This window comes from Nocardia sp. NPDC059195 (genome assembly GCF_042754695.1).
In the GTDB taxonomy this organism is placed as follows: domain Bacteria; phylum Actinomycetota; class Actinomycetes; order Mycobacteriales; family Mycobacteriaceae; genus Nocardia.
Genome location: NZ_JBHZBG010000021.1, coordinates 1 through 55,133, shown reverse-complemented (window position 1 = coordinate 55,133; position 55,133 = coordinate 1). Strand labels below are relative to the sequence as shown.

Below are 55,133 nucleotides of genomic sequence, written 5' to 3'. Positions count from 1 at the left end.
CGGTAGTCCCGGGCTGTATACGCTGTGTTTTTGGCGCGCTGGCGCGCGCGTGTCCGCGGCCCTGAGGGCCGCCGGTTAGCGCTCGAGACTAGAGCCTTCGGCTCAGCGCTTTCGAGCGCTAACCGGCGACCCGGCCGCGGACCGGCCACTGCGTGGCCGCCGCTCCCCAGGGGTCGCGGGTGGGGGTTGGGAGTGCGGTCATGGCGGATTTGGGGTGTGCGGTGGGGCTGGGAGTGCGGTAGGGCTGCGGGCTTCGGGGTGTGTGGTGTGGTTGGGGGTGCGGTAGGGCTGCGGGCTTCGGGGTGTGTGGTGTGGTTGGGGGTGCGGTAGGGCTGCGGGCTTCGGGGTGTGCGGTGGGGTTGGGAGTGCTGTAGGGCGGACTTGGGGCGCACGGTGTGATCGGGGGTGGTGGCTTGGGTGCGGTGGGACGCGTCCAGCTGATCAGGTGAGCACATGGGTAACTCCCCAACTACCTCCCTCCTATTGCGCGGATGACGCAAGGCCGAGAGCTGACAGTCGAGCTACCGGACGACCCGCTGAATATTCGGGGAGGCGGAGGAGATCAGGTGCGGCCGTAGCGGTCGGCTAGGCGGGCTTCGGTGGTCGGTTGGGTGGTGGCCGCGGGGTCGGTCGTTGGAGTGGGTGGGGGGTTTGCCGGCGCGGACGGTTGGGCTCGGTCTCGGCGGCGGGCTCGGAGTTCGGCTACTACGAAATAGCCGAGGCCGAGGGGGGCCATCAGGCCGAAGGCGAGCCATTGGAGGCCGTAGGAGAGGTAGGGGCCTGCGTCGAGTTGGGGGAGGGGGGTGGGGGTGAAGGCACCTGGTTGGTCGGTGGCCAGTTGGAGGTAGCCGCCCTTGTCGGTGCCGGTCGGGATGGGGGTCAGGGGGGTGCCGAGGACGGTGGATTCCTGGGTGGTGTCGACCGTGTACACCTGGCGGTAGCCGTCTTGCGTGGTGGGAGTCTTGTCGGGGACTACGCCTTCGGAGGCTCGAACTCGGGCTTCGATGCGTTGCGGGCCCGCGGGTGGGTCAGCTATCGCGGGTGGGCGGGTGCCGTCTACGGAGGCGACCAGGCCGCGGTCCACCAGGAGGGTGCGGCCGTCGTCGAGGCGGAAGGCGGCGAGGACCGCGTAACCGGGGGCGCCGTCGAGGTGGCGTAGCCGGACCAGGACGGTCGACTCGGGGACAAAGGTGCCGGTCGCGGTCACCTTGCGCCATTCGGTGTGGGTGCTGGTGTCGCCGTCCAGAACATCGGTCACGGCTACGGGGTCGGCTTGCACGGAGTCGGCGATCAGCTGGTTGCGGTGTTCGGTGCTGTCGTTCTTGCCGAGCTGCCATGGCGCCAGGACGGTGAAGCACAGGTAGGCGAACGCGGCGACGATCACCGCGAGGATCAGCCAGCTGGGGCGCAGCAGGAAGGTGAGCTTGCGCATCAGAGCGGCACGTCGGCGGTGTTGCGCGCGTCGAGTTCGGCGTGGACCCAGTCCAGCAGGCCGGGGATGGCGGCCTCGATCTGGTCGCGAACCAGGTCGAAGTCGGACTGGTCGCCGTAGTACGGGTCCGGCACGTCGGAGCCGTCGGCGGCGGGGTCGAAGCTGCGCAGCAGCCTGCGCTGCTCGGTGGGGACGCCGCGGTGCGCGAGCTCGCGATCGTGCCCGGTGTCCAAGGCGATGATCAGGTCGGCGTCACTGTGCTCGGGACCGAAGGTCGCCGCGGTGTGCTCGGTCGGGTAGCCGGCGCGGCGCAGGGTGGCCTCGGTGCGCGGGTCGGCTCCATCGCCGACATGCCACGAACCTGTCCCGGCGCTGCTCACTCGCACCCGGTTCGCGAGACCGGCTCGGTAGAGATGCGCCTCGAACATCTTCGCGGCCATCGGTGACCGGCAGATATTGCCTGTGCAAATGAACGAGACATGTAGTGGACCCACGGGAGCCATTGTCGCCCGTGACGCCGAATCGCCGCCACGTAGGGTGTTCAGTTGTGCTCGAGGACTCCGTCGACCCCGCGATGTTGCGCCACCACGGCGACGTGGAGGCACGCCCTGGCATGCTCGATTTCGCGGTGAACGTCCAGGGCGTCGCCCCACCCGACTGGCTGCGCGACCGCCTCGCCGCCCGTCTCACCGATCTCGGCCGCTACCCGAGTTCCGACGACGAACACACCGCCCGCGTCGCCGTCGCCGCCCGCCACGGCCGCGCGCCGGACGAAGTACTGCTGCTGGCGGGCGCCGCCGAGGGGTTCGCGATGCTGCCCCGCCTGGCACCCCGCCTCGCCGCCGTCATCCACCCGTCCTTCACCGAGCCCGAACTGGCGCTGCGCGAGGCAGGCGTCCCGGTCACCCGGGTGATCCTGGAACGGCCCTACACCCTCGACCCGACCCTGGTCCCCGAGGAAGCCGACCTCGTGGTCGTCGGCAACCCCACCAACCCCACCTCGATCCTGCATCCCGCCGAGACGATTCAGGCACTTCGCCGCCCCGGCCGGATCGTCGTGATCGACGAAGCCTTCGCCGACGCGGTCGTTGATCGGTGCTCGCACTCCGGCGAGAGCACCTCGCGCCGGTCGCCGGCCGGCTCGACCGGCATTGATGGCGCGTCGGATAGCCGTCTGTTCGGTCAGCACAGAGCCGACGCTGGTGATCCGGCCGACGTTCGATCCGGTGGCATCGCGGATACGCGCTCGGGTGGGAATCTCCCCGATGCGAGTCCGATCGGCCGCGTCGTTTCGGGTGAGCCAGAGTCGTTGGCCGGTCTTTCGGCGCCCGATGTCATCGTTTTGCGCAGCCTCACAAAAACGTGGGCGCTGGCCGGTTTGCGTTGTGGCTACGCCCTCGGTGCTCCCGAAGTCCTGGCTCGGCTGACCCATGGCCGCCCGCACTGGCCGCTCGGCACCCTCCAGCTCGAGGCGATCATCGCCACCGCCGAACCCTCCGCTGTCGCCGAATCCCGGCAGCACGCGCACCGCATCGCCGCTGACCGCACCGCGATGATCGACCGCCTCACCGCGCTGGGCCTCGACGTCCACACCCCGGCCACCGGGCCCTTCCTCCTCCTGCGTGTCCCCGACGGCGCGCTGCTGCGCAAGCGCCTCGCCGACCGCGGCATCGCAGTCCGCCGCGCCGACACCTTCCCCGGACTCGGTCCCGACCACCTCCGCGTAGCGGTTCGTGGTGCCGCCGAAGTCGACCGGTTGATCGACGCTCTGAACGCAGCACTGTGGTGACCCCGACAAAGACCATTCCCACGCGACGAAGGAGGCGGCGGTGACCGACCTGGCCGAACTGATCGGGGTGCTCGACGCGGCGTACCCGCCGAGACTGGCCGAATCGTGGGATTCGGTGGGGCTCGTCTGTGGTGACCCCGGACAGAAGGTCACCAAGGTGGTGTTCGCCGTCGACGCGACCGCCGCGGTTGTCGACGAGGCGATCGGTTGGGGCGCACAGGCTTTGGTCGTCCATCATCCGCTGCTGTTGCGCGGGGTCGACACCGTCGCCGCCGATACGCCGAAAGGCGCTCTGCTGCACCGGTTGATCCGATCCGGCTGCGCCCTGTTCTCCGCCCACACCAACGCCGACTCCGCCGACCCGGGTGTCTCCGATGCGCTCGCCGCGGCCGTCGGCCTCACCGTCACCGGCCCGTTGGATCCCAAACCGATTGCCTCCGTGGATAAATGGGTCATCCAGGTGCCCCAGACCCACACGGCTTCCTTGATGTCGGCCTTGTTCACCGCGGGCGCGGGCGCGATCGGCGACTACCGCGAAGCCGCCTGGTACACGGCGGGCACCGGCCAATTCCTGCCGATCGCGGGCGCCAACCCTGCGATCGGCGCGATCGGCACGGTCGAAAGGCTCACCGAGGACGCCGTCGAGGTGGTCGCGCCCCCGACCTCCCGCCTCGCAGTCCTCGCGGCCCTGCGCGCCGCCCACCCCTACGAGGAACCCGCCTACCACGTCACCGAACGCGCACCCCTGCCGTCGTCACTCGGCATCGGCCGCATCGGCGAACTCCCACAGCCCGAGACCCTGCGCGAATTCACCGCCCGCGTCGGCGTCGGGCTGCCCCGCACCGTCTGGGGTGTGCGCGCCGCGGGTGATCCGGAACGCATCATCGAACGCGTAGCCGTCTGCGGCGGCGCGGGTGATTCCTACCTCGACAAAGCCATCCGCGCCGGCGTCGACGCCTACCTCACCTCCGACCTGCGCCACCACCCCGTCGACGAACACCTCCGCCGCGGCGGCCCCGCCCTCATCGACGCCGCCCACTGGGCCACCGAATTCCCCTGGTGTGGCCAGGCCGAACAGTTCGTCAACACCGCCCTGCCCGCGGTGCAGACCCGCGTCTGCACGCTGCGCACCGACCCGTGGACGGTCAGCGGCTAGTTTCTCGCCGCCGGGATCGGTGAGGTTCGGCGATGTCTCGGGTCATGGCGTGATCACACCCTGCGGCGCGGTACGGTTGATCGATCCATCCGTCCACTGTGTTGTAGGAGTTCGTGCGCGTTGAATGTCGAACCGTCGGTCCAGACCAAGCTGTTGCAGCTCGCAGGTGTCGATGCCGAGTTGACGCGCATCGCCCATCGCCGTTCCGCGCTGCCCGAGCAGCAGGAAGTGGCACGACTGGCGGCCGAGCGCAACGGCTACAAGGACGCGGCCGTGGCGGTGGAGATCGGCATCGACGATCTGGACCGCGACATCCGCAAGCTGGAGGGTGAGGTCGACGCCGTCCGCAAGCGCGAGGACCGCGACCGCGGCATGCTCACCGCGGGCACCGTCGCCGCCAAGCAGCTCTCCGAGATCCAGCACGAACTGGGCAGCCTGGAGCGTCGCCGCTCGGTGCTCGAGGACGAGCTGCTGACCGTGATGGAACAGCGTGAGGCGATGCTCGCCGACCACGACCACGCGGGTGCGCGGCTCAGCAAGGCCGACCACGACCTCGAAGACGCCGAACGCCTGCGCGATGAGGCGATGGCCGATCTCGAAGTGGCGCAGCAGCGTTGCGAGAAGGATCGCTCCGAGCTGATCGGCCTGTTCCCCGCCGACCTGATCGCCGTCTACGACAAGCAGCGCGCGGCGCACGGTGTCGGCGCGGCCTTGTTGCAGGCTCGCCGCTGCGGCGCCTGCCGGATCGAGATCGACCGCGGCGAGATGCAGCGCATCGCCAAGGCCGCGCCCGACGCGGTCCTGCGCTGCCCGGAGTGCAGCGCGATCATGGTGCGTACCAAGGAATCGGGGCTGTGATCGCGGCGGTGCGCCGATGAGCGAGGTGATCGTCGAAGCCGACGGTGGCTCGCGCGGCAATCCCGGCCCGGCCGGTTACGGCGCGGTGGTGTTCGCCGCCGATCACGTGCGGGTGCTCGCCGAACGCAAGGAGTTCATCGGCGTCGCCACCAACAATGTGGCCGAATACCGTGGTCTCATCGCGGGTTTGGCGGCTTCGGCCGAATTGGGCGCGCGGGTTGTCACGGTGCGCATGGATTCCAAACTCGTCGTCGAACAGATGTCGGGACGCTGGAAGATCAAGCACGCCTCGATGATTCCGCTCGCCGAGCAGGCGCGGGCACTGGTCGCCGGATTCGATCGGGTGAGCTTCACCTGGATTCCGCGCGCCGAGAACGCACACGCCGACCGGCTCGCGAACGAGGCGATGGACGACGGTGAGCTCACCGCGACCGTGCGCGAGGCCGTCGCCGCCGGACATGCCGCCGGTGATGAAGTCGCGGTGCCGAAATCGGCTGACGCGATCAAGTTTACGCCCGGCTGGACCGGCGCCGTCGGCAAGCCGACCCGGTTGCTGCTGCTGCGTCACGGCCAGACCGCGCTGTCGGTGGAGCGCCGCTACTCCGGCCGTGGCAACCCGCCGCTGACCGACCTCGGTCGCGAACAGGTCGAGCGTGCCGCGAAAATGCTTGCCGCCAAAGGCGATATCGCCGCCGTGGTGAGCTCCCCACTGCAGCGGGCCCGTTCCACCGCCGAAGCCGCCGCGGCCGCCCTCGATGTGCCGCTGCGCATTCTCGACGGCCTCACCGAGACCGACTTCGGTGACTGGGAAGGTCTCACCTTCGCCGAAGCCGCCCAGAGCGATCCGATCCTGCACCGCGACTGGCTCGGCGACCCCTCGATTCCCGCACCCGGCGGCGAGAGTTTCGATCAGGTGCGCGAACGCGTCGAAGGGGTGCGCCGCGATCTGGTCGCGCTGTACCCGGGCCAGAACGTGGTGGTGGTCAGCCACGTGACCCCGATCAAAACCCTGTTGCAGTTGGCCCTTGGTGTCGGCCCGTCGCTGCTGTACCGCCTGCACCTCGACCTCGCGTCGCTGTGCGTCGCCGAGTTCTATCCCGATGGTGGCGCCTCGGTGCGCCTGGTGAACGACACCTCATACCTGTGAGCTAGCCGGTCCTCGCCCGGGCGCGGTACGGTCGCCCCGGCGCACGGTCGGCGTAACGACGACGCCGCATTGCCCGACAGATTCTCGGGCGTGCGGATGCGCGGCCACACAGGAAAGGTACTTGATGAGGTTTCTACGGATGGCGGCGTTTGCGGCGGCCATCGCGGGGGTGCTCACCGCGTCCGCGGGTGCGGGTAGCGTGACGGCCGACCCGAGCGTGGTGCTCGGCGCGGCTTCGGGCATCGTCTTCGACAACAACTCCGGTTGTTCGCTCACGGCCATCGGCCACGACGGGGCGGGCCGCCTCGTCGGTCTCACCGCGGGACATTGCGCGCCGACCGGCTCGCGCGTCGGCGCCGAGCAGGCGCTCGCAGCAGGCGTGATCGGTACCGTCGCGTACTCCGACGACGGCGACTACCTGGATTTCGCTGTGCTGCAACTGGATGCGTCGAAGGTGCTGCCGGTGCGCACCATCGGCCAGACCACCGTCGCGGGTATCGGTGGCGCGCCCGGCCCCGGTGCCACGGTGTGCTCGGACGGCCGCACCAGCGGTCGCAGCTGCGGCATGGTGTGGGGTGAACTCGAAGGCACCTCCATCAACCAGTACTGCTCGCAGCCAGGCGATTCCGGCGGACCCGTCGTCGTGGGCGACCGTCTCGTCGGCATGAACCAGGGCCGCCTCACCGGCCTCGGTCCCGTCGACTTCGACGTCCCCTGCACCGGTGGCGCCAACCCGATCCACTCACCCGCCTACTTCCAGCCCATTCAGGTGATCCTGGACGTGCTCAACCGCGCAGGCGGCGTAGGCGCGGGCTTCCAGCCCATCTGATCCACCCGCGAAACCACAAGGGCTCAGCACCATTTCGGTGCTGAGCCCTTCGTGCCTGTTCCATCACTCCATGGTGCCCCACTGCCATGGCGTATCCGGGCGGTTCAGGGGCGAAGGACCGACACCAGGAAGTCGGTCTGGTCGCGCACTACCTGCTCGAAGACATCATCGAAGTACACATCGAAGTGGCCGACCGGATACTGCTTGACCACAGCGTGTTTGGTGCGTTGGGCGGCCTTGCGGGTCGGCCCGGCGGGGGCGATCGAGTCGTTTTCGGCGATCGCGTAGAAGACGGGGACCTTCAGGGATTTGGCGCGGCGGCCGGGGGAGTCGAACAGAGTCGAGAAGGCAATGCGGGCACCGACTTTGGGGTCGTAGCTGTCGCTCTCCTCGGCGAGTCGGCCGAAGCCCTCCGGTACGTCGGTGGCGCTCATCAACGCCGCGGAGCGTTTGCGCCCGGCTAGTCGGATGCGGATGGGTTTGCGGCGGATCGGGCCGATGAGCAGGTCGGTGGCCGCGATGGTGGCGACCTTGGTCAGGCTGATCGGGCCCTTCGTCATCGACGATGCCCACCCGCTGGTGAACGGCACCTGGGCCACCACCGCGGCCAGGTAATCGTCGTCGGGCGCCACCGCGAGCACGTGCCCACCGCCGAAGGAGGTGCCCCACAGCGCGATCCGGGTGGCATCGAAGCCACGGATGCTGCGTGCGTAGGCGATTGCGGCCTTCCAGTCCTGCCGCTGACGGGCGATGTTGAGTACCTGGCGAGGCGAACCCTCACTGGCACCGAAATTTCGGTAGTCGAAGGCAAGCACCCCCATTCCCGCGGCGACGAACCGCCGCGCATACCGATCCAAGCCCATCTCGCGGGTGGCCCCGAGCCCGTGTCCCATGATCACCAACGGCCGCGGCCGTGGCGCACCGTCGGGCAGGTAGAGCCACGCGGCGCACTGCTGGTCACCCGAGGGGAAACTGACGTCGACACGTTCCATGAGTCAATACCGTAGCGAGTACTCTGTACCGGCGGGTGAGTCGGTCGGGCGACCGCGGTAACGGGAACGGGCACCAACAGTGCCGCTGCCCGGTACCGAGGAAAGTCCGGACTCCACAGAGCAGGGCGGTTGTTAACGGCAACCCGGGGTGACCCGCGGGACAGTGCCACAGAGAACAGACCGCCGCACGCGAGTGCGGTAAGGGTGAAACGGTGCGGTAAGAGCGCACCAGCGCCCCGGGTGACCGGGGCGGCTAGGTAAACCCCGCCCGGAGCAAGGTCAAAGGTCGCATCGGCAACGGTGCGGCTGCGCAGGTGTTCGAGGGCTGCTCGCCCGAGCCTGCGGGTGGACCGCTCGAGGCACCCGGCAACGGTGTGTCCAGATGGATGGTCGCCCCCCGATGCGAATCGGGGACAGGATCCGGCTTACAGGCCGGCTCGCCCGCCCACGAAACGAGAAGGCGGCGGTTCCCACCGGGAACCGCCGCCTCGCTTCGCCGCACAGGGCTCAGCACATCAGCTTGGACATCTGGTAGACGGCCGTGGCCTCTTCGGTGGTCGCGGCGGTGTCGCCGTTCTTGGCCGCCGCGAGGATCGTGGCAATGGTGTCGGCCTCGGACTTGCCCGCCTTGATCTCGGAGCAGGAATGGTTCAGCACCGCGGCCACGGCGGCGTCGTCACGCCCCTGCGCCAGCTTGGGGAAGGCGTTGCGGTAGCTCACCACGAACATGCCCGCCTTGCTGGCTTCGACCTGGAAGGCGGGCGCGGGGGTGGTGGAGGGGGCGCCGGCGGAGGAAGAGTCGTCGCTGCAGCCGGCCAGAAGCAGGGCGAAGACGGAGGCGCTGGCCGCGATGGCGGCGGTAGTTCTACTCACGCAGCGGGATGCTAGCGGCCCAGGAAACACGCCGCTTCCCCTGTGGTTATCGGGAAGCGGCATGTTCTGGATCGAAGCGGTGAGCTACCCCGGGTTAATCGCCAGCAGATGCGCCCAATAGCTGGCCGCGTCCGGTCCGAGGATCGGCGACAGGTAATCGAAAATCAGCCACGACATACGTTCGCAAACTCCCATTTATCGACGTGAGTGCCGCACAACCCGGCAGCTGCCGAGTGCGCCGCCGCCACAGTAACAATTGCCCGCGATGTCGCCGCGCTCGTGTGTCTTGACGGCGAAATTGCGCTGGAACTCGCCGGGAACGTGAGCGAGGTCATAGAGTGATCGCCGTCGGCAGGGCTCGCTGCCACTTCCTCGGGCCCAACACATTCGATCGCGGAAGCAGGTCACATTTACATGCGGGTAGTTCGTTCCATTGTCGCCGGTGCACTGATCGCCGGAGCCGCTGCGGTTTTCGCAACGCTTGGTGCCGGTTCGGCGAGCGCGGTCGCGGTGACCCCGCTCGCAGGCGGGGTGCAGGTCGACCTCAGCCCGGCTGATACCGCCTGGGTGCACCAGTCCCGATTCGGCCTGACCGTGGCCGGTCTGCCGCATCCGTCGGCGGCCTCGTTCGGTCAGGCACTCGACGCGGCCGCGACCGTGTCCTCGGCCGTCCCCAACGGCCGGGTCACTTTCACGGTGTACGGCCCGCTCGATCAGCTCAACGGCACCATGCTCGCTCTGAAGTAGGACTCGCTACTCTGCGAAGATGGACTTCGAACACAGGACGAGTAGTTCGCCGGATCGGGGTCGGACCATTGGTCTGCAACTCCATCAGCGGATCGTCTCGGCGCCGGTCGACTTCGGCGCCATCCGTTCCGAATTCGGACTGGCCTCGGAATATCCGACCGAGGCCGTCTCCGAAGCCCGCGACGCGGTAGACGCGTTCGCGGGCACCCGGGTCGATCGGACCGATATCGAGTTCGTGACCATCGACCCGCCCAGCGCGCTGGATCTGGACCAGGCGCTGCATATCGAACGCACTCCCACCGGCTTCACCCTGCATTACGCGATCGCGGATCTCGGTGCGGTGATCGTGCCGGGCAGCGCGCTCGCCGCGGAGGCCGAAGTGCGCGGGCAAACTTTCTATCTGCCCGACGGCAATGTCGCGCTGCATCCGACGGTGCTGTCCGAGGGCACCGCGAGTCTGCTGCCCGGTGTCGACCGGCCTGCCGCGTTGTGGACCATCGAGCTCGACAATGGTGCTGTGCCGCTGAGCTTTTCGGTGACGCGCGCGTTGGTGCGCTCTCGGGAGCGGTTCGATTACGCGCAGGTGCAGGCCGCCGCCGACGCTGGAACATTGCATCCGTCGTTGACCGCGCTGCCCGAATTCGGGCGGCTGCGGATCGAGGCGGGGTTCGAACAAGGTGCTATCTCGCTGCGTTTGCCCGCGCAGGAAGTGGTTCCCGACGGTGACGGTTGGCGCCTGCAGTTGGAGCCGCGGACCGCCGCCGACGACTGGAACGAGCAGGTCTCGCTGCTCACCGGAATGTGTGCTGCGCGAATCATGGTGGAGCACAATGGGATCGGCTTGCTGCGGACGATGCCACCGCCGCCGGGAAGCGCGATCGAATCGATGCGGCGCACGGCAGCGGCGTTGGGGGTCGACTGGCCTGCTGAGGTGCCGGTGGGGCGGATGCTCGCAGGGCTCGACGCGAATACGCCCGCGGCGCTGGTGTTGATGTCGGAAGCCACCGGATTGTTGCGTGGGGCGAGTTACACGCTGCTCGCCGAACTCGACGATCCGTCGCCGGAGCAGTTGACGCACAGTGCGATCGGGGCTCCATACGCGCATGTCACGGCGCCGCTGCGGCGGTTGGCCGATCGGTTCACCACCGAGATCTGCCTGGCGCACAGCGCGGGGGTCGAGGTGCCGCAGTGGGTGGTGGACGGGGTGAAGAGCGCTGCCGAGACGATGCGGCGCACGGACGCGGTGGCCAACAAGGTGGATCGTGCGTGCGTCGATCTGACCGAGGCCACTGTTCTCGCGCCTCGGGTCGGCACCGAGTTCGCTGCCGTGGTCTTGCGTGATGCCAACGGGTCCCGGCCCGCCGAGATCTTCGTCAGCGAACCGCCGATCCTCGCGCGATGCGAGGGGGAGCCGCCGGAAGGGGAGACGGTCGCGGTGCGGTTGGCTGTCGCTGACCCGGGAACTCGGACGATCGGGTTCGAATATGCCAGGGCGCGTTGATCGTTGGGGCCTAGATCGTCGCGGAGATGAAGGCAGCGGCTGCGGGGTAGTGGGCTATGGCGCGGCCCGCGGCCGCTTCTTCGGTGTCGGCCAGTAGTTCGTAGACGGTGGCCGCGGGGCCGTGCGTGTCTGTCCCCACGGCCAGGATGGCTTCGCGGGATTCGACGGCGTCTCGGTGGTCGCCGAGGACGGATTGCAGGCGTTTGGCGCGGGCGCCGAGGTCGGCGGCGTCAGGGCCGAGGACGGTGGTCGCGGCCTCGCAGGAATACCGTAAACGCTTGGCGCCCTTGCGGATGTCGTGGAGGAGCTCTACCCGGTCGGCGGGGGTGGCGGTGGGTTCGGCGAAGACCAGCTTGCGCAGGCGTTTGCGGTCGCGGCGCAGCACTCGGTCGAAGACGTCGGTTGCGTTGTCGCGGGCGAGTTCCGGTGTGAGTGGGGGATCGGTGCGCCAGGCTTTCAGGACTTTGCGCAGGCGGCGGTAGCGCTTGCCATCCAGTGCGCTCAGTACCTCCGCGTGGGCATCGGCGTAGGCCTGGCGGGAGGCGCCGACCAGGGAATCGGTGACCTCGGTCGGGACCGCGTCGTAGCCGGACAGCAGGTCGGTGAACCGCTCGGCGCGGACTTCGGCGTCGCGAGCCACGCCGAGCAGGTCGGCCAGCCATTTGAGCTCCGCTTCGGTGGCGGCGGCCTCGTCGGCGTCGAACAGCCTGCGGTAGGAGCGCAGGACGCTGCGCAGCCTGCGCGTGGCCACCCGCATCTGGTGCACCGAATCGTAGGCATCGGTGCGGACGTCGGGCTCGGCGGCGAACAGCCGGTCGATGTCCTCGCGTAGTGCCGCGACGACGGCTTTTCCGGCCTCGATCGCCATGGTGTCAGCCTCGCTTTCCGAACGTGTCGGTCGCCTCCACCAGGTGGTGGGTGATGCCTGGCTCGTGCGCGGTGTGCCCGGCGTCCTCGACGATGTGCAGGGTCGAGGACGGCCACGCAGTGTGCAGATCCCATGCGCTCACCGCGGGGCACACGATGTCGTGGCGGCCCTGCACGATCACGCCGGGGATGTCGGCGATCCGATCTATGTCTGCCAGCAACTGTCCCTCGTCGAGGAATCCGCCGTGGCGAAAGTAGTGGTTTTCGATCCGGGCGAAGGCGAGGGCGAAGCGTGCTTCGGCGGTTTCGGCGACCCGATCCGGTTGCGGGAGCAGGGAACTCGTCGCGCCCTCCCACGTCGACCAGGCGACCGCGGCATCGAGTGCGACCTGAGGATCGGGGGAGTGCAGCAGCCGGTGATACACCTCGACGAGGTCGTCGTCGCGTTCCTCGGCAGGCACCGGCGCCAGGAATTTCGCCCACTCGGCAGGGTAGACACTGCCCGCGGCACCGTTGTAGTACCAGTCGATTTCCTTGCGCCGCAACAAGAAGATGCCACGCAACACCAGTTCGGTCACCCGCTCGGGGTGCGCTTGCGCATACGCCAGACCGAGGGTCGACCCCCACGAACCGCCGAACACCTGCCAGCGCTCGATTCCGAGACGCATCCGCAGCGACTCCATATCGGCGATCAGGTTCGGCGTGGTGTTGGTGTCCAGTGCGGCGCCATCGGCGATGTGCGGCATGGACTTTCCGCAGCCGCGCTGATCGAACAGCACGATCTGGTACACGGCCGGGTCGAAGAATCGCCGCTGCAGTGGTCCGGTGGCGCCGCCGGGTCCGCCGTGCACGAACACCACCGGCTTGCCGTCGGGGTTGCCGCTGACCTCCCAGTACACCGACTGGCCGTCGCCGACGTCGAGGAGTCCCTGCTCGAACGGTTCGATCTCGGGGTAGAGGGTGCGCATCAGAACGCCAACCCCGCAGCGAGAGAGGGCAATTCGAGGGCGGTGAGCGCCTCGGTCCGTACCTCGGGGCAGCTTTCGGTGGTTACCCGGTCGATCATCGCCTTGTCGGCGAGCACGTGCCCATTGATGCCACCGTTGCGAAAACCCCAATCGTGCACCATGGCGTTGAGCGAAATCCTGCCGAGCGTCGGCCCCTGCACCCGGAAGTTCGACAGCTCGGGCCGGATCATGTCGCACAGCTGCGCGGCGGAGGACGGGCTGATCGTCAGAGTCCCAGCCGGAGTGGTCGTCGCCGTGGCCGAGGTGGTGGTGCCCGCACTGCCGGTCTGGGCGGGTTCCGCGCCTCCGCACGCAGTCAGCCCCGCGGCGACCGCGATCAACAGTGCAGAACGAGAAATCCAACGGGGTTGCGGCATCGATACCTCTGATAGTCGAAGTGTGTCGCTATCGAGTCTGCCAGTTGTGGTTTTGGTGCGCTGGGTTCGAAGGGCGGGGGCTGGGATTTTGGGTTCGGTAGTCCCAGACGGTTTGAGGCTGTGTTTATTGGCGCGCTGGCGCGCGCGTGTCCGCGGCCCCAAGGGGCCGCCGATCAGGGCTCGAGACTAACGCCTTCGGCGTAGCGCTTTCGAGCCCTGATCGGCGACCCGGCCGCGGACCGGCCACTTCGTGGCCGCCGCTCCCCAGGGGTCGCGGGTGCGGGGTGGGGAGTGCGGTCATGGCGGTCTTGGGGTGGGCGGTGTGGCTGGTAGTGCGGTAGGGCTGCGGTCTTCGGGGTGGGGGTGTGGCTGGTAGTGCGGTAGGGGTTTCTGGGGTGGTGTGTGGGTTTGCCCTATTAGAAGCTGTGTTCGGGGCCTGGGAAGGTGCCCTGGCGGACTTCGGCGGCGTAAGTGGCTGCGGCGGTGCGGAGCTCGTCGCCGACGTTGCCGAAGCGTTTGACGAACTTGGCGGTCTTGCCGCTGGTGTAGCCGGCCATGTCCTGCCAGACCAGCACCTGGGCGTCGCAGTCGGCACCGGCGCCGATGCCGACGGTGGGGATGGTCAGCTTGCGGGTCACCTGGCCCGCGATGTCGGCGGGGACCATTTCCATGACCACCGAGAACGCACCGGCTTCCTGCACGGCGATCGCGTCGGCGACCAGCTGATCGGCACCGTCGCCGCGGCCCTGGACCCGGAAACCACCGAGGGTGTTCACGCTCTGCGGGGTGAACCCGATGTGGGCCATCACGGGGATGCCCGCGGAGGTGATCAGCGCGATCTGCTCGGCGACACGTTCGCCGCCCTCGAGCTTCACCGCGTGCGCGCCGCCCTCCTTCATGAAGCGGATGGCGGTCGCGAGGGCCTGCTGCGGCGAGGACTCGTAGGTCCCGAACGGCAGATCGGCGACCACCAGCGCGTGCGGTGCGCCGCGAACGACACCGCGCACGAGCGGGATGAGTTCGTCGATGGTGATCGGCACGGTGGTGTCGTAGCCGTAGACGACATTGGCGGCGGAATCGCCGACCAGGAGCACGGGGATACCGGCTTCCTCGAACAGTCGGGCGGACGAGTAGTCATAGGCCGTCAGCATCGACCAGCGCTCGCCGTCGACCTTCATCTGCTGTAGATGCTGGACGCGGGTCTTGCGGCGTGGTTTGGCTTCGGCGGGAGTGGCACCGTAGGCAGCACTCTGCTCATCGGATACGGACATCATCGTCCCTTTCGTCTGGTTCCTCGAGGCCCATACCGGGTCCCCGGGCGTTTCTGACGATCCCAGTGTGCCACCTGCGCCCGCGCGGGTTTAAGGCCCGGCGCAGGTGTGATCGGTCACATCGTCGATTCGGCTACCGTGATGCGAGCCCATTCGGGCGCAGGTGTGCGCCGCAGGGCGCGGAAAGGTGGGCCAACTGTGCAGCGAGGCCGGCTCGTCGTGCTCCTCGGCGCTGTCTCTGCGTTGATCGTCACCGGCTGCGGCATCGGTGAGGAGAGCGCACCGCGCGCTGAACTGCCCCCGCCACCGCCGGGCCTGAGCACCTTCTACGACCAGCAGATCGGCTGGGGTTCGTGCGAGGGCTACGGCAGCCCGGAGGACCGGCTGCCGCCCAAAACCGAATGCGCGCGGATCACCGTGCCGATCGACTACGCGCGCCCGGACGGCCCGACCGCCCAGATCGCGCTCTCGCGGATCCCGGCCACCGGTGAGAAGGTCGGCTCGCTGCTGATGAATCCGGGTGGACCCGGTGTCTCCGGCCTGTCGATGATCACCGTCGGCAACCGCACCGAACTGGCGGAGAAGTTCGATCGAGTGGGGTTCGACCCGCGCGGTGTCGGCTCCTCGCTGCCCGCGATCGTCTGCCTGACCCCGCAGCAGGCCGACGCCGAACGCGCGGAGGTGCCCACCGACAACACCCCGGCCGGCATCGCCGAGGCCGAGGCCGACAACCGCGAGTACGCCGACCGCTGCGCCCAGCGCTCGGGTGTCGACCTGCTCGGACATGTCGGCACTCGCGAGGTGATCCAGGATATGGATGTCATGCGGGCGGTCCTGGGTGACGCGAAGCTGAGCTACCTCGGCTACTCCTATGGCACCCGCCTCGGCTCGGCCTACGCGGAGAAATACCCGCAGAACGTGCGCGCTCTCGTCCTCGACGGAGCCGTCGACTCCTCCCAGGACCCGGTCCAGGAGTCGTTGCGTCAAGCAGCGGGCTTCCAAGGTGTGTTCAACGCCTACGCCACCGACTGCGCGAAGAACGCCGACTGCCCGCTCGGCACCGACCCAGCCCAGGCCGTGGCCCGCTTCCGCGAGCTGGTCGGCCCACTGGAGAAGACCCCGGCGTCGACCGCCGACCCGCGCGGCCTCAGCTACAACGACGCGATCACCGGCGTCCAGCAGGCCCTCTACAGCGACGACCTGTGGCAGATCCTCACCCAGGGCCTGTCGGAACTGCGGGGCGGAAACGGCGACACTCTGCTGCAACTGGCCGATATGTACGACGGTCGCCGCCAAGACGGCACCTACGCCAACACCCAGGACGCCTTCAACGCGATCCGCTGCGTCGACGATCCGCGCATCACCGATCCCGCGGTGAGCGGTCGTCAGGACTCCGAATACCGCAAGGCGGCCCCGTTCCTCGACGACGGCAAGGGCACCGGCGCCGCCCCGCTGGAACTGTGCGCCGCCTGGCCGGTGCCCAACACCAGCTCCCCGCATCGTGTCTCGGCACCCGGGCTGCCGCCCACCGTCGTCGTCTCCACCACCGACGACCCGGCCACGCCGTATCAGGCCGGTGTCGACCTGGCCGCACAGCTCGGCGCCGACCTGATCACTTTCCGTGGCAATCGGCACACCGCCGCTCTCGTCGCGGGCGATCAGTGCCTCGACGCCGCGGTGATCAACTACCTCGTCGATCTCGCCACGCCCGCTCCCGGTCTCACATGCTGAGAGCCACATCTCCTCTCCGCGCCCCGTTGTGGCCGGTGAGATGTGCGAACGATGTGACGTGATCGCAAACCCGTCTGCGTATGTAACACGGATTTAACGCCGGGTGCTTACGCTCGCCGGTATGGATCGCCAGAAGGAATTCGTGCTGCGGACGCTCGAAGAGCGGGATATCCGTTTCGTCCGTCTCTGGTTCACCGATGTGCTGGGCTACCTCAAGTCCGTGGCCATCGCGCCCGCCGAGCTCGAAGGCGCCTTCGAGGAGGGCATCGGCTTCGACGGTTCGGCCATCGAAGGCTTCGCGCGCGTGTCCGAGGCGGACATGGTCGCCCGGCCCGATCCGTCGACCTTCCAGGTGCTGCCCTGGGCCAGTTCCAAGGGCCACCAGCACTCGGCGCGGATGTTCTGCGACATCACCATGCCCGACGGTTCGCCGTCCTGGGCCGACCCGCGCCACGTCCTGCGCCGTCAGCTGAACAAGGCCGCCGACGCGGGCTTCAGCTGCTACGTGCACCCCGAAATCGAGTTCTTCCTGCTGAAGAACCAGCTCAAGGACGGCTACGAGCCGACCCCCGCCGACAACGGCGGCTTCTTCGACCAGGCCGTGCACGATTCGGCACCGAACTTCCGCCGCCACGCCATCGACTCGCTCGAATCGATGGGCATCTCGGTCGAGTTCAGCCACCACGAGGGCGCCCCCGGCCAGCAGGAGATCGACCTGCGCTACGCCGACGCGCTCTCGATGGCCGACAACGTGATGACCTTCCGCTACCTGATCAAAGAGGTCGCGATCGACGAGGGCGTGCGCGCGACGTTCATGCCCAAGCCGTTCTCGCAGTACCCCGGCTCGGCCATGCACACCCACATGAGCCTGTTCGAGGGTGAGAACAACGCCTTCGCCGATCCCGACGATCCGAACAACCTCTCGGGCACCGCGCGCTCGTTCATCGCGGGCATCCTCGAGCACGCCCCCGAGATCAGCGCGATCACCAACCAGTGGGTCAACTCCTACAAGCGCCTGATCCACGGTGGCGAAGCTCCGACCGCGGCGTCCTGGGGCCGGTCCAACCGGTCGGCGCTGGTGCGGGTGCCGATGTACACCCCGAACAAGTCGTCCTCGCGTCGCGTCGAGATCCGCAGCCCAGACTCGGCCTGCAACCCGTACCTGACCTTCGCGGTGCTGCTGGCCGCCGGTCTGCGCGGCATCGAGAAGGGCTACAACCTGCCGCCCGAGGCCGAAGACGACGTGTGGTCGCTGACCGACGCCGAGCGCCGCGCCATGGGCTTCCGCACCCTGCCCGGCACCCTCGACGAGGCCCTGCAGGCGATGGAGCGCTCGGAGCTGGTCGCCGAAACCCTCGGCGAACACGTCTTCGACTTCTTCCTGCGCAACAAGCGCCGCGAATGGGCCGACTACCGCTCGCAGGTCACCCCGTGGGAGCTCAAGGAATACCTGAGCTTGTGAGGTATCACAGTCGGTGGCCTGACCCTGTAACTTAGGGCTTATGGTCCGGCCACCGACTGCCCGCTCCGCTGTTCCCGGCGTCGGCCGGCTCGGTTTACTCGAACCGGCAGCGGCAGCTTCACTGCGCCAGCTCGGCTGGGACAACGTCGACGGGGTGCCCGTGCTCTGGGCACTGTCGCGTTCGCCTGATGCCGATCTCGCCTTGTGTACGCTCGTGCGGCTGCGCGAATCTCTCGAAGACGATTGGTCCGAACTGGATTCGGCGATCCGTTCCGACACCACGTTGCGCGGCAGGCTGTTCGGCTTGCTGGGGTCGTCGACGGCGTTCGGCGACCACCTCGTGGCCGTCCCGGCCTCGTGGAAAGTGCTGCGCCAGAACGAACTTCCCCGCCGTGCCGAGCTGATCGCCGATCTGCTCGACGCCGTCGACGCGGCACCGGAGACCGGACCCAACGCCGGGCCGATGCTGTTCCGCGCCGATATCGCCGGTCCGGAGGCAGTCGCGTTGCTGCGCAGCAGGTATCGCGATCAGCTGATGCTGCTGGCCGCGGTCGACCTCGCCTCCACGGTCGAGAACGAACCGGTCCCGCCGTATCTGGTGGTCGGCAAGCACCTGTCGGATCTGGCCGATGCCGCGCTCACCGCGGCCCTGGCGGTCGCGCTGGCCAGGGTGTGCAAGAACGGCCCGGTGCCGGTGCGCCTCGCGGTGATCGCGATGGGCAAATGTGGTGCGCGAGAACTGAATTACGTCAGCGATGTCGACGTGGTGTTCGTCGCCGAACCCGCCGACGCGACCGCGACCCGGCTGGCCGCGGAGATGATGAGCGTCGCCGGCGCGGCCTTCTTCGAGGTAGACGCCGCACTGCGCCCCGAGGGCAAAGCGGGCGCCTTGGTGCGCACCCTCGACTCCCACCTCGCCTATTACAAGCGGTGGGCGCGCACCTGGGAGTTCCAGGCGCTGTTGAAGAACCGGCCGATGACCGGCGATCTGGAACTCGGAAAGCACTACCGCGACGCGCTGATGCCGATGGTCTGGACCGCCTCGGAACGCCCCGACTTCGTGGCCGACGTCCAGGCCATGCGCCGCCGGGTCGAGGACCTGGTCCCCGCCGACCTGCGCGAACGCGAACTCAAGCTCGGTGCGGGCAGCCTGCGCGATGTCGAATTCGCGGTGCAGCTCCTGCAATTGGTGCACGGCCGGGTCGACGACGCGCTGCATGTCACCAACACTGTCGAGGCGCTCTCCGCCCTCGCGGCGCGCGGCTATGTCGGCCGCGAGGACGCCGCCAACCTCACCGCCTCCTACGAATTCCTGCGCCTGCTCGAACACCGCCTGCAATTGCAGCGGCTCAAGCGCACCCACACCCTGCCCGCCGCCGACGACGAGGAGGGCATGCGCTGGCTGGCTCGCGCCGCCCACATCCGTCCCGACGGTCGCCAGGACGCCGTCGGCGTGCTCGACACCGACATCCGCCGCAATGCCGTGCGGGTGCGGCGCCTGCACGCGAAGCTCTTCTACCGACCGCTGCTCGACGCGGTCGCCCGGATGGACTCCGACGCGCTGCGCCTGAGCCCCGACGCCGCCGTCCGCCAGCTCGCCGCCCTCGGCTACGGCGCACCGGCCAATGCGCTCGGCCACCTCAAAGCACTCACCGGTGGCGTATCGCGCAAGGGCCGCATCCAGGCACTGCTGCTGCCGACGCTGCTCGAATGGCTCGGTGACACACCGAATCCCGACGCGGGCCTGCTCGCGTACCGGCGGGTGTCGGAGGGCCTCGACGACCAGATCTGGTTCCTGCGTGAACTGCGTGACGAGGGCGCCGTCGCCCAGCGCCTGATGATCGTGCTCGGCTCCTCGGAATACCTGCCCGACCTGCTGATCAACGCGCCCGACACCATCCGCATGTACGCCGACGGACCCGGTGGCCCGCAGCTGCTCAGTACCAACCCCGAAGACGTCGCCCGCGGCATGCAGACCGCGGCCGCCCGCTATGGCGATCCGAAACGCGCTGTCGCGGCGGCACGTTCACTGCGCCGCCACGAACTCGCCCGGGTCGCCTCGGCCGACGTGCTCGGCATGCTCGACGTCCCGCAGGTATGCGCGGCGCTCTCGTCGGTCTGGGTCGCGGTGCTCGAGGCGGCATTGAGCGCGGTCATCCGCGCCTCGGAGACCGAACGCGGTGGACCGGCGCCCGCCGACTTCGCGGTGATCGGCATGGGCAGGCTCGGCGGCATGGAACTGGGCTACGGCTCCGACGCCGACGTGCTGTTCGTCTGCGATCCGCGCCCCGGCGAGGACGAGGCCACCGCGGTGAAGTGGGCGAACGGGATCGCCGAGCAGGTCCAGCGACTGCTCGGCGCACCGAGTGTGGACCCGCCGTTGCAGGTGGACGCGGGCCTGCGCCCCGAGGGCCGTAGCGGGCCGCTGGTTCGCACGCTGGCCGCTTATCAGGCCTACTACGCGCAATGGGCCCAGCCATGGGAGGTGCAGGCGCTGCTGCGCGCACACCAGGTGGCAGGCGACCAGGATCTCGGACTGCGCTTCCTGCACGTCATCGACCCGATCCGCTACCCGACCGGTGGGGTCTCGGAGGAATCGGTCCGCGAGATCCGCCGCATCAAGGCACGCGTCGACTCCGAACGCCTCCCGCGTGGCGCCAACCCGTCCACCCACACCAAACTGGGGCGCGGCGGTCTGGCCGACATCGAATGGACCGTCCAGCTGCTGCAGTTGCGCCACGCGCACGAGGTCCCCGCGCTGCACAACACCTCGACGCTGCAGTCACTCGACGTGATCGAGGCCGAAGGCATCCTCGAACCCGAGGATGTCGCGCTGCTGCGTGAATCGTGGATCACCGCCACCGCCGCCCGCAACGCCCTCGTCCTGGTCAAGGGAAAACCGACCGACCAGCTCCCCGGCCCCGGCCAACTGCTGTCGGCGGTCGCCCGGGTAGCGGGCTGGCCCAACGACGACGGCAGCGAATTCCTCGACACGTATATGCGCATCACTCGTCGCGCGAAGGCGGTCGTCGAGCGCGTGTTCGGCGGCGAGTGAGGACATGACAGTGCGGACATGACAGTGAGGACATGAAAAAACCCCGCACCACAGGTGCGGGGCATTTTCAGTTCACGCCGAAATCAGATGGCGCGGACGTCCTGGGCCTGCGGGCCCTTCTGGCCCTGGCCGACCTCGAACTCCACCCGCTGTCCCTCTTCGAGGGACTTGAAGCCCGAGCCGCCGATAGCCGAGTAGTGAACGAAGACGTCGGGGCCGCCTCCGTCTTGGGCGATGAAGCCGAAGCCCTTTTCGCCGTTGAACCACTTGACGGTGCCTTGAGTCATGTTTTAAAAGTCTTTTCCGTAGGTGAGCCATGGCGATCACTTGCGATCAGCCCAGTCTCAGCAACCCAGTATGCCATACTCGCCAGCAAACCGCGCCTAGCAGTTTGTCGCATCGCAGTCTGGGCGGAGTCTGCCAGGGGAAACCGGCGTGTCGCGTCGGCGGGCAACCCCAGCTGCGCTCCCTTTTCACATCGCGTCGCGGACTATGTCACTGTGGGCGGTATGGGTGAGATGAACGAGGGGCGCGGCGGGCACGTCGACCTGGCCATGCGAGTGCTCGACGCGCATGTGGCGTTCACCAAGCAGCAGTTGCGCGAGCCCGCCGGGTTCCTCGAGTTCGTCACCGAGGAGGTCGACGGCGCGCTCGACGAGGCCGCGGTGCTGACCCTCGCCGACGCCGTGACCCGCGAGCAGATCAAGGCGGTCGCGCACAAGTTCGCCGTGCAGGTTCCGGTCGAAGGGGCGATTCCAGAACTCGTCGGTGAGATCGCCACCCGTCTGTACAACCATCGCGCCAACGACGAGATCGAGGTCGGCGAGCTCGTCGACAACCGCCGCTTCGACGAGCTGGTCGACGCCGTCGCCGATCTGGATCTCACCCACCGCCTGGTGCGGCTGGTGCTCAACAGCCCGGTGACCGTCGACGCGTGCGTCGAGGCGGTCCAGCGCGCGGTGGTCACCGCGGTCGACGAGGGCTTGCACCCTGACGGGGGAGGGCTGGCCCGATCGTTGCGTGGCGCGCTGTCGCGGTTGGCCGAACCCGCGATGCCCGCGATCGAGAGCGGCGTCGGCAGGCTCACCCGCACCGGCGCGCGATTCGTGTTGCGCGGCAACAGCAGTGATGCCGACGAGGTACTGCTCGACAGTGCCCGCGAGACCTGGCGCAAGCACACCGGCGACGCGGTCGGCTCGTACCGTGATCTGGTCTCGGCCAACGATGTCGAAGACATCGTTGTGCTCGTCTTCGAATTCTGGCGCACCTTCCGCGATACCGATTACTTCCATGCCCTGCTCGACGAGGGCGTCGACCACGTCTTCGACAAATACGGCGACACCCCCCTTGCCGAATTGCTGGCTGAGCTGGGCGTCGGGCGCGCGGACATGATCGAAGAGGCGCTGCGTTTCGGCCCGCCGGTCCTCGAAACACTCGACGAGCGTGGTTATCTCGACACCGTGCTACGCCGCAGGTTGGCTCCGTTCTATGCCTCGGACGCCTTCCGGGCCGCGGTGTCCGGGACGGGCTGAGCGCACCAGTTCCGTTCGGCCGCTGGCATGTCGGGATGTGTCGGTACGATCCGTGCAACGATGGGGCGCTTGTCCGCCACCGGATCTCGATCGAAAGGCTGCCGTGACACGTCTGTCCACCCTGCTCGACCAGATCGACTCCGGTGCTGTGCTACTGCCCGAGTTCCAGCGTGGATACGTGTGGAACCGCGACCAGGTACGTGGACTCATGCGGTCGCTGTACCTCGGGTATCCGGTCGGTGGGTTGCTGGTGTGGGAGACCGGGTCCGAGGAGATCGCGGTGCGCGGGTCGACGACCGGCTCGGGGCTGCGGCAGTTGCTGCTCGACGGGCAGCAGCGCATCACCACCCTGTACGGAATCGTGCGCGGGACGGCGCCGTCGTTCTTCGAGGGCGACGAGATCGCGTTCACCGGCCTGCATTTCGATGTCGAGCGTGAGCTTTTCGAATTCCAGGTGCCCGGCCGCGATACCGCGCCCGCCTGGATCGACATCACCGAGCTGTTCGCTCAGGGCCCGATGCACTACCTGTCCAGGTTCCCGGACGAGTCGCCGGAAACCCTTGCCCTCTATCTCGATCGGCTGAACAAGGTTCGCGAGGTCACCAACCGCGAGTTCAATGTCGAGACCATCACCGGGTCCGATCGCACGGTCGACGAGGTGGTCGACATCTTCAACCGGGTCAACTCCGGCGGCACCAAACTGTCCAAGGGCGACCTCGCGCTGGCCACCCTGTGCGCACAGTGGCCGCAGGCCCGGGGCAACCTGCGCGACCACCTGATCCGCTGGGACAAGGACGGCTACACCTTCACCCTGGACTGGTTGCTGCGCAACGTGATCGCGGTCGGCAACGGGCGCGCGCACTTCGACGCGCTCGGCGATCTGGCGCCCGCGGAATTCGAACAGGCGCTGGTGGACACCACCAGACAGGTCGACACCTTCCTCGACACCGTGGCGGGCAGACTCGGTCTCGATCACGACCGGGTTCTGATGGGGCGCTACGCGATTCCGGTGATCACCCGGTTGCTGTTCCTCAACGGCGGCCGTTTCGACGACGATCTGCACCGCGACCGGGCGCTGTACTGGTACGTGCATTCGGCACTGTGGGGTCGGTTCAGCGGCTCCACCGAGACCTTCCTGCAGCAGGACTACGACACCCTCGAACGCGGCGGCATCAACGCGCTGATCGGCTCACTGGAACGGCTGCGCGGCGGCTCGCTCGACCTGTGCGCCGACGATTTCGCCGGCGCCACCCGCGGCTCCCGGTTCTATCCGCTGCTGTATCTGCTCACGCGCGTCGACGGTTCGCGCGATCTCGGCAGCGGCTCGGAACTGGGCATCGAGCAGTTCGGTGAGCGCACTCCGGTGCAGGTGCACTACCTGTTCCCGAAAACCCTGCTGCGCGACGCCGGTTACGAACGCAACGAGATCAACGCGATCGCCAACTTCTGCTTCCTCAGCCCTGGTTCGGAGGCCGAACTCGGTGAGCGCGAGCCCGCCGACTACTTCGCCGAGGTGGAGCGCCGCAACCCGGGTGTGCTCGCCTCACAGTGGATTCCGACCGACCCGTCGCTGTGGCGGGTGGAGAACTATCGCGAGTTCCTGCGGGCGCGCCGCAAACTGCTCTCCGCCTCGGCCGATGCCTTCCTCGAGAAGCTGCGCACCGGCAAGCTGCACCGCCCCACCCTGCTGACGGTGGGTGTCGCCGGGGTGACCGTCGGCGATCCCGCGGTGGACCAGGTGAACGCGCTCGTCGACGACCTCATCGCCGACGGCTTCGGCTTCCCGCTGCTCGACAGTGAGGTCTCCGACCCGGTCACCGGCCGCGAACTCGCTGTCGCCGAAGCGTTTTGGCCTGAGGGCCTGCAACCGGGCGTCGGCATGCCGGTGGTGCTCGTACTCGAACCGTCCAATGCCGACCTCACCCGCTTCGCCCAACTGGGCTACGCGGTGTTCACCTCCGTCGACGCCCTGCGCGGTTACGTCGACAACCTGCGGGTGGAGGCCTCCGGTGACACCGGCGTCGACGGCCCGGCAGGCGAACTGGCCGCACTGGCCGACCGTCTGCCCGCCACCTGGGTCGGCAACTCCGAACAGGTCTGGTTCCGCTTCGCCTGGAACCAGTTGGAGCGCGACCGCGCCGACGGCCCCGACGCGCTGCTCGGCCCCGAACAGCTCGCCCTGCGTTACATCGCGCTGTGGGCGCTCACCCGCACCTTCTACATCCACGCTTTCGACCAGGGCAACCCCGGCGAATGGCGCTACTACCTCGGCGACGCCATCGGCCCGAGCCCCCTGGTCCCGCGTGCCTGGCTGGCCCAGCGCGCCGTCGAATCCGGTGCGCTGGCCCCCGGCATGCCGCCCGGCGACGAAGACATCGCGATCGCCCTCGTCCACGGCGTCATCGAGACTGTCGACGAGGTCGCCACCGCGCTGTCCCACATCCTCGGCGGTCCAGGTCTCTTCGCCTCGCTGTGGGCGTCGGCGGGCGCGGCCGAACACTACGGCTACCCGCTGTCCACCGACCAGGTCAACGACCTCATCAACCAGGTGGTCAACGACCCCGAGTCCCGAAAGATCCAGGCCTACAACTGGATCGAGGCAGGTCTGCCGCTCTAGGGGGTGCCGGTCGCACGCTGGAAGGTCGTGACGAAGTCGGTCAGTGCGGTGCGGTCCTCGAGGTCGGCCGGCCGGTAACCGCGATCGGCTTCGACGGTGATCGCGGTGCCGGCGCGCACGGGCAGCTCGTCCCAGCAGACCGGGAGAACCGGTAGCTGCACGGTGCGGTCGCCGACGGTCATGGTGATCGCCGAGGTGTATTTGTTCGCGACGGTCATCAGCTCCTCGACCGCCTGCTCGGTGAGCGGTCCCGCGGCATTGAATTCCTCGATGTACACGGCGGCAGTGTAGGCCTCAGAGAACCTTCAAGACACTCACAAGGGATCAGAAAGTTGGGCCACTTAGGGTGGCCGCATGATGCGTAAATGGGTGGAACGGGCGTTGCTCGTCCTGGGGTGGGGCGCGGTGGTCGCGGCGGTGGTCGGGATCGTGTTGCACGTCGTGGACTGGCGCCAGAAGTCGATGGTGTTGCTGGCGTCGGGGGCGATGTGGTTGATGCTCGGCGCGGTCGTGGGGCTGGTGCTGATGCTCCTCGCGCGAGGATGGCGCAGCTCGGGGGCAGCGGTGCTGGTGCTGGCCGGTGCCGCGTGGTTGGTGGTGCCGTCCTACATTCCGGAGGCCAGGGCCGCCGAAGGGCCGGAACTGGTGGTGATGCAGTCGAATATCCTGTTCGGCCAGGCCGACCCGGTCGCGGTGGTCGGTGTGGTGCGTGACAACAACGTCGACGTGCTCACCGTCGAGGAATTGACCATCGACTCGATCGTCGGTTTGCGCGGTGCGGGGCTGGAAGAGCGACTGCCGTACTCCTATCTGGAACCCGCTGCGTCGGGCGGTGGCGGCACCGGCATCTACAGCCGATACCCGTTGCGCGACACCAAGAAGTACGACGGTTTCATCATGAGCAATATCTCCGCGACCATGGAACACCCGCAGCGTGGCCCGATGCCGGTGTTCGCGTTCCATCCGATCCCGCCGAACATCGACTTCGCCGCCTGGTCGGCGGAGATGCGCGCGGTCGACGAGATCCTGGCCGCGACCAGCGCGCCCGCGATCGTCGGCGCGGATTTCAATGCGACACACGACCATTCGGCCTACCGGGCACTGCTCGACGGTGCCTTCGCCTCGGCCGCGGACCAGACCGGCGACGGTGTCCTGCTCACCTACCCGGCGGACCGCCGGTGGGGACCGGTGATCGGGATCGATCACATCCTCGTCGCAGGTGGGGTGGCAGAACAGATCCGCACCCTCACCATCCCTGGCTCCGACCATCGCGCGGTGCTGGCCACGATCCGAATGGACCTGTGACAGCGGTCGTTTACCATGTGAGCGCTCGATAGCGGACCGTTAGGCGTCCGCGTCATTTTTCCGGGGAGGACAGCGCATGAGAAGACATCGGTTCGGCGCGACCATGGCAGCTTTGGTGAGTATCGGCATGCTCGTATCCGGTTGCGGCGCGACAACAGTCGCGAGCGACCAGGCGCAGCCGATGATGGACAACCCGTGGGAGGTGGCGGGCGCGGCGTCGTCCACCGGTCCGAGCGGGTCGCGTCCCGGTGTGCCCGATACAGACAAGAAGGCCGACAACGGCGACAACGGCAAGATCGACAAGCTCGCCCTCAACGCCATCGCCGACATCGAAGAGTACTGGCAGACCGAGTATTCCAAGACTTTCCGCGGCAATTTCAAGCCCGCCTCGAAGTACATCTCGTGGTCGGCGAAAGCGCCGGAAGCTGAGTCGGTGCAGTTCTGCAAGAGCAGCACCTACAAGATGGTCAATGCCGCCTACTGCCCGCTCGATCACACCATCGGCTGGGACCGCACCGTCCTGCTGCCGCTGCTGGTCGACAAGTACAAGGAGATGTCGGTGGTGATGGTGCTGGCCCACGAATACGGGCACGCCATCCAGTCCCAGGCCGACCTGCTGCGCGGGTTCCTCACCGATGCGCTGGTCAAGGAACAGCAGGCCGACTGCCTGGCCGGTGTGTTCCTTCGCCATGTGGCAGAAGGCAATTCGAAGCACTTCACGCTCAACACCACCGACGGGCTCAACGGCGTGCTCGGCGCGACCGTCGCCGTGCGTGACCGCGACCCCAATGATCCCGATGCCGTGCACGGTTCGGCGTTCGAACGGGTCACCGCGGTGCAGATGGGTTACACCCAGGGCGCCAAGTCCTGCAAGGACATCAACGAGGACGAGATCGAGAAGCGTCGCGCCGGTCTGCCCGTCACCTTCGAAGAGGATGAACGCGACAAGCAGCTTCCGGTGAACAAGGAGACGCTGACCACCCTGGCCGCCCAGCTGGGCAAGTCGATGCCGGTGAAGAACGCGCCGAAGTTCGACTACGCCGGTGTCACCCGCAACTGCTCGTCGACGACCACCACCGAGCCGGTCTCCTACTGCCCGGGCTCGAACACCATCGGCACCGACATCCCGGCCATGGCCAAGCGTGCCGGTGAGGGTGCGAGCACCAAGGAGGAGCCGCTGTCGGCGGTCGTCACCGGCGATTACAACGCCGCGGCGGTGTTCGTGTCCCGCTATGCCCTCGCGGTGCAGCAGGATCGCAAGCTGTCACTGTCGGGTGCCGATTCCGCGGGCCTGCGCACCGCGTGCCTGACGGGCGTGCTCACCACGAAACTCAGTGAGCCGAGCAGTGATCCGCGGCTGTCGGCCGGTGACCTAGACGAGGCGGTCTCCGGCCTGCTCGCCGACGGCCTCGGGGCCGCCGACGTCAACGGCAAGGTGGTGCCGAGCGGGTATCAGCGACTGGAGGCGTTCCGCACCGGCGTCCTCAGCGGCGAACAGGCCTGCCTGAACCAGTTCAAGTAACTCAGTGAGAAGCGGGCAGTGACCGCAGGGAGCTGAGGGTGTTCGCCACCGCGCGGGCAGCCTCGGCTCCCTTTGTCACGAAGTGGTTGGTGTAGTAATCCACGTGCTCGCTGTGCTCGTGGAAGTGGTGCGGGGTGAGCACTACCGAGAACACCGGCACATCGGTGTCGAGCTGCACCCGCATCAGGCCGTCGATCACCGCGGACGCGACGAAGTCGTGGCGGTAGATGCCGCCGTCGACGACCAGGGCCGCGGCGACGATCGCCTCGTAGCGGCCGGTGCGGGCCAGGCGCTGGGCATGCAGCGGGATCTCGAAGGCGCCCGGGACGTCGAACACCTCGACGACCTCGGGGGCGAACCCGAAGCCGGTGTATTCGGCGAGGAAGCCCTCGTGCGCCTTGGTGACGATGGAGCTGTGCCAGCTCGCGCGGATGAAGGCAACAGCGCCGGAAGACGTGGTCATGGGTCGTTAGTCTACTAGTGCCACCCGCCCGAGAATTTACTGATCGGTAACATGGGTCGACAGCCAGTCGGTGACATCGCCGAGCACCTGCGCACCCTCGGGTTCGTTGAACACCTCGTGGTAGAGCCCCGGGTAGCGCAGCACCGTCACGTCGGTCGAGCCCGCGTCGCGTTCGAGCAGATCGGCGCTCGACGGCGACGCGATCACGTCGGCGGTGCCGTGCAGCACCAGCAGTGGCGCGGTGAGCGCGCCGAGGCGCCGTTTCACCAGCGCGGTGTGTTCCAGGATCTCCACCGCGGTGCGCGCGGGCAGCTTGCCGCGGAAGACCAGCGGGTCGTCGTCATAGGCGCGCACCACCTCGGGATCGCGGCTGATCGTGGACGAATCCAGGGTCAGCACACCGAGATTCGGTGCGAACCGGGTGAGCAGGGGAGCGGCGAGGCGCTGGATCGGGTTGCCGAGCGGGATGTCGAGGGGCGGCGCGGACACGATCACGCCCGCCACGTCGACCGGCCCGCGGGTCGCCAGGTGCAGGACCGCCAGGCTGCCCATCGAATGTCCGAGCAGGAACCGGGGCACACCGGGATGGGCGGCGCCCGCGAGCTCGAGCAGAGTCGCGACATTGTCGGCGGCGCCCTGCATCGAACCGATATTGGCCGCCGGCCCCTCGGACAGACCGTGCCCGATGTGGTCGAGCGCGTAGACCGCGAAGCCCGCGTCTGCCAGGGTGGCGCCGACGTGTTCGTAACGGCCCGAATGTTCGGCGACGCCGTGCACCAGCACCACCACCGCGCGCGGCGCCGTCTCGGGTTGCCATGCGCGCCAAGCGATCTTGCCGCCGTGGCCCGCGAACTCGCCGGTGTCGGTCGTCATCGTGGCGCTCCTCCTGCTTCGGGCGCCGCGGCGAGCCGCTCGATGAGACGCCGGTTGAACTCGATCAGCCGAGCGTAGTTGAGCCGCGAGATCCGCTCGTCGGTTCCGTGGATCCGTTCCAGATCCGCCGAGGTCAACACGATCGGCGCGAAGTTGCAGCGGGTCGCGGCCAAGCCGTCGTAGTGGCGTGAATCGGTGGCGCCGGGCACGATCCCGGTGGTGGTCACGATCCCGGGCACCACGCCAGAGGCGAGCTCGGCGACCAGGTCGAACGCCGGGCCTGGTTCGTTGAACCGGGAGGGCTCAGACGCCGGTCCGACGAGGTCGATCGCCACGCTGAGATCGCGGATCACCCGGGTGCAGTGCGCCAGGACCGCCGCTACCGAATCGCCGGGCAGGATACGGAAATTCACCAGCGCCTCGGCGCTCTGCGGGAGCACATTGGCCTTCACGCCGCCACTGATCACCGTCGGCGCGGTGGTGGTGCGGACGAGGGCCTCGGTGGTCGGGCCCGCCGCCATGATCCGGGCCAAGAGCGGCCCGGCCAATTTGGCCAGCCCGCGTGAGTCGGCGAGCTCGAGCAGTCTGCGTCGTGGTTCGGGCAGCGACTCCCGCATGCGGGCGAGCATGTCGCTGATCACCGGAGTCAGCCGCAGCGGCATCGGATTGTCCTGCACTCGCGCGACCGCGCGTGCCAGCCGTCCCACCGCGGTCTGCTTGCCCGGCATCGAGGAGTGACCACCGGCCTCGGTGACCGAAAGCCGTACCGTCGCATAGCCCTTCTCGCCGAGCATGATGCTGGCCACCGGCCGGTCGACCCCGTCGGCGACGCCCTCGGTGATCACCCCGCCCTCGTCGAGCAGCAGCTCCGCGCGCACGTCCTGGTCGCGCAGATGCTGGGCCATCCGGACCGCGCCGCCGTCGCCGAAGACCTCTTCGTCGTGACCGAAGGCCAGGAACATGGTGTGGCGCGGGCGAATCCCGGCTGCCACTGCCGATTCGACCGCTTCCAGGACGGCGAGCATGCGGCTCTTGTCGTCGATCGCGCCACGACCCCAGATGAATTCGTCATCGACGACACCGGCGAACGGGGGATGGGTCCAGCGTTGTGCGTCGTCGACCGGAACCACGTCCTGGTGGGCGAGCAGGATCGCCGACACCGTGCCCGGTTCGACGCCGTCCCAGCGGTAGAGCCTGCTGTGGCCGAAGCTCGTCAATGCCAGTTCGGCATGCGCGAGCGGGAACGAGGTCTCGAGGTGGGTGGCCAGGCGCGCGAACTCCGCGTCGGCGGTGTGCGCGGGATCTTCCGTCGACACCGTCGCGCACTGCAACGCGACGGCCAGCCGCCGCGCGACCTCGTCGTCGACGCCCTCGGTGACGGGGGACGGGGCCGGGTTCTCGGTGATCGGGCGCATCTGTGTCATTGTGGCCCGTGGGGAGGTGCTTCGCCCACCGAAGGCGCCCGAAACGCCGGGATCGTGGCACGGTGTGATGCGGTCAGACGCCCCGGCGGCGCGCCATCTAAGCTGGCATCATGGCAGGAGGCAAGGGCGGCAAGCCGTCGAAGGAAGCCAGGGCCGCGGCTAAAGCGGCCCGCAAGCAGGCATCACGCGAGCGTCGTCAGCAGTTGTGGCAGGCGTTCAACATGCAGCGCAAGGAAGACAAGGCGCTGCTGCCGCTGATGATCGGCGCACTGGTCGGCACCACGGTGGTTTTCTTCCTCATCGGGCTGATCTTCGACATGCAGTGGTTCCTGCTGCCGCTGGGTCTGCTGTTGGGTGTGCTGCTGGCATTCATCCTGTTCGGGCGCCGCGTGCAGAAGAACGTGTACCGCAAGGCCGAGGGTCAGGCGGGCGCCGCGGCGTGGGTACTGGAGAACTTGCAGGGCAAGTGGCGGGTCGCCAACGGCGTCGCCGCGACCACTCAGCTCGACGCCGTGCACCGCGTCATCGGCCTGCCCGGGGTGATCTTCGTCGCCGAGGGTTCGCCGCAGCGGGTCCGCTCGCTCATCGCGCAGGAGAAGAAGCGCACCGCCCGCCTGGTCGGTGACACCCCCATCTACGAAGTGATCGTCGGCAACGAGGAAGGCCAGACTCCGCTCAAGGAGCTGCAGAAGTACCTCACCAAGCTGCCGCGCAACATCGACGTCAAGCGGATCGACCAGATCGAGGGCAGGCTCACGGCTCTCAGTTCGCGTAGTGGTCCCGCGATGCCGAAGGGTCCGATGCCCCCCGGCGCGAAGATGAAAGGCATGCAGCGCGCGATCCGTCGCCGCTGACCTACTCCCGTCGCGAGCCCGTCACCTCACCAGGTGACGGGCTCGCGGCGTTTCAGGCGTCGGTCGAGCGGCCGGTCAGCAGCCACAGCACGCGGTCATAGGCCAGCAGCTGATAGCCGACGAGAACCGCCGCCGAGATCAGCGCCAACCGCGGTAGGGCCGCGGCCCACAGCGCCGCGGCGCCGCCGAACAGCACCGCGAACTCGACGCCGAGTCGCACCGGACCCGGCACCGGCACCGGTGCGCCGCCGCTGCGACTCGGGTCATCGGGTACCGCGAACGTTCCCCACAGCAGCGCCGCCGCGACCGGCAGCACGACGACGAGCAGATATCGCCAGGGGGAATCGAAGGCACGCCAGCCGAACACCCCGAACGAGGTGATGGCGATCAATTCGAGCAGGAAACGCACGGCCAGCAAGGCCGGATTCAGTGACACGGCCTGATCGTATGGCCGCGCGCCATCATGGGCAGGCCCAATGGACGCGGGCGCAGCGTTCCTCAGCCGCGCATGCGGAGGTACGCCGGATCGCTCAGCGGGCGTTGACCAGTGAGGTCCCGGTGGCCCGGTCGTGCATGCCGCGCCCGTCGGCATCGGTGAACAGCGCGGGCACGACGAACACCAGCAGCACCTGCCTGGCCAGCGCGCGCACGAACCCGACAGCCACGGGTGCGTCGATGCGCAGCACCCGCAGCTTCATGAAGTACTGGCCCGGGGTGAACCCGAACAGCGTCACCGCGGCCACGCCGACCACGAACCACACCAGCAGCGGCACCGATGACGACACGAAGCTGCGAGTGATCACCGCCGCGATCCCGACCGCGATGAACCAGTCGAGGAACAGCGCGACGACGCGGCGCCAGGTGGGGGCGAGGGAGCCCGCCCCAACGCGGGGCAACCCGTACAGTTCACCGGGGTAGCCGGAGATGTCCGAGTCGCCGGGTTCGCCCGGGGATCCGGAGAGCCATGTGCCGGTAATACGCGCCATGGCTCCCAGGATAGTGGCGCGCGATCGGTCGCCCACGACCGCATTAATGGAGGTCACGTCAGCGCGTGATCGCGCGGATGGCAGGATTAGCGTGAAGGTCGCGCCCGGATGGCTGACATCACCCCCGCATCCGGTTCGCGTAACACTGGCGAAACACAGCCTTGACTGTTGGGAAACACCGCGTCCTTAGCGTCAGGTCGCGACGAACCCCTTCGTTGCGACTTCTCGCAGGTCGCTCGAAAGGGCCAGCATCGCGACTGGCTGGGAACCGATTCGTAAGGAGAGCAAGTGACGTTCAGCACGGCCGAAGAGGTCATCCAGTACATCAAGGAAGAGGACATCGAATACGTCGATATCCGCTTCTCCGACCTGCCCGGCGTCCAGCAGCACTTCTCGATCCCGGCCAAGGCGTTCACCGCCGACCTGGCCGAAGAGGGTCTGGCGTTCGACGGCTCCTCGGTGCGTGGCTTCCAGTCGATCGACGAGTCGGACATGCTCCTGCTCCCCGACTACAGCACCGCCCGGGTCGACCCGTTCCGTGCCGCGAAGACCCTGAACCTGAACTTCTTCGTGCACGACCCGTTCACCCGTGAGGCGTACTCGCGCGACCCGCGCAACATCGCGCGCAAGGCGGAGGAGTACCTGCGGTCGACCGGAATCGCCGACACCGCGTACTTCGGTGCCGAGGCCGAGTTCTACATCTTCGACGGCGTCCGCTACGGCTCCAGCATGAACGGCGCGTTCTACGAGCTCGAGTCGATTTCCGGCTCGTGGAACACCGGCAACGAGTTCAACCCGGATGGCAGCCGCAACCTCGGCTACAAGGTCCGCAACAAGGGTGGCTACTTCCCCGTCGCCCCGTACGACCACTACGTCGACCTGCGCGACAAGATCTCGACCAACCTGCAGAACGCGGGCTTCGAGCTCGAGCGCGGCCACCACGAGGTCGGCACCGCCGGTCAGGCCGAGATCAACTACAAGTTCGGCACGCTGCTCTCGGCGGCGGACGACCTGCAGCTGTTCAAGTACATCGTGAAGAACACCGCGTGGCAGGAAGGTAAGTCTGTCACCTTCATGCCGAAGCCCCTCTTCGGTGACAACGGCTCGGGCATGCACGTGCACCAGTCGCTGTGGAAGGACGGCAAGCCGCTGTTCCACGACGAGGCCGGCTACGGTGGCCTCTCGGATCTGGCGCGTCACTACCTCGGCGGCATCCTGCACCACGCCCCGTCGCTGCTGGCGTTCACCAACCCGACCGTGAACTCGTACCACCGTCTGGTGCCGGGCTATGAGGCCCCCATCAACCTGGTGTACTCGCAGCGCAACCGCTCGGCTGCCGTGCGTATCCCGGTGACGGGCAACAACCCGAAGGCCAAGCGCATCGAGTTCCGCGCGCCTGACTCCTCGGGTAACCCGTACCTGGCCTTCGCCGCCATGATGATGGCCGGCCTGGACGGCATCAAGAACAAGATCGAGCCGCTGGCCCCCGTCGACAAGGACCTCTACGAGCTCCCGCCGGAGGAGGCCAAGAACATCCCCCAGGCCCCCACCAGCCTGGCCGCGGTCATCGACCGTCTCGAGCAGGACCACGACTACCTCACCGAGGGCAACGTCTTCACGCCTGACCTCATCGAGACGTGGATCAACATCAAGCGCGAGCACGAGATCGCCCCGGTCAACCTGCGTCCGCACCCGTACGAGTTCGAGCTGTACTACGACGTCTAAGTCGTACATAGGCTCTGACCCGCGGGTTACGCAGTAGCACTACCGAAACGCCCGTCCCACCTATTCGTGGGGCGGGCGTTTCGCGTATCCGGTCGACTCTGATCGGCGACACGCCCCGGATAATCGGGGCTGGACGGCGAGGCGGGGACCGGCAATAGTCCGGGGGTGCGATTGGGTGTTGTGGTGGCGCGGGCGGTGGCCGGTGTGGCGTTGGTGCTCGGGATGGTGGCGCCGGCGACGGCTGAGCCGGTGAATGTGGCGTACACGTGGACGCAGGAGTATTTCACCGCGCCCGACGGGACTCGGCTGCACGCTGATGTCCTTCGGCCGCCGGGTGTGGCGTCTGACGCGCGGACTCCGGTGTTGCTGACGGCTAGTCCGTACCGGGCGCATCTGGCGTACCTGTCCCAGCCTCGGCCCGGTGGTGGACCTTCGACCGACAACTTGCCGGTCGAGTGGGCGCTGCGGGCCGGATACACGTATGTGATCGTCGATCTGCGCGGGTTCGGTGGGTCCAACGGGTGCCCGGATTTCGGTGGCCCGGGGGAGCGGTCGGATGTGGCGGCGGCCGTGGAGTGGGCGGCGAGCAGGCCGTGGTCGACGGGGCGGGTCGGGGTGGTCGGGACGTCCTATGAGGGGTGGACCGGGATGATGGCACTGGCCGCGAAGCCGAAGGGGCTGGCGGCGGTAGCGGCGTTCGAGCCGGTTGTCGATCCGTACTCGTACCTCTACATGCAGGGCACGGCGTGGAAATTCGGTGGAAAACCGTTGACCGAGGACGGGATTCGCCCCGCCGACACCGCGGGCGCGGAACACCTGGCGATCGCCTCGACCCCCGGTCACCCCGACGACGGTGACGAGTACAAAGCCAATGCGGTCCAGATGACCCAGGACTGCGCCGCCCGCTACCTCGCCCTCACCGCCGACCACAACGGCGCCAACCCGGACTGGCGCGAGCGCGACATGGTGGAGGCCGTCCGCGGCAACACCACCCCGATGTTCCTCGGCCAGAGCTTCCTCGACTCCAACACCCGAGCCGACCGCATCATCGAGGCCTGGGAAGCCAGAGGTCCTGGCGAGCACCGCGCCTGGTTCGGCCAATGGGGCCACTCGGACTGCCGCGAAAAGTGCGGCACACCCCAGTTCGCCTCGGAGCTCTACGCCTTCCTCGACAAACATGTGGCGGGCGCCGATATCGAGGTGCCGGGTCCTCCGGTGACCGTCGGCCAGTTCGACGGTGGTTGGCGCGGTGAAAACGTGTGGCCGCCTACCGATTCCCGGCGCGCGTCAGTCGCCTTGCGCGCCGGTACCTACAGCGATCGTGGCCTGCTGCCCGGTGCGGACCGGGAAATCTGGTCGATCTCGGCACCGGTCACCGAGCCCGTGCACCTGGCGGGCCGGAGCACCGCCGCGCTGACCCTGTCCGGCCCGCCGGAAGCGACTGTCGCACTGGAGCTCTACGACATCGCCCCCGACGGGCGCGCAACGGTCATCACCCGTGGCATCGCCCCGGTGCGCCCCGAATCCGAGATCCGGCTGCTCTGGCAGGATGCCCGCCTAGCCACCGGCCACCGGCTCGGCGTCCGGATCACCAACGCGGTCGACGACGTGTGGTCGCACACGCCGACGAACGCGACCGTCACCGTCACCTCGGCCCGCCTCGACCTGCCCCTACTCACCACCCCGCGCGAACTCGACCTGCCCGGCGGTGTCCCCATCTGGCATGCACGGTGGCGGACCGAGGAGACCATCTCGATCCAGCCGGAGATGCTGAACGACCCCGCGATGCGTATCGAACTCGCGGCACCGACCGGGTGAGTGCGGCAGGTCGATCTGCCCGTCGGCGCGGCAAAGTCTCCGCGGGATCGGTCGATCGAGCGCCGGTCAGGTCGCGGGTGCGGCCGCACATGCCGCACTGCGGAGCAGGTGGGGGTGGGCTGGGTGTTGTACCGCCGAAGAGGTCTGCGCCGCCTTCCACACCGCTGGGCTAGCGGCTGCTCGTTGAGATCTCCTCTGCGTATTGCATCGCTGCGGAGATCCTTTCGCCCCGCAGGACACTCGCTACCAGAGCGGGATGCGTCAACTGCGGGTAGTGCCCGGTGCCGGAGATGGTGGTGACAGGTCGATCGGTCGGCTCGATCAGCGGATCGTCCGAACCGACGATGATGTCGACCGGAACCGTGACCCTGGCCAGCTTGGCGGCGAGTTCGTCTCGCGAGGCACCGGCGGCGCGCAAGGCCGCGAAAGTGCGCTGCGCAACGCCGGGCCGGCGCAGATTCGCCACGGCGGAGGCGATGGTCGGCCCCTCTGGAATGCCCAGTCGCGCGGCCAATGTCGCCGCGGACATCCGCTTGACGACCTCAGCGGCGATGGGCGAACCCGTGAGCCGGGAGGCGGGCTGCTGCAGGAACGCGGGTGCGATGAGCACGAGCCGCGACACCCGATCGGGATGGCGCAGCGCGAATTCGATGGCAGGCCAGGCGCCGAACGAATGGCCGACAATCACCGGTCGGGTCCGCACCGGCGCCATCAGTTCCGCCATCCAGTCACCGGTCGACTGCGACGAGGCCGCCGAGCGCCCGAGCCCGGGGAGATCGGCCGCCAGTACCGGTGCGTCCAATTCCCGCACCACCTCGGCCCACGAATCGCTGTCGACCGGAATGCCGTGCAGCAGCACATATTCCGGATCGACCTGCTCGCCGACCATCCAGGTACCGCCGCGGAATCCGGACTTCGGGGTTGGCGCGACGGTGCCGTTGCGACTGGCGACGATCCCATCGGCATAGGTGCGCAGCAGTTCGCTGACCGGTGGATGGCTGATGCCGAGCTGTCGCGCGACGATATCGCTGTCGCTGGTGTCGTAACGGTCGCTGCTGATGAAGGACAGCGCTTCGGGATCGGCATGGGTCACCGCGCGGGGAAGTCGACGGACCAACGCGGTCGGCAGCGTGAAGCGCGGCGCCGCGACATGCAGGTGATCAGCGACGAGCCGAATCAGTTCGGGTAGCCCGGGAGTCGCGGCATCCAGTAGCGGATAGGACTTGCCGACCGTATCGGGTTGCGTGGGCAGCCCGACCATGAACCTGGCCACGTAGTCGAGATCGACGACCGGAACAAAGGTATCGGCGGAGCCCGGCAGCGCGGGCAGTCGACCCTGCCAGAGGTTGTCGATGATGTCGGAGAGCCCGAAGTACTGACCGGGTCCGAGCACCCCGGCGGGATTCGCCATGGTCAGCGGGATGCCACGGTCGGCAGCGATGCGCCGAAGCAGGAGATCGGCCTCGACTTTCGACGCCTCGTACGCGCCGTTGCGATAGTCCTGCTCACCCGCGTCCTCGACGGCGCGATAGCCGCTGATGTGCACGACGCGCCGCAGATCCGGTTGCCGTGCGGCCCATTCCAGCACGTGCACCGCCCCGTCGAGATTGACTCGACGCGCCACGTCCGCAGCCAGCCCGAATTTCATCAACGCGGCCGTGTTGTACACATCGCGCACCCCCTCGACGGTGTCGCTCAGTGCGAGATCCGGCTCGCCGATATCGGTCGTGGTGATGGTCAGGCCGACGGTGTCGACACCCTGCTCATCGAGCCAGGTCCGCAGCCGATTCTGACTGCCCGCACGCAGCGCGGCGGTAACGGTATGCCCGGTCCGCAGCAGTTCGGCGACCAGTGAGCGGCCGATGAAGCCGGCGGCGCCGAAAACGATGGAGTCGGTGTGTGCCATGGTGTCCTACTTTCAGTAGACCGATTTACATATTTTCAGAGGAGTCGAAGCTGGAGGTGGGGAGGGGTTCAGACCAGAACGTCGATGGTGTCGGCGAGGTGCTGAAGGGGTTGGCGTGAGCGGTGGGTGCGGGCCAGTACCAGCCCGCCTTCGATCAGGGCGAGCGCGACCGTGGTGATCCGCTCGGGCTCGGGATGGCCGAATCCGATCAGCCGTTCCCGGATCGCCTCTTCCCAGAGTTGATACGTCGCCGAACAGGCCTGCTGCACAGCGCTATTGGTAGACGCGGTGTCCAGGGCAACGGCTGCCACCGGACATCCGATGGTCCAGTCCGACGCTTCCAGTTGATCGCCGAGCAGGTTCACCATCTTTCGCGCGAAATCTCGCGCGTCGGTCGCCTCGATCGTGCGGATGATCGCCGCCATCTCGGTGCCGCTCTCGGCGAGTGCCGCGGCCACCAATTCGTCCTTGCCGCCGGGGAAGTGGAAGTACAGCGATCCGCGCGGCGCCCCACTCTCCTGCACGATCTGATTGAGCCCGGCGCCGAAATATCCATGCGACTCGATCAGCGACCGCGTAGCCCTGATCAGCTTGCACCGCGTTTCGGCTCCCTTTTTGCCCACCGGCTCAAACTAGACCGATCTACATATTTTTGCAACCGCCGACCTCGCGAGGTCGCGGATTCGACTACGTATGACGTGATGCCAGAAGCTCGGCCGCGTCTCCGCACAGGCGGTCGATCACGGTGGCAGCAGGCTCGATATGGGTCACCAAACCGACGCCCTGACCAGCGTCAACGGGTGCGAGCCTGGGATCGTCGACCGCGATCGCCGCGCGAAGACGTTCGGCGTCGGGGAGGTCGTCGGCTTCGGGCCGCGACCACGGATCGGTGAACTCGTTGCGCAGGACGCGCGCCGGATAAATCGGTGGCCACGGCAGATCGAGTGCCTCGTCGAAAGCGGTGGTGACGGTGGTGCTGCTGGAGTTCGCGGCGAGCATCGCCAGGCGGGCGGATTCGGGCAGCAGTGATTCCTCCGCGGCGGCCAGACAGGTCCCGAGCCATGCTCCCGCCGCTCCCGCCGCGAGGACGGCCGCGAGCGTGCGCCCGGAGCCGATACCACCGGCGGCCAGGACCGGGACGGTCGCGATATCGAGGACGGCGTCGAGCAGCGGCAGCAAGGCCAGCCGGTCGGCCCCGTGACCACCGCCTTCGCTGCCGCGCGCGACGAGAACGTCGATACCCGCGTCCTGAGCGCGGTGGGCGCCGGGCGCGTCGTACACCTGGGTCACGGCGAGGATGCCCGCCGCCTGCACCTGCGGCACCCAGGAGAAATCAGTGCCGAAACTGACCGAGATGATCCGTGGACCTGCGGCGATCGCGGCATCCAGGAGCCCGGTTTCGCGGGCGCGGACCCAGTCGACGAGCCCGATCCCGTCCGGCACACCGGCCACAGCCAGCTCGCGACGCAAGGCCACCACCGACCCCGCACTACCCATCCCGATCATCCCGAGCCCGCCCGCCGCGCTCACCGCCGCGGCGAGCTGTCCACCGGCCGCGCCGCCCATCGGCGCGTTCACCACCGGCACTCGCAGTCCCAACGATCGTGACCACTGTGTCGATAGTGTCTGCTCCCGCATCGGTACACCTTTCACCATGGGTTTGACACTCACCATCATGGCAGCCGACAGGAGGTACTCGAGGCGCGTATCTTCGACGGCATTGTCGTACGACGGGATGGGGACGCGATGACGATCAGGGATCGCCTCGAACAGCTGGTGTCCGAGCCACCGATGGTGTTCGGTCAGCCGATCGACACAGCGGACGGAACGATCATCATCACCGTCTCTCGCAGCGGTGGTCTCCTGTGGCACCCGCGTCCGATCGGGCTGTTCGTCATCCACTCCGGACGTGCGCACTGGACGCCCGCGACGGACGCCAATCGCATCGCTCAGCTCGGCGAATGGATCGGCTTGCTCACCGGAGTCATTGCGGCGCTGGCGATTCTGCGCCGCCCACCGTGGCCGGACCTGAGCCGCCGGACCCACTGAGGCCGGACAGCGCGAGCGTTTCGAACCGTTGCCACGCCTGCGTGGGCGGTATCGGCTCGGTCGGCTCGATCACCGTGCCGAGCACGCCGAGCAGCCCCCAGGACAGGAACGCGATCGTGCCGGCGGGCTGCTCGCCGAGGAGCTCACCGACCAGTTCGGCGACACACTGCTGGTAGGCGCGGACGACGGTGGCGGTCGCTTTCGGCCCGATCAGCGGGCGATACACCTCGGGATACTGCGCGGCGAGATGGAACATCACGCGTAACGGCGCGAGCGGGGAACCGGGAGTGGTCGTGCGGATGATCTCGCGGCGCAGGAATTCGGTGCAGCTCACGAGCAGTAGGTCGTCCTTGTCGCGGTAGTGCGCGTAGAAGGTGGACCGCCCCACGTCGGCGCGGGCGATGATGTCGCTGACGGTCACCTTGTCGTAGCCGCGCTCGATCATCAGCTCGATCAACGCCTTGTGCAGCGTGTCCCTGGTGCGTCGAACCCGTCGGTCAGGGTGCTCGGCCATCGATTCCTCCTGCACAGTTTCCCCGGATCTGTTCGATAACGGACACCGCGGGCGATTCTGCTCCTGGTGACGTGCGCGGCGGCGCCCGACCATGAACTCATGTCCCGAAATCAGCTTCTCACCCCCATGTTCGTCAATGACGCCGACACGGGCCTCGTCATCGCAGGCCTGCGTCGATACAACCTGTTCACCTCGGTGTTCTTCCTCGGCAGGCATCGCCGTCTGCTCGCCGAATTCGTCACGCTCTCCGGCGCGCGCCTTGGTGCGCGTGCACTCGATATCGGTTGTGGTCCCGGCAAACTCGTCCGGGCGCTCGGCGAAGCGGTCGGACCGAGCGGTGCTGCCGTCGGCGTCGACCCCTCGGCCACGGCGGTCGCCGACAACAGCGACCGGGATCGCGCCGCGCGCTATCGCTACGTGGTCGGCCCGGCGCAGTCGCTGCCCTTGACCGATGCCGAATTCGATGTTGTCACCTGTACTTTCGTCATGCACCACATCCCCGAGTCGCAGCGTGACGCCGCGATCGCCGAGATGTGGCGAGTAGTGCGGCCGGGTGGACGACTCCTGCTCGCCGACGCGTCACCGTCGCCCCGGATGCGGAAAGTGCTCTCGCTGTTGCTCGGCCGCGGTGGCGATCCGTTCGCCGACGCCGATATCCGCCACTACGCCGGTCAGGTCGAGGCGGTCGGCTTCACCGATCTCACCTATACCCAGAGCCGTGACCAGACGGGCATCCTGACCGCAGTGAAACCGGTCGCCCACCACTGATCTCGGCAACCTGTCGGTGCCCTCGGCTAGGGTCGATCACGACACGATCACCAATCGAGCACGGGGGTGCGGCATGGAGTTCGATCAGCGCGAAATCGAAGCGCGGGAGTTCGCCCTCGCGGCGCACGGCGACCAGCGCTACGGCGAACATCCCTACATCACCCACTTGACAGCCGTTCGGGGTGTCCTCGACGACTTCGGCTACGGCGGCGAACTCGGCCTCGCGGCCTGGCTCCACGACGTCGTCGAAGACACCCCGGTCACGGCCGAGGATGTCGAATCGCGTTTCGGCCGTGAGGTTCTCGATCTGGTGTGGGCGGTCACCGGCATCGGCCCCGACCGCAAGGCACGAAACCAGAACGCCTACACCAAGATCGCTGCCCACCCCAGGGCCGTGATCCTCAAACTCGCCGACCGCACCGCCAATGCCGAGGCCAGCCCGCCCGCCAGCAGCTGGATGGGCATGTACCGCACCGAACACCCCACCTTCAAGGCACACCTCGGCGGCTTACTCTCCGACGACCCCACCGTGGCCCGCATGTGGGAACGCCTAGACCGCCGCCTCGACCCGTCGGTAGCGCCGCCCACCGATCAGTGGTCAGACATCGACCAGTTGGTCGCGGCAGGCGAACACGAAAAGGCCCTTGCGGCAGTACGAGCAGCCTTCGACTGCGATCCCGGCGAAGCAGAACTGATTCTCGCCGAGCGCGCCTGAAACGACTAGCTGACGGCGGTGTTGGCGTCTCAGCCGGGCGGCTGTCGATTCGGCCGGTCTACCGCGAGCAGCTGACGGGCGGCGGCGCCTGCGAGCTCCTCGTCCAGTTGTTCGTGGCCGGACTTGCCGCCCCCGCCGGGCCCGCCGTCGTCGGCGATGACGCGTCGGGCCGACAGATGGATCCCGCTGACGCCGACCCGATGCAGTGCCGGGATGTCGCCGACGGCGATCCCGCCGCCCGCCATGATCTGGATGCGCCCTGCCGCGTGATCGACCATCGCGGCGAGTTCATCGAGACCCTCGGCGCAGGTGGCTGCCCCACCGGAGGTGAGCACCCTGGTCATACCACCGGTTATCAAGGTTTCCAGAGCGGCCGCGCGGTCGCGGATCTGATCTATCCCACGATGAAAGGTCAGCTCTATGTCATCGATACCGTCGAGAACACGGCGTACTCCCTCGACGTCGACCTGGTGGTCAGGAGTGAGCGCACCCACCACCAGACCGGAAGCACCGGCCGAAACTGCCGCTCGCGCATCAGCATTCATCACCGCGAGCTCGTCGGTATCGGTATACACGAAACCCCCGGCCCGGCACCGGATCAGCACGTGGACGGGAATCCCGGTTCCCACCACGGCCTCGATGGTCCCGATACTCGGCGTCAGCCCGCCCGTACTGCCCAGCGCCGCACACAATTCCACCCGATCCGCCCCGACGCGGCGAGCGCCGAGCGCACCCGCCACGTCCTGCACCGCGAACTCGAGCGCGGTCACGTCAGAACGACTGCCAGGCGGGCTTGTTCGCCAGCGCGTACTTGTAGTAATCGGCCAACTTCAACTTGCTCGCCGCGGCTTCGTCGATCACCACCGTGACATGACGATGCCACTGCATGACCGAGGCCGGGCAGAACGCCGACAACGGCCCTTCGGCGGCGGCGGCGATCGCATCGGCCTTGCCCGCGCCGAGCGCGATCATCACCAGGTGACCAGCTTCGTTGATCGTGCCGAGACCTTGGGTGAGCACGTGATGCGGCACATCCTCCGGCCCGTCGAAAAAGCGCGCATTGTCCTTGCGGGTCTGCTCGGTGAGCGTCTTCACCCGCGTGCGCGAGGTCAAGGCCGAACCGGGCTCGTTGAATCCGATATGCCCGTCGGTGCCGATCCCCAGCAGTTGCACGTCGACCCCACCCGCCGCGGCGATGGCCGCGTCATACCGTCGACCTTCACCCGCGACATCACCGGCCTCCCCGTTCGGGCTCAGCACCCGCGCGGGATCCAGGTTCACATGGTCGACGAACTCGGACCTGATCACCGAAAAGTACGACTGCGGATGATCTTTCGGCAAACCGACGTACTCGTCGAGCAGAAAGGCGCTCGCGGTCGAGAAGTCCAGCTCACCTTCGCGGTACCGGCGCGCCAGCTCCTGATAACTCCCCAGCGGCGACGACCCGGTCGCCAAGCCGAGGATCGCGTTCCCGCCTGTCACATAGCCGCCGACGATATCGGCGACCGTGCTCGCCACCTCGTTTTCATCAGCCCGGATCACGATTTCCATCAGATTCCTTCCGTTCCGGCGACGAACACCCGCCGCGGCCGCAATGACTGGTCGGTGACAAGAATGTCGGCACGTGCACCGACGGTGAGGCTGCCGCGTTCGCCCTCGAGGCCGAGTACGCGAGCAGGGGTACGTGTCGCGGAGGTGACCGCGTCGGACAGCGGTATGCCCGCGTCGTGGACGGTCCAGCGCAGCACATCGACGAGCCGAGCCGTGCCGCCCGCGATCGCCCCGGGCGAACCGCCGGCAGTGGCGAGCCGGGCGACACCGTCGTGGACCTGAACATCGAGCGCACCGAGCCGGTAGTCGCCGTCGCTCATGCCCGCCGCCGCCATCGCATCCGACACCAGCGCGATCTGATCCGGCCCCACGATGTCGAAGACCATCACCACCGTCTCAGGCGCCAAATGCACACCGTCCGCGATCAATTCGACCACCATCTCGCCACGCCCGGCCGCGGCCAAGCAGGCGGCGACGGGTCCGGGGCAGCGGTGGTGCAGGGCAGGCATCCCGTTGAACAGGTGGGTTGCGGTGATCGGCCCTCCACGAGCCTCGGCGATACGCGCCGCCGTGGTCGCAGCGTCGGCATCGGTGTGCCCGAGGCTCGGCAGCACATCGTGTCGGCGCATCGCGGCCAGCAGCTCATCGAAATACGCGGTCTCGGGAGCCAGCGTCATCGACCGCACAGTGCCGCGTGCTGCCGCGTAGATCCGCTCGAACAACGCGGGATCGCCGGGAATGATCGCCGCGGGATCCTGGGCTCCACACCGGCTCGCATTGATGAACGGCCCCTCGAGATGCACCCCGAGCAACGCCCCGTCCTCGACAAGACCTGCCAGCATCGCCGCCTGCGCGACCAGCACGTCCGGTTGATCCGACACCAAGCTCCCCATCAACCCGGTAGTGCCGTGCTCCCGATGATGCGCCGCCGCAACCCGAGCCCCCCGCGCATCGGCATTGGGAAACCCGAACCCGGCGCCACCGTGGCAGTGCAGATCGATCAGGCCCGGAAGTACCAGATCATCGCGCGGTGCCGGAAGCCGTTCGGGCGCGGGATGATGTGTGGCCGCACCGACCCAGGTGATCAGACCCCCGTCGAATTCGACGACACCGTCGGCGATTTCACCCACCGCCGCCCCGACGAGTCGCCCGCGCACAAAACCCATCACCACGAAACCTTCCTCCTACCGGCAACGATCGAGAACCGTCGCCGGACACCACACCACGATCCGACCGTCGGCCGGACCGCGTCCACAACAACCTTTTTCACGCCCGCCCGATGATCGCCGCGACCGCCTCGCGCCCCACCTGTGGATTCTGTGCCGCGCACGCCGCATCCGCGGCATCCTGGCACCGCTGCATATCCACGGCGGCCAATGCCGCCCGCACTGCGGGCAACGCGGGCACCGACATCGACAAACTCGTCACTCCGAGCCCCACCAGCACCGGCGCCAACGTCGGATCCGACGCGGCCTCACCACACACTCCCACTGATTTTCCAGCCGCCGTACCGGCCGCCCCGACCATCGCGATCAGATCCAGCACCGCGGGCTGCCACGGATCGAGCAGATGTGCGAGCCCACCCGCCATCCGATCCACCGCACACGTGTACTGGCTCAGATCGTTGGTGCCGATGCTCACGAAGTCGAGATGCGCGAGCAGATCGACGGCACGCAGGGCGGCCGCCGGGATCTCGATCATCGCGCCGACCTTCGTCAATCCGGATTCCCGTGCGAGCGCGGCGAATCCGGCAGCCTCGTCCGCGGTGGCGACCATCGGCGCCATCACCCACAGGTCGGCCCCGGTCGCCTCGCGCGCCCGGGCAAGCGCCGTGAGCTGCGTGGCGAGAGTCTCCGGAAACACCGTGCCGATCCGCAACCCACGCACCCCGAGTGCCGGATTCTCCTCGGTACCGAGATCGAGAAACGGCAGCGGCTTGTCCGACCCGGCATCGAGGGTCCGCACCACCACTCGTCGTCCGGCGAACTGTTCGAGAACCGCTGTGTACGAAGCGGTCTGTTCGTCCAGCGACGGCGCGGACGCCTTCCCGAGATACATGAACTCGGTGCGGAACAGTCCCACGCCCTCACTGTCGACCGGTCCCGCTTTCACCGCGTCATCGACGGTGCCGATATTCACCAGCAGATTCACCGGCGTCCCGTCAGCGGTATGCCCGGGCCCACTGGCCGCCGCGATTCGCGCCTTGTCCGCCGCGGCCTGCTCGACAGCGGCCCGCTGATGCTCAGGACTCGGATCGATCACGACCTCGCCGGTCGTGCCGTCGAGCAACACCGGCGCATCATCGACGAGCCGATCGGTATCGGGACAGTTCACCACCGCGGGCAAGGCGAGGGACTTCGCGAGAATCGCGGTGTGGCTGGTCGGGCCGCCCTCGGTGGTGAGCAACCCGACCACATCGCTGTCACCCAGCATCGCCGTATCGGCGGGTGCGAGGTCCCGCGCGACCAGCACGAACGGATACCCCGGCTCCGGAATGCCCGGCATCGGCAGCCCGAGCAGCACCGCGACGGTCCGCCCGCCGATATCGCGCAGATCGGTCGCCCGCTCGGCCATGTACCCGCCGAGCGCTTCCAGCTTCGCGCAGAACCCCTCGAACGCGAGGTGCACCGCGTGCGCCGTCGGCATCCCGGCCGCCAGTTCCTTCTCTGTGGCGGCGACGATGCCCGGATCCCGGGCCATCGTCGCCGACATCGACAGGATCTCCGATGCGACACCACTCACGCGTGCGGCCCTGGCAGCCATCTCCTCGGACACGCCACCGAGCGCATCCTCGACCCGCGCCAGCTCCTCGGCGACAGTGCCGCCGACCGGATCCTGCGCCGAGGTCTCGAGCTGCGATCCGAACCGCATCCAGGGCGCGCACACCACACCCGGACTCACGCCGAGGCCACGGATCACCTGTTCGGGCATCAGGCGGCGTCCAGATCCGAGGCGATGAGTTCGGCCAGCTGGTCCAGCACCGCGTCGGCGCCCTCGGCATACAGGGTCACCTCGGCGCCGTGGCCCGCGCCCAGCGTCATCACCGCGAGCACGCTGGCCGCGTCGACCGGTTCGCCACCTCCCACCGAAATCCGCACCGGCACCCCCGCGGCCTGCACGGCCTTGGTGAGTCTCGCGGCGGGCCGCGCGTGCAGCCCCACCTCGGATCCGACGATGACGGTGCGGGTTGTCATGGCCTCACTCACCTTCCAGCTTCTTGTCCAACTTCGTTTCGACTTCGGCTACCGATGGTGCATCGGTTCGAGTATCTTCCGTGGCGGTGACGGCAGCCTCCGCTGCGACCACGGCCGCGTCGGGCGCGCCGACCTCGACATCGGTTTCCGCCTCGCGACCCGGGGTCCGCAGGTTCCACTTCTTGATCACGAAGCTGAAGAGCACGTAGTAGATCACCGCGTATCCGAGCCCGATCGGGATCAGCATCCACGCGTCGGTCGCCTTGCCGAAGTTCAGCAGATAGTCGATCGCACCCGCGGAGAACGTGAATCCATCATGGATACCGAGCGCGTTCACCAGCGCCATCGACGTACCCGTCAAGAGCGCGTGCACCACATACAGCGGCCACGCCACGAACATGAACGAGAACTCCAGCGGCTCAGTGATGCCGGTGACGAACGCGGTCAGACCGGTGGACAGCATGATGCCGCCGACCAGCTTCTTCTGCGACGGACGCGCGTTGCGCCAAATGGCAAGCGCGGCAGCGGGCAGCGCGAACATCATGATCGGGAAGAAACCCGTCATGAACGTGCCCGCGCTCGAATCACCGGCGAAGAAGCGGTTGAGGTCGCCGCGCACGAGCTGGCCGGAGGCATCGGTGTAATCGCCGACGAGGAACCAGACCGTGGAGTTCAGGATGTGGTGCAGACCGGTCGGGATGAGCAGCCGGTTGGCCGCGCCGTAGATACCGCCACCGACCACCGAGTTGTCCGCGACGGTCTCACCCACCCAGGTGAGCGCGGAGTTGAACGCCGGATACAGGAACGCCATGCCGACGCCGACGACCAAGCCGGTGACCGCGGTCAGGATCGGCACCAGCCGCCTGCCGTTGAAGAAGCCGAGGAAATCGGGCAGCTTCGTGCGATAGAACCGCTGCCACAGAATGGCCGACAGCAGACCCATCACGATGCCGCCGAGGACGCCGTAGTTGATCAGCGCCTGCGCGCCCTTCGGGTCGGTCTTTCCCTCGAGCACGATCGGTGACATCGCCTTGAACACGCCGTCGATCACCATGTAACCGACCACCGCCGCCAGCGCGGTCGACCCGTCGGCCTTCTTGGCCCAGCCGATCGCGATGCCGACCGCGAAGATCAGCGGCAGCCAGGTGAATACGGCCTGCCCGGCCGCCGAGATGACCGAAGCGGTGCTCTCCAGCGCGGAGAAACGACCGAGGAGATCGTCCTGGCCGACGCGCAGCAGGATGCCCGCCGCGGGGAGCACCGCGATCGGCAGCATGAGGCTGCGACCGAGGCGCTGCAATCCCGCGAACACCTTCGATTCTTGTTGAGGGGTGTCGGTAACGGCAGTCATGTCGACCTTCTTCGTGCCGGCTTCCCGGCGGTCTCGGCGAGGGAGGACCGGCTTGCCCGCCGATCCGGGTTAACTGTTGTGAACCGGTATCCCTGACGGGTACTGTCCGGTCATAACCAGTTGCCAGTTTGACCAGGTGGCGGTCGGATGTCAACCGCTGAATATGATGTGGCGCACATTCGAGACTCCCATACTGGTACTGGCAACCACCGCGGAAAGGGAGAACATATGTCCAAAGCGGAAGCGATCGTCGCCGGCCTCGGCGGCGCGGACAACATCGTCGAGATCGAGGCCTGCATCACCCGGTTGCGCACCGAAGTGAAGGACGGAAGCAAGGTCGACGAGGCCGCGCTCAAGGCCGCGGGCGCGCACGGTGTGCTCAAGTCGGGCTCGGTCGTACAGGTCGTCGTCGGCCCGGAAGCCGACACCTTGGCCGACGACATCGAGGACATCCTTTGAGCATTCCGGTCATCGCCCCCCTCCCCGGCAAGGTCGTGGCCCTGTCCGAAGTCCCCGATCAGGTCTTCGCCGAACAAATCGTCGGCTCCGGCGTAGCGCTCGACCCCGACCGCACCCGCGGCCCGCTCATGGTGACGGCCCCCATCGCCGGCAAGATCCTCAAACTCCACCCCCACGCCTTCGTCATCCTCGGCCACGGCGTCGGCGTCCTCGTTCACCTCGGCATCGACACGGTGAAACTGAAGGGCGAAGGCTTCGAACTCCTCGCCACCGAAGGCGACACGGTAGAAGCGGGCGCCCCCATCGTCACCTTCGACCCGACCGAAATCGCCGCCACCGGCTACTCGGTCATCTGCCCCGTCGTGGTGATGGACTCCGCCAAGGACTCGATCCACACCGACACCATCGGCACCACCGTGGACTCCGGCGGCCTCCTGTTCGACTCACCGTAGCCACCCTGACCTGCTGCTGAACCTTTCGGCGCGCCGACCCGTAATCCGTAGCAGCGGGTCGGCGCCGATTCGTGTCGCATCAACAGGAGGACGACCGGTGAGCGGAGCGGAGCAGACCAGTGAGGAGTTCGCCGAGCGGTTGTTCGGGGCGGCGCTCGGGGCGATCGACGTTCTCGCGGTGCATCTCGGGGATCGGCTCGGCTGGTATCGGGCGTTGGCTGCCGGTGGGCCCGCCGATGCGGGTGAGTTGATCGCGCGGGCGGGTGGGGATCGTCGGTACGCGCAGGAGTGGCTCGAGCAGCAGGCGGCGACCGAGATTCTGACGGTGACCGCGGACGGGCGGTTCGCGCTGCCGGTCGGCCCCGCGGAAGTCCTCACCGACCCGAGAAGTCTCAATTACCTTGCGCCACTTGCTCGTATGCTGGCGGGCGCTGCCGCCCAGATGCCCGCGCTCGTACGCGCTTATCGCGACGGCGGTGGAGTCGGCTGGTCCGAATACGGCGCCGACATGCGCGAATCACAGTCGGACATGAACCGCCCCTGGTTCGAACAACGCCTCGCCACCGACCTGGCCGGTGTCGCCGACGTCCACGCACTGCTTTCGCGCCCGGATGCCAAGGCGGCCGACATCGGCTCCGGCGGCGGCTGGTCCACGATCGCGCTGGCCCGCGCCTACCCCGAGCTGACTGTCGACGGCTACGACATCGACCAGCCCTCGGTGCGGATGGCCTGCGAAAACGCCGCCGACCTCGGCAACCGCGTCCGCTTCCACCAGGCCGACGCCGCCACCGACCTCCCCGAATCCACCTACGACGCGTTGTTCGCCTTCGAATGCCTGCACGACATGCCACACCCTGTCGAGGTGCTGACCTCGATGCGCAAGGCGCTGCGCCCCGGCGGCGCGGTGATCATCATGGATGAGGCTGTCGCCCCGGAATTCACCACACCCGCAAGCGATATCGACCGTCTGATGTACGGGTTCAGCCTGCTGGTCTGCCTGCCCGACGGTATGGCGCACCCCGACTCCGCAGGCACCGGCACAGTCATGCGCACCGCGAAGCTGGGGGAGTACGCCGACAAGGCCGGTTTCACCGCCGTGGACATCCTCCCGATCGAGGACTTCGGATTCTGGCGCTTCTACCGGCTCACGGTCTGATCGGCCAGCTGCTCGGTCTCGACCGTCCAGCGCCTGGCGAGGTCGTCGAAATACCGCTGGCTGCTCCACAATCGGTAGTTGCCGATCACGTAAACCCGCCGCCGAGCGCGCGACACCGCCGCGTTGAGCACATTCGGATTCGTCGCCGCCCACCGTCGCGACCCGCCCGCGGCGGGCGATGTCCCCAAGATCAGCACCACAACCTCGGCCGAATTGCCGTGCATCGCATGGACAGTCCCCACTTGCCGCTCCGCGAACTCCGCACCGAGCACCTCGCGCGCGACCTCCTGCGCGCCATCGGCGACATCACGGAACGGGCTGACCACACGGATATCGGCCGCGGCCACCCCGTCCTCGGTCACCCGCGCGAGCAGTGCGGCGAGCGCTTCACCTTCACCGGGAATCCAATTGCCTTCGGCCCGTACGGATCGGACATCGATCCACCTATCGTGTCCGGGAAACTCCGGCCGATCCGGCGTGCCGAATACCAGCAGATCATCGTCATAGGCAATGTGATGCGTGAGCTCGAAAATCGGCCTGTCACTGCGGCGATGGACGCGCAACGGCGTGCCGACCCACACCGGCGCGACCGAATCCGATGGCATCAACCACGTCCCGTACCGCACCCCGCGATCCGCCGCCTGGCGCGCCGACGCCTGATCCGGCATCCACTCCGCGTCGAGCCCGTACTGCTGCACCAACGCTTCCTGCGCCGAAGTGGGCAGTGTGCCAACAGGTCCCAGCTGACGGTGATCACCGACGATTACCGCCCGCCGGGCCCGCCACAACCCGCCGGCCACCGACTGCGGCGCAGCCTGCCCCGCATCGTCAACAAACAACCATCCGAGCGCCTGCGAGCCCAGCCCGGCGAACAACCGAGGCAGCGCGGTGAAGGTCGTCGTGATCATCGGCACCGCGAAGAACAGCGTCTGCCAGGCCGCCACGACGGTCTCCGGCCTCGGCGCGGCCGCGAGCTCACCACGGATCAACGCGATAGCGACGATCAGATTGTCGCGAACCCGCGGCGCCGCGTTCAGCAAGAACGCGCGATGCAGCTTCAACGCCGACAGGAACAGCTCACGCCGCGCGCTCGCGTACTGTTCGTCCGCCCACGGATTGCACAGCTGGAACTGCTCGTCGTCACCCGCGACATCGCCGAACGGTATTGTCCGCGACCAGTTCTCGCGCCCACGCTCGATAACATCCAGCGCCGCCGCCCGCCGCTCCGTCAACTCGACGTGCTCGCGAATCAGCGTGCGTCCGTGCTCGGCTGCCTCGGCCCACTGTTCCCGCGTGTATTCCACCTCGGTCTGGCGACGCCGCATATCCGCCTCGGCGATATGTCGTTCCCGCAGCAACTCATTGCTGCGGGCACTCCACCGCCGCCCCGCCCGGAACCCCGTCGACAGCGACGCAACGAACCCGGGCTTGCGCCCACCGTGCTCGCTCAGGAACTTGCCAGCCCGATGATGCGCGGCCTGAGCGACGCGCAGATTTTCGGTGGCCAGCTGATGACGTTCCCGCCAATGTGCATGTGCGTCATCGGCATTGGCGATCTCAGCCGCCGTCGACTGCAACCCCGCGTTCATGGTGGGCAGGTCGGCAACCGCATCGGCGACGTCCTGCCGCACTTGCGCGAGCCTGCGTACCTCGGCGCGGCGAATGGTGAAGTCCCGCACCGCGGTCGGCCAATCCGGAATCGAATCCGGGTCGGCCTCGGCCTGCTTGAGGATGTCGAGCATCCCACCGTTCGGTGTCCCGCTCTTTCGCTCGGCGGCGAACCGATCGCCGAACCAGAACTGTTCGGCGAACGTCCGTCGCGTTTCGCCCAGTGCCGCGGCGACCAATCCCCAAGCGGGTGCACCGCCGACGAGTTCGGCCAGTTCGGTGAAGTGATTGAGCTCGCCGTCGATCGCGCCACGATGCTGGATCTCGGCGACCACTTCGGCAGCGGTGGCATCGCTGCCCGTCGCCAGTACCACTTCGAACCCGGTCACGCTGTTCGCCAATCGGTGCGCGCCCACCGTGTAGTTCTTGGCCACCTGCACCTGCTCGGTGACTCCAGCGAACACCGCCATCGGATCATCGAAAGCCGCCAGCTGAGCGGCTCGCTCGACCAGAATCCCGGCGAGCAGGTCTCGCAGCATCGTCGTCGTTCCGGTGCCGGGCGCGCCGTGCACGGCGAAAATCCCGGCACCGTCGCGCAATTCGGACAGCGCACGGTCGACCGCGAACTGCTGTCCCGACACCAGCGGATCGCCCGGCCAGCGACCGTCCGGAACGAGTTGGGGGAGTAGCCCTTCGACTACCGCATCCTGTCTCCGACGCACATCGATCCGGTCATCGACAGGAAGCGCTTCCGCCGCCGTGAGGTAGTCCCGCAGCGCCGCTCCGATATCGCCGCGTTCCACCGCCTTCGCGAGCTCCGCCAGATCCGGCCCGAGCCCACTGTTGAGCCGATCCTCGGCGGCATCGCTGTCCGCATCACGCGCCGCGACCTGGACGCACGCCACCCGCACACCACCGGCCCGCAGTTCCGATCGAATGCCCAGCGCGGCACACAGTTCGCCGGTGAAAGTGTGCAGGTCGCGACCGGTCAGCCGGGGCTCCTCGACAATGTCCTCATCACCCCCGGTGGCGAACCGTTCGGCGAAGGCCAACGCCGACATTCCGGCAAGCCCCGGCGAGATAACCCCATCCGCACCCGCCGCGATCAACGAAGCGGCAACACCACGACCGGCCATATCAAGCGCACGCCACCGCGGCGCCGGACCCATGTGCTCGTTGTCCGGCTGCGTCTCTCGTGTGAGCGTGTCGAGCGCGGCAGTGAACGCCGCCGAATCATGGTCGAACCCGTCGGCCCAGCCGCTATCGCCGGGGCCCGGCGCTCGCAACCGATTCACGACCCATGCCAACCCCGACAACGTCGCCGAGCCACCGACAACCACGCCGCTGTCGGTGAGCGTCACCGCGAAAGCCGCTGTGGTCCCGGCGCGTCGAGCGTCGGCCTCTAGCTGATCCTCGCCGAATGTCCGCACCAGCGCTTCTCGCGCGCGACCCACTTCGAACAACCCGCCGTACACGACGAACTGCCACACCCGCCCCGACTTCAACGCGGGCAGCGCGGCGAGGTTCTCCCACGGCGCGAGCTCATCCGCCGCGAGATCGATCACCGCTGCGTCGGTCTCGACATCGGGCACAAGCTGCGGACCGAACAACTCCACGGTCTGCCAGAAACGCACGAGCCGCGCGGCGTGCTCGGAACCGCCCACGATGCACCCCAATCCGGTCGGACATCATTGCAGACAACCCCGATCACGGTACGCGATCCGGATCCCTCTAGCACGCCACCCCGACGGTCCCGCCTGCCGTGGCGAGACCATCGGTGCTGGTCCTACAGCCGCGGCAAGCACCCCGCCGCCCGCAACCGCCCCGCCAGCGAACTCGAAACCAGTGCGCCCGACCCGCTACCACCGCCGAGAGCCACCAGCACATCCCCACCCAACCCGGCCCCGAACGAGCACCCGAGCACGTTGATATCGATGAAGATGTTCTCCTTCGGCTCCGGCTCCGCCGCAGCGGAACCCGCCCCGACCACAGCCCCGGCGACCACAGCCAACGCAATCGCAGCTGTCTTGATGATGCCCACTCGTCCTCCTCGATCAGCGCAGTACATACCGACGACCAGGGTTGACCACCCTGACTGCCCGGAAACCTCGACCTTCAGCTGGGAAAACCCTTTGACCCGTCGACCTCGCGCCGCGCACGCTGGGGTCATGGACGACTTGGCCCACGCCGCAGACCAGTTCGTGCTCGGTGAGCTCAACGGTGAGGATCTGTCCATGGTCGCGGCCGAGCGCTCGCGCGTGGGTTCGACACGCCCGCGCTGGTCGAGCCTGCAACGTTCGGTGCATCCTCCGAGGTGGCGACGTTTCGCCGCCTACCTATGGTCCCGACCCGCAGTCAGCGCAGCAGCATCTCCGCCACGGCCTTCGGTGCTGCAAGCCATTCACGAACGTTGTTGCGTACCTCGGTGACCCGCCTGCAGTCGCAATAGGCGACCACCCCGTCGGCCTCGATACCCGCTGCCCGGCACAGTGCCACCGCGCGGGGGAGATGCTGATACTGGCTCACGATGATCGCCCGGTCGACGCCGAACATCGACCTCGCCCGCTCACACGTCTCCCGGGTGGACAGTCCAGCACCATCTGACCGAATAATGGCCGGGTCGATGCCGTGGCCGAGTAGATAGCGCCTCATCGACGCGATCTCGTCGCCCGACGAGCCGCCGGCATCCCCGGACAGCAGAATCGTCTTGGCCTTGCCCGCTTCGACCAACTCGATCGCGACATCGAGACGTCCGCGTAGATAAGCCATCGGAGTTCCGTCCGGCGCGACCCTGGCACCCGGGATGATCACGACGGGTGCGCTGGGCGCGGCCGCCACATCACTTCTATGGCCTGAGGACAAAATCCACATCGCTATGTTTGCCCCGGCCGTCACCAACACGAGGCCACCCGCCACGACAAGTCCGGCCCGCGCGATGCGACGCAACCGCCGACGCTTCCCGCTATGTTCGCCCGCCATAGGCCCTTTCATACATGAACACTGCGAAAATATCCCCTGACTAGGGGATTTGACATTACAAATGTCGACACGTAACTTTATTCGAGTCAGAGCGACACGGACACCGACTCAGCCGCCAAGCGAGTGAGACACGAGGTAGGACGTTGAGCGCCTGACTGATCATGTGTTCAGAGGAACTCCGGTCGGATTTGCTTCCGGCGGGTTGTCTGAGCTAAGTT

Annotated in this window: 51 protein-coding genes and 1 other RNA gene; 24 read left to right on the top strand and 28 right to left on the bottom strand. The window is 67.7% G+C overall.

From position 1 onward, the window contains the following. Nucleotides 1–562: 562 nt before the first annotated feature. A complete protein-coding gene (locus tag ACFXKN_RS23900; RefSeq protein WP_379433861.1) occupies nucleotides 563–1,432 on the bottom strand; it encodes an SURF1 family protein in 870 nt (289 codons plus the stop codon). Further along, nucleotides 1,432–1,935: a low molecular weight protein-tyrosine-phosphatase gene (locus tag ACFXKN_RS23895; protein WP_378974603.1), complete on the bottom strand. Its 504-nt coding sequence runs from the start codon at nucleotides 1,933–1,935 to the stop codon at nucleotides 1,432–1,434. Before ACFXKN_RS23895 ends, ACFXKN_RS23900 begins: the two co-directional genes overlap by 1 nt. Before the next feature lie 71 nt (nucleotides 1,936–2,006). On the opposite strand from ACFXKN_RS23895, the gene ACFXKN_RS23890 reads away from it, so the two are divergent. The 5 genes from ACFXKN_RS23890 (at nucleotide 2,007) to ACFXKN_RS23870 (ending at nucleotide 7,211) form a co-directional block, all read left to right on the top strand. Further along, on the top strand, nucleotides 2,007–3,221 hold the full coding sequence (locus ACFXKN_RS23890; RefSeq protein WP_379433886.1) for a pyridoxal phosphate-dependent aminotransferase: 1,215 nt from the start codon (nucleotides 2,007–2,009) through the stop codon (nucleotides 3,219–3,221). Nucleotides 3,222–3,261: 40 nt separating this feature from the next. Next, the gene (locus tag ACFXKN_RS23885; protein WP_379433860.1) at nucleotides 3,262–4,377 is read left to right on the top strand and encodes a Nif3-like dinuclear metal center hexameric protein; all 1,116 of its coding nucleotides are present in this window, start codon (nucleotides 3,262–3,264) and stop codon (nucleotides 4,375–4,377) included. Nucleotides 4,378–4,497: 120 nt separating this feature from the next. Continuing rightward, complete coding sequence (locus tag ACFXKN_RS23880) at nucleotides 4,498–5,235, top strand: zinc ribbon domain-containing protein (protein ID WP_378974618.1); 738 nt, start codon at nucleotides 4,498–4,500, stop codon at nucleotides 5,233–5,235. 16 nt (nucleotides 5,236–5,251) lie between these two features. After that, nucleotides 5,252–6,382 (top strand): bifunctional RNase H/acid phosphatase, encoded by a 1,131-nt coding sequence (locus ACFXKN_RS23875; RefSeq protein ID WP_379433859.1) that lies wholly within the window; start codon nucleotides 5,252–5,254, stop codon nucleotides 6,380–6,382. Between the two features lie 139 nt (nucleotides 6,383–6,521). Further along, the gene (locus ACFXKN_RS23870) at nucleotides 6,522–7,211 is read left to right on the top strand and encodes a hypothetical protein (protein WP_378974625.1); all 690 of its coding nucleotides are present in this window, start codon (nucleotides 6,522–6,524) and stop codon (nucleotides 7,209–7,211) included. A gap of 104 nt (nucleotides 7,212–7,315) precedes the next feature. Here ACFXKN_RS23870 and ACFXKN_RS23865 read toward each other — a convergent pair whose 3' ends face one another. Further along, nucleotides 7,316–8,203 carry an alpha/beta hydrolase gene (locus ACFXKN_RS23865; protein WP_378974631.1) on the bottom strand — a complete coding sequence of 296 codons (888 nt, stop codon included), beginning with the start codon at nucleotides 8,201–8,203 and terminating at the stop codon, nucleotides 7,316–7,318. A 36-nt stretch (nucleotides 8,204–8,239) separates the two neighbouring features. Here ACFXKN_RS23865 and rnpB point away from each other — a divergent pair. Then, nucleotides 8,240–8,647, top strand: an RNA gene (rnpB, locus tag ACFXKN_RS23860) — RNase P RNA component class A. Between the two features lie 63 nt (nucleotides 8,648–8,710). Here rnpB and ACFXKN_RS23855 read toward each other — a convergent pair. Beyond that, a complete protein-coding gene (locus ACFXKN_RS23855) occupies nucleotides 8,711–9,076 on the bottom strand; it encodes a hypothetical protein (RefSeq protein ID WP_378974636.1) in 366 nt (121 codons plus the stop codon). Between the two features lie 414 nt (nucleotides 9,077–9,490). Here ACFXKN_RS23855 and ACFXKN_RS23850 point away from each other — a divergent pair, with 414 nt between their 5' ends. Further along, nucleotides 9,491–9,823, top strand: coding sequence for a hypothetical protein (locus tag ACFXKN_RS23850; protein ID WP_056821111.1), 333 nt, complete (start codon nucleotides 9,491–9,493; stop codon nucleotides 9,821–9,823). Nucleotides 9,824–9,896: 73 nt separating this feature from the next. Continuing rightward, nucleotides 9,897–11,324, top strand: coding sequence for an RNB domain-containing ribonuclease (locus ACFXKN_RS23845; protein WP_379433885.1), 1,428 nt, complete (start codon nucleotides 9,897–9,899; stop codon nucleotides 11,322–11,324). Between the two features lie 10 nt (nucleotides 11,325–11,334). On the opposite strand, the gene ACFXKN_RS23840 is transcribed toward ACFXKN_RS23845, so the two are convergent. From ACFXKN_RS23840 to panB, 4 genes are all read right to left on the bottom strand, one after another. Then, nucleotides 11,335–12,192 carry a CHAD domain-containing protein gene (locus tag ACFXKN_RS23840; protein WP_379433858.1) on the bottom strand — a complete coding sequence of 286 codons (858 nt, stop codon included), beginning with the start codon at nucleotides 12,190–12,192 and terminating at the stop codon, nucleotides 11,335–11,337. Nucleotides 12,193–12,196: 4 nt separating this feature from the next. Next, nucleotides 12,197–13,159 carry a prolyl aminopeptidase gene (pip, locus tag ACFXKN_RS23835; RefSeq protein WP_379433857.1) on the bottom strand — a complete coding sequence of 321 codons (963 nt, stop codon included), beginning with the start codon at nucleotides 13,157–13,159 and terminating at the stop codon, nucleotides 12,197–12,199. Then, entirely contained in the window at nucleotides 13,159–13,575 is a 417-nt protein-coding gene (locus ACFXKN_RS23830) for a hypothetical protein (protein WP_378974651.1), read from the bottom strand. Before ACFXKN_RS23830 ends, pip begins: the two co-directional genes overlap by 1 nt. A 416-nt stretch (nucleotides 13,576–13,991) precedes the next feature. Then, nucleotides 13,992–14,846 carry a 3-methyl-2-oxobutanoate hydroxymethyltransferase gene (gene panB / locus ACFXKN_RS23825; protein ID WP_379433856.1) on the bottom strand — a complete coding sequence of 285 codons (855 nt, stop codon included), beginning with the start codon at nucleotides 14,844–14,846 and terminating at the stop codon, nucleotides 13,992–13,994. A 141-nt stretch (nucleotides 14,847–14,987) separates the two neighbouring features. On the opposite strand from panB, the gene ACFXKN_RS23820 reads away from it, so the two are divergent. The 3 genes from ACFXKN_RS23820 (at nucleotide 14,988) to ACFXKN_RS23810 (ending at nucleotide 21,094) form a co-directional block, all read left to right on the top strand. Beyond that, nucleotides 14,988–16,577, top strand: a complete 1,590-nt coding sequence (locus ACFXKN_RS23820) for an alpha/beta hydrolase (RefSeq protein ID WP_379433855.1) — start codon at nucleotides 14,988–14,990, stop codon at nucleotides 16,575–16,577. Nucleotides 16,578–16,698: 121 nt separating this feature from the next. Then, nucleotides 16,699–18,039, top strand: a complete 1,341-nt coding sequence (gene glnA, locus ACFXKN_RS23815) for a type I glutamate--ammonia ligase (RefSeq protein WP_378974051.1) — start codon at nucleotides 16,699–16,701, stop codon at nucleotides 18,037–18,039. Between the two features lie 40 nt (nucleotides 18,040–18,079). Further along, nucleotides 18,080–21,094: a bifunctional [glutamine synthetase] adenylyltransferase/[glutamine synthetase]-adenylyl-L-tyrosine phosphorylase gene (locus tag ACFXKN_RS23810; RefSeq protein WP_379433854.1), complete on the top strand. Its 3,015-nt coding sequence runs from the start codon at nucleotides 18,080–18,082 to the stop codon at nucleotides 21,092–21,094. 83 nt (nucleotides 21,095–21,177) lie between these two features. Here ACFXKN_RS23810 and ACFXKN_RS23805 read toward each other — a convergent pair whose 3' ends face one another. Next, the gene (locus ACFXKN_RS23805; protein ID WP_056821080.1) at nucleotides 21,178–21,381 is read right to left on the bottom strand and encodes a cold-shock protein; all 204 of its coding nucleotides are present in this window, start codon (nucleotides 21,379–21,381) and stop codon (nucleotides 21,178–21,180) included. Between the two features lie 222 nt (nucleotides 21,382–21,603). Here ACFXKN_RS23805 and ACFXKN_RS23800 point away from each other — a divergent pair, with 222 nt between their 5' ends. Then, nucleotides 21,604–22,626, top strand: a complete 1,023-nt coding sequence (locus ACFXKN_RS23800; RefSeq protein ID WP_379433853.1) for a hypothetical protein — start codon at nucleotides 21,604–21,606, stop codon at nucleotides 22,624–22,626. 103 nt (nucleotides 22,627–22,729) lie between these two features. Then, nucleotides 22,730–25,243, top strand: a complete 2,514-nt coding sequence (locus ACFXKN_RS23795) for a DUF262 domain-containing protein (protein ID WP_379433852.1) — start codon at nucleotides 22,730–22,732, stop codon at nucleotides 25,241–25,243. On the opposite strand, the gene ACFXKN_RS23790 is transcribed toward ACFXKN_RS23795, so the two are convergent. Beyond that, nucleotides 25,240–25,521 carry a hypothetical protein gene (locus ACFXKN_RS23790; protein WP_379433851.1) on the bottom strand — a complete coding sequence of 94 codons (282 nt, stop codon included), beginning with the start codon at nucleotides 25,519–25,521 and terminating at the stop codon, nucleotides 25,240–25,242. The two genes, ACFXKN_RS23795 and ACFXKN_RS23790, sit on opposite strands and share 4 nt — an antisense overlap. 76 nt (nucleotides 25,522–25,597) lie before the next feature. On the opposite strand from ACFXKN_RS23790, the gene ACFXKN_RS23785 reads away from it, so the two are divergent. Then, complete coding sequence (locus ACFXKN_RS23785; RefSeq protein WP_379433850.1) at nucleotides 25,598–26,548, top strand: endonuclease/exonuclease/phosphatase family protein; 951 nt, start codon at nucleotides 25,598–25,600, stop codon at nucleotides 26,546–26,548. Between the two features lie 76 nt (nucleotides 26,549–26,624). Then, nucleotides 26,625–28,070, top strand: a complete 1,446-nt coding sequence (locus ACFXKN_RS23780; protein ID WP_379433849.1) for a metallopeptidase — start codon at nucleotides 26,625–26,627, stop codon at nucleotides 28,068–28,070. A 1-nt stretch (nucleotide 28,071) separates the two neighbouring features. Here ACFXKN_RS23780 and ACFXKN_RS23775 read toward each other — a convergent pair whose 3' ends face one another. From ACFXKN_RS23775 to ACFXKN_RS23765, 3 genes are read right to left on the bottom strand one after another with little or no spacing between them, the layout of a single operon-like run. Next, nucleotides 28,072–28,533 (bottom strand): 6,7-dimethyl-8-ribityllumazine synthase, encoded by a 462-nt coding sequence (locus ACFXKN_RS23775; protein WP_379433848.1) that lies wholly within the window; start codon nucleotides 28,531–28,533, stop codon nucleotides 28,072–28,074. A gap of 36 nt (nucleotides 28,534–28,569) precedes the next feature. Further along, complete coding sequence (locus tag ACFXKN_RS23770) at nucleotides 28,570–29,406, bottom strand: alpha/beta hydrolase (RefSeq protein ID WP_379433847.1); 837 nt, start codon at nucleotides 29,404–29,406, stop codon at nucleotides 28,570–28,572. Next, on the bottom strand, nucleotides 29,403–30,821 hold the full coding sequence (locus tag ACFXKN_RS23765; protein WP_379433846.1) for a M20/M25/M40 family metallo-hydrolase: 1,419 nt from the start codon (nucleotides 30,819–30,821) through the stop codon (nucleotides 29,403–29,405). Before ACFXKN_RS23765 ends, ACFXKN_RS23770 begins: the two co-directional genes overlap by 4 nt. Before the next feature lie 119 nt (nucleotides 30,822–30,940). On the opposite strand from ACFXKN_RS23765, the gene ACFXKN_RS23760 reads away from it, so the two are divergent. Next, the gene (locus ACFXKN_RS23760; protein ID WP_067459662.1) at nucleotides 30,941–31,684 is read left to right on the top strand and encodes a DUF4191 domain-containing protein; all 744 of its coding nucleotides are present in this window, start codon (nucleotides 30,941–30,943) and stop codon (nucleotides 31,682–31,684) included. Nucleotides 31,685–31,736: 52 nt separating this feature from the next. Here the strand turns inward: ACFXKN_RS23760 and ACFXKN_RS23755 are convergent, their stop codons facing one another. Together ACFXKN_RS23755 and ACFXKN_RS23750 are read right to left on the bottom strand one after the other, a co-directional pair. After that, nucleotides 31,737–32,120, bottom strand: a complete 384-nt coding sequence (locus tag ACFXKN_RS23755; RefSeq protein ID WP_378973996.1) for a YrdB family protein — start codon at nucleotides 32,118–32,120, stop codon at nucleotides 31,737–31,739. A gap of 94 nt (nucleotides 32,121–32,214) precedes the next feature. Beyond that, on the bottom strand, nucleotides 32,215–32,670 hold the full coding sequence (locus ACFXKN_RS23750; RefSeq protein ID WP_378973993.1) for an RDD family protein: 456 nt from the start codon (nucleotides 32,668–32,670) through the stop codon (nucleotides 32,215–32,217). A gap of 288 nt (nucleotides 32,671–32,958) precedes the next feature. Here ACFXKN_RS23750 and glnA (ACFXKN_RS23745) point away from each other — a divergent pair, with 288 nt between their 5' ends. Beyond that, the gene (glnA, locus tag ACFXKN_RS23745; protein ID WP_379433845.1) at nucleotides 32,959–34,395 is read left to right on the top strand and encodes a type I glutamate--ammonia ligase; all 1,437 of its coding nucleotides are present in this window, start codon (nucleotides 32,959–32,961) and stop codon (nucleotides 34,393–34,395) included. Nucleotides 34,396–34,560: 165 nt separating this feature from the next. Beyond that, complete coding sequence (locus tag ACFXKN_RS23740; RefSeq protein WP_378973980.1) at nucleotides 34,561–36,213, top strand: CocE/NonD family hydrolase; 1,653 nt, start codon at nucleotides 34,561–34,563, stop codon at nucleotides 36,211–36,213. A 169-nt stretch (nucleotides 36,214–36,382) separates the two neighbouring features. Here the strand turns inward: ACFXKN_RS23740 and ACFXKN_RS23735 are convergent, their stop codons facing one another. From ACFXKN_RS23735 to ACFXKN_RS23725, 3 genes are all read right to left on the bottom strand, one after another. Then, nucleotides 36,383–38,119 carry an alpha/beta fold hydrolase gene (locus ACFXKN_RS23735; protein ID WP_378973975.1) on the bottom strand — a complete coding sequence of 579 codons (1,737 nt, stop codon included), beginning with the start codon at nucleotides 38,117–38,119 and terminating at the stop codon, nucleotides 36,383–36,385. A gap of 68 nt (nucleotides 38,120–38,187) precedes the next feature. After that, the gene (locus ACFXKN_RS23730) at nucleotides 38,188–38,742 is read right to left on the bottom strand and encodes a TetR/AcrR family transcriptional regulator (protein ID WP_378973970.1); all 555 of its coding nucleotides are present in this window, start codon (nucleotides 38,740–38,742) and stop codon (nucleotides 38,188–38,190) included. A 64-nt stretch (nucleotides 38,743–38,806) separates the two neighbouring features. Beyond that, on the bottom strand, nucleotides 38,807–39,757 hold the full coding sequence (locus ACFXKN_RS23725) for an NAD(P)H-dependent flavin oxidoreductase (RefSeq protein ID WP_378973966.1): 951 nt from the start codon (nucleotides 39,755–39,757) through the stop codon (nucleotides 38,807–38,809). Between the two features lie 108 nt (nucleotides 39,758–39,865). Between ACFXKN_RS23725 and ACFXKN_RS23720 the strand changes: the two genes are divergently transcribed. Then, a complete protein-coding gene (locus ACFXKN_RS23720) occupies nucleotides 39,866–40,168 on the top strand; it encodes a hypothetical protein (protein WP_378973961.1) in 303 nt (100 codons plus the stop codon). Here the strand turns inward: ACFXKN_RS23720 and ACFXKN_RS23715 are convergent. After that, nucleotides 40,104–40,682 (bottom strand): TetR/AcrR family transcriptional regulator, encoded by a 579-nt coding sequence (locus tag ACFXKN_RS23715; protein WP_378973958.1) that lies wholly within the window; start codon nucleotides 40,680–40,682, stop codon nucleotides 40,104–40,106. The two genes, ACFXKN_RS23720 and ACFXKN_RS23715, sit on opposite strands and share 65 nt — an antisense overlap. Nucleotides 40,683–40,781: 99 nt before the next feature. Here ACFXKN_RS23715 and ACFXKN_RS23710 point away from each other — a divergent pair, with 99 nt between their 5' ends. Continuing rightward, complete coding sequence (locus ACFXKN_RS23710) at nucleotides 40,782–41,450, top strand: class I SAM-dependent methyltransferase (RefSeq protein WP_379433844.1); 669 nt, start codon at nucleotides 40,782–40,784, stop codon at nucleotides 41,448–41,450. Between the two features lie 73 nt (nucleotides 41,451–41,523). Continuing rightward, on the top strand, nucleotides 41,524–42,165 hold the full coding sequence (locus tag ACFXKN_RS23705) for an HD domain-containing protein (RefSeq protein WP_379433843.1): 642 nt from the start codon (nucleotides 41,524–41,526) through the stop codon (nucleotides 42,163–42,165). A 29-nt stretch (nucleotides 42,166–42,194) separates the two neighbouring features. On the opposite strand, the gene ACFXKN_RS23700 is transcribed toward ACFXKN_RS23705, so the two are convergent. From ACFXKN_RS23700 to ACFXKN_RS23675, 6 genes are all read right to left on the bottom strand, one after another. Beyond that, a complete protein-coding gene (locus ACFXKN_RS23700) occupies nucleotides 42,195–42,935 on the bottom strand; it encodes a copper homeostasis protein CutC (protein ID WP_379433842.1) in 741 nt (246 codons plus the stop codon). A gap of 1 nt (nucleotide 42,936) precedes the next feature. Further along, complete coding sequence (gene nagB, locus ACFXKN_RS23695; protein ID WP_379433841.1) at nucleotides 42,937–43,716, bottom strand: glucosamine-6-phosphate deaminase; 780 nt, start codon at nucleotides 43,714–43,716, stop codon at nucleotides 42,937–42,939. Continuing rightward, nucleotides 43,716–44,882 (bottom strand): N-acetylglucosamine-6-phosphate deacetylase, encoded by a 1,167-nt coding sequence (locus ACFXKN_RS23690; RefSeq protein WP_379433840.1) that lies wholly within the window; start codon nucleotides 44,880–44,882, stop codon nucleotides 43,716–43,718. Before ACFXKN_RS23690 ends, nagB begins: the two co-directional genes overlap by 1 nt. Nucleotides 44,883–44,982: 100 nt before the next feature. Next, on the bottom strand, nucleotides 44,983–46,647 hold the full coding sequence (gene ptsP / locus ACFXKN_RS23685; protein WP_379433839.1) for a phosphoenolpyruvate--protein phosphotransferase: 1,665 nt from the start codon (nucleotides 46,645–46,647) through the stop codon (nucleotides 44,983–44,985). After that, on the bottom strand, nucleotides 46,647–46,910 hold the full coding sequence (locus ACFXKN_RS23680; protein ID WP_378973925.1) for an HPr family phosphocarrier protein: 264 nt from the start codon (nucleotides 46,908–46,910) through the stop codon (nucleotides 46,647–46,649). Before ACFXKN_RS23680 ends, ptsP begins: the two co-directional genes overlap by 1 nt. Nucleotides 46,911–46,914: 4 nt before the next feature. Continuing rightward, nucleotides 46,915–48,261 carry a PTS transporter subunit EIIC gene (locus ACFXKN_RS23675; RefSeq protein ID WP_379433838.1) on the bottom strand — a complete coding sequence of 449 codons (1,347 nt, stop codon included), beginning with the start codon at nucleotides 48,259–48,261 and terminating at the stop codon, nucleotides 46,915–46,917. Nucleotides 48,262–48,489: 228 nt separating this feature from the next. On the opposite strand from ACFXKN_RS23675, the gene ACFXKN_RS23670 reads away from it, so the two are divergent. From ACFXKN_RS23670 to ACFXKN_RS23660, 3 genes are all read left to right on the top strand, one after another. Continuing rightward, complete coding sequence (locus ACFXKN_RS23670) at nucleotides 48,490–48,720, top strand: glucose PTS transporter subunit EIIB (protein WP_056821036.1); 231 nt, start codon at nucleotides 48,490–48,492, stop codon at nucleotides 48,718–48,720. Next, nucleotides 48,717–49,172, top strand: coding sequence for a PTS glucose transporter subunit IIA (locus tag ACFXKN_RS23665; RefSeq protein WP_379433837.1), 456 nt, complete (start codon nucleotides 48,717–48,719; stop codon nucleotides 49,170–49,172). Before ACFXKN_RS23670 ends, ACFXKN_RS23665 begins: the two co-directional genes overlap by 4 nt. 97 nt (nucleotides 49,173–49,269) lie before the next feature. Continuing rightward, complete coding sequence (locus tag ACFXKN_RS23660) at nucleotides 49,270–50,328, top strand: class I SAM-dependent methyltransferase (protein WP_379433836.1); 1,059 nt, start codon at nucleotides 49,270–49,272, stop codon at nucleotides 50,326–50,328. Here ACFXKN_RS23660 and ACFXKN_RS23655 read toward each other — a convergent pair. The 3 genes from ACFXKN_RS23655 to ACFXKN_RS23645 all read right to left on the bottom strand — a co-directional run bounded on the left by ACFXKN_RS23655 (nucleotide 50,310) and on the right by ACFXKN_RS23645 (nucleotide 54,807). After that, nucleotides 50,310–53,600, bottom strand: a complete 3,291-nt coding sequence (locus ACFXKN_RS23655; protein ID WP_379433835.1) for a DEAD/DEAH box helicase — start codon at nucleotides 53,598–53,600, stop codon at nucleotides 50,310–50,312. The genes ACFXKN_RS23660 and ACFXKN_RS23655 overlap by 19 nt on opposite strands. A gap of 122 nt (nucleotides 53,601–53,722) precedes the next feature. Beyond that, nucleotides 53,723–53,977, bottom strand: coding sequence for a hypothetical protein (locus tag ACFXKN_RS23650; protein WP_378973899.1), 255 nt, complete (start codon nucleotides 53,975–53,977; stop codon nucleotides 53,723–53,725). Nucleotides 53,978–54,291: 314 nt separating this feature from the next. Then, on the bottom strand, nucleotides 54,292–54,807 hold the full coding sequence (locus ACFXKN_RS23645) for a vancomycin high temperature exclusion protein (RefSeq protein WP_379433884.1): 516 nt from the start codon (nucleotides 54,805–54,807) through the stop codon (nucleotides 54,292–54,294). Between the last annotated feature and the right edge of the window lie 326 nt (nucleotides 54,808–55,133).

Coding starts and splice junctions, on each gene's coding strand:
- ACFXKN_RS23900 (WP_379433861.1), bottom strand. CDS start 1,432: ATGCGCAAGCTCACCTTCCTGCTGCGCCCCAGCTGGCTGATCCTCGCG.
- ACFXKN_RS23895 (WP_378974603.1), bottom strand. CDS start 1,935: ATGGCTCCCGTGGGTCCACTACATGTCTCGTTCATTTGCACAGGCAAT.
- ACFXKN_RS23890 (WP_379433886.1), top strand. CDS start 2,007: ATGTTGCGCCACCACGGCGACGTGGAGGCACGCCCTGGCATGCTCGAT.
- ACFXKN_RS23875 (WP_379433859.1), top strand. CDS start 5,252: ATGAGCGAGGTGATCGTCGAAGCCGACGGTGGCTCGCGCGGCAATCCC.
- ACFXKN_RS23870 (WP_378974625.1), top strand. CDS start 6,522: ATGGCGGCGTTTGCGGCGGCCATCGCGGGGGTGCTCACCGCGTCCGCG.
- ACFXKN_RS23865 (WP_378974631.1), bottom strand. CDS start 8,203: ATGGAACGTGTCGACGTCAGTTTCCCCTCGGGTGACCAGCAGTGCGCC.
- ACFXKN_RS23850 (WP_056821111.1), top strand. CDS start 9,491: ATGCGGGTAGTTCGTTCCATTGTCGCCGGTGCACTGATCGCCGGAGCC.
- ACFXKN_RS23840 (WP_379433858.1), bottom strand. CDS start 12,192: ATGGCGATCGAGGCCGGAAAAGCCGTCGTCGCGGCACTACGCGAGGAC.
- pip (WP_379433857.1), bottom strand. CDS start 13,159: ATGCGCACCCTCTACCCCGAGATCGAACCGTTCGAGCAGGGACTCCTC.
- ACFXKN_RS23830 (WP_378974651.1), bottom strand. CDS start 13,575: ATGCCGCAACCCCGTTGGATTTCTCGTTCTGCACTGTTGATCGCGGTC.
- panB (WP_379433856.1), bottom strand. CDS start 14,846: ATGTCCGTATCCGATGAGCAGAGTGCTGCCTACGGTGCCACTCCCGCC.
- ACFXKN_RS23820 (WP_379433855.1), top strand. CDS start 14,988: ATGCGAGCCCATTCGGGCGCAGGTGTGCGCCGCAGGGCGCGGAAAGGT.
- glnA (WP_378974051.1), top strand. CDS start 16,699: ATGGATCGCCAGAAGGAATTCGTGCTGCGGACGCTCGAAGAGCGGGAT.
- ACFXKN_RS23810 (WP_379433854.1), top strand. CDS start 18,080: ATGGTCCGGCCACCGACTGCCCGCTCCGCTGTTCCCGGCGTCGGCCGG.
- ACFXKN_RS23805 (WP_056821080.1), bottom strand. CDS start 21,381: ATGACTCAAGGCACCGTCAAGTGGTTCAACGGCGAAAAGGGCTTCGGC.
- ACFXKN_RS23800 (WP_379433853.1), top strand. CDS start 21,604: ATGGGTGAGATGAACGAGGGGCGCGGCGGGCACGTCGACCTGGCCATG.
- ACFXKN_RS23785 (WP_379433850.1), top strand. CDS start 25,598: ATGATGCGTAAATGGGTGGAACGGGCGTTGCTCGTCCTGGGGTGGGGC.
- ACFXKN_RS23780 (WP_379433849.1), top strand. CDS start 26,625: ATGAGAAGACATCGGTTCGGCGCGACCATGGCAGCTTTGGTGAGTATC.
- ACFXKN_RS23775 (WP_379433848.1), bottom strand. CDS start 28,533: ATGACCACGTCTTCCGGCGCTGTTGCCTTCATCCGCGCGAGCTGGCAC.
- ACFXKN_RS23770 (WP_379433847.1), bottom strand. CDS start 29,406: ATGACGACCGACACCGGCGAGTTCGCGGGCCACGGCGGCAAGATCGCT.
- ACFXKN_RS23765 (WP_379433846.1), bottom strand. CDS start 30,821: ATGCGCCCGATCACCGAGAACCCGGCCCCGTCCCCCGTCACCGAGGGC.
- ACFXKN_RS23760 (WP_067459662.1), top strand. CDS start 30,941: ATGGCAGGAGGCAAGGGCGGCAAGCCGTCGAAGGAAGCCAGGGCCGCG.
- ACFXKN_RS23750 (WP_378973993.1), bottom strand. CDS start 32,670: ATGGCGCGTATTACCGGCACATGGCTCTCCGGATCCCCGGGCGAACCC.
- ACFXKN_RS23735 (WP_378973975.1), bottom strand. CDS start 38,119: ATGGCACACACCGACTCCATCGTTTTCGGCGCCGCCGGCTTCATCGGC.
- ACFXKN_RS23725 (WP_378973966.1), bottom strand. CDS start 39,757: ATGCGGGAGCAGACACTATCGACACAGTGGTCACGATCGTTGGGACTG.
- ACFXKN_RS23720 (WP_378973961.1), top strand. CDS start 39,866: ATGACGATCAGGGATCGCCTCGAACAGCTGGTGTCCGAGCCACCGATG.
- ACFXKN_RS23715 (WP_378973958.1), bottom strand. CDS start 40,682: ATGGCCGAGCACCCTGACCGACGGGTTCGACGCACCAGGGACACGCTG.
- ACFXKN_RS23710 (WP_379433844.1), top strand. CDS start 40,782: ATGTCCCGAAATCAGCTTCTCACCCCCATGTTCGTCAATGACGCCGAC.
- ACFXKN_RS23705 (WP_379433843.1), top strand. CDS start 41,524: ATGGAGTTCGATCAGCGCGAAATCGAAGCGCGGGAGTTCGCCCTCGCG.
- nagB (WP_379433841.1), bottom strand. CDS start 43,716: ATGGAAATCGTGATCCGGGCTGATGAAAACGAGGTGGCGAGCACGGTC.
- ACFXKN_RS23690 (WP_379433840.1), bottom strand. CDS start 44,882: ATGGGTTTTGTGCGCGGGCGACTCGTCGGGGCGGCGGTGGGTGAAATC.
- ptsP (WP_379433839.1), bottom strand. CDS start 46,647: ATGCCCGAACAGGTGATCCGTGGCCTCGGCGTGAGTCCGGGTGTGGTG.
- ACFXKN_RS23680 (WP_378973925.1), bottom strand. CDS start 46,910: ATGACAACCCGCACCGTCATCGTCGGATCCGAGGTGGGGCTGCACGCG.
- ACFXKN_RS23675 (WP_379433838.1), bottom strand. CDS start 48,261: ATGACTGCCGTTACCGACACCCCTCAACAAGAATCGAAGGTGTTCGCG.
- ACFXKN_RS23670 (WP_056821036.1), top strand. CDS start 48,490: ATGTCCAAAGCGGAAGCGATCGTCGCCGGCCTCGGCGGCGCGGACAAC.
- ACFXKN_RS23645 (WP_379433884.1), bottom strand. CDS start 54,807: ATGTGGATTTTGTCCTCAGGCCATAGAAGTGATGTGGCGGCCGCGCCC.